General features: G+C 69.7%; 58 protein-coding genes (1 of these 58 only partly in view). 28 read left to right on the forward strand and 30 right to left on the reverse strand.

Features of this window, described 5'->3' with window-relative positions:
* Window positions 1-126: 126 nt before the first annotated feature.
* From cheZ to fliE, 19 genes are all read right to left on the reverse strand, one after another.
* Window positions 127-765: a protein phosphatase CheZ gene (cheZ, locus tag A8M77_RS27610; RefSeq protein ID WP_086924665.1), complete on the reverse strand. Its 639-nt coding sequence runs from the start codon at window positions 763-765 to the stop codon at window positions 127-129.
* A gap of 1 nt (window position 766) precedes the next feature.
* On the reverse strand, window positions 767-1165 hold the full coding sequence (gene cheY, locus A8M77_RS27615) for a chemotaxis response regulator CheY (protein ID WP_086924666.1): 399 nt from the start codon (window positions 1163-1165) through the stop codon (window positions 767-769).
* Between the two features lie 36 nt (window positions 1166-1201).
* Window positions 1202-2227: a protein-glutamate methylesterase/protein-glutamine glutaminase gene (locus A8M77_RS27620; RefSeq protein WP_238136999.1), complete on the reverse strand. Its 1026-nt coding sequence runs from the start codon at window positions 2225-2227 to the stop codon at window positions 1202-1204.
* Between the two features lie 53 nt (window positions 2228-2280).
* Complete coding sequence (gene cheD, locus A8M77_RS27625; RefSeq protein WP_086924668.1) at window positions 2281-2901, reverse strand: chemoreceptor glutamine deamidase CheD; 621 nt, start codon at window positions 2899-2901, stop codon at window positions 2281-2283.
* The gene (locus A8M77_RS27630; protein ID WP_086924669.1) at window positions 2898-3755 is read right to left on the reverse strand and encodes a CheR family methyltransferase; all 858 of its coding nucleotides are present in this window, start codon (window positions 3753-3755) and stop codon (window positions 2898-2900) included. Before A8M77_RS27630 ends, cheD begins: the two co-directional genes overlap by 4 nt.
* 61 nt (window positions 3756-3816) lie before the next feature.
* On the reverse strand, window positions 3817-5112 hold the full coding sequence (locus tag A8M77_RS27635; RefSeq protein ID WP_086924670.1) for an EAL and HDOD domain-containing protein: 1296 nt from the start codon (window positions 5110-5112) through the stop codon (window positions 3817-3819).
* A gap of 19 nt (window positions 5113-5131) precedes the next feature.
* The gene (gene cheA, locus A8M77_RS27640; protein ID WP_086924671.1) at window positions 5132-7207 is read right to left on the reverse strand and encodes a chemotaxis protein CheA; all 2076 of its coding nucleotides are present in this window, start codon (window positions 7205-7207) and stop codon (window positions 5132-5134) included.
* A gap of 32 nt (window positions 7208-7239) precedes the next feature.
* A complete protein-coding gene (gene motB, locus A8M77_RS27645; protein ID WP_086924672.1) occupies window positions 7240-8181 on the reverse strand; it encodes a flagellar motor protein MotB in 942 nt (313 codons plus the stop codon).
* Between the two features lie 10 nt (window positions 8182-8191).
* Complete coding sequence (gene motA, locus A8M77_RS27650) at window positions 8192-9052, reverse strand: flagellar motor stator protein MotA (RefSeq protein WP_086924673.1); 861 nt, start codon at window positions 9050-9052, stop codon at window positions 8192-8194.
* Window positions 9053-9071: 19 nt separating this feature from the next.
* Complete coding sequence (gene flhC / locus A8M77_RS27655) at window positions 9072-9725, reverse strand: flagellar transcriptional regulator FlhC (protein ID WP_086924674.1); 654 nt, start codon at window positions 9723-9725, stop codon at window positions 9072-9074.
* Window positions 9722-10069: a flagellar transcriptional regulator FlhD gene (gene flhD / locus A8M77_RS27660; protein WP_086924675.1), complete on the reverse strand. Its 348-nt coding sequence runs from the start codon at window positions 10067-10069 to the stop codon at window positions 9722-9724. The genes flhC and flhD overlap by 4 nt, the downstream gene beginning before the upstream one ends.
* 256 nt (window positions 10070-10325) lie before the next feature.
* Window positions 10326-10625, reverse strand: a complete 300-nt coding sequence (locus A8M77_RS27665; protein WP_086924676.1) for an EscU/YscU/HrcU family type III secretion system export apparatus switch protein — start codon at window positions 10623-10625, stop codon at window positions 10326-10328.
* Complete coding sequence (locus A8M77_RS27670; RefSeq protein ID WP_086924677.1) at window positions 10622-11938, reverse strand: flagellar hook-length control protein FliK; 1317 nt, start codon at window positions 11936-11938, stop codon at window positions 10622-10624. Before A8M77_RS27670 ends, A8M77_RS27665 begins: the two co-directional genes overlap by 4 nt.
* Window positions 11939-11954: 16 nt before the next feature.
* Window positions 11955-12287 (reverse strand): flagellar protein FliT, encoded by a 333-nt coding sequence (locus tag A8M77_RS27675; RefSeq protein WP_238136993.1) that lies wholly within the window; start codon window positions 12285-12287, stop codon window positions 11955-11957.
* Window positions 12288-12318: 31 nt separating this feature from the next.
* Window positions 12319-12732: a flagellar export chaperone FliS gene (gene fliS / locus A8M77_RS27680; protein ID WP_086924678.1), complete on the reverse strand. Its 414-nt coding sequence runs from the start codon at window positions 12730-12732 to the stop codon at window positions 12319-12321.
* Window positions 12733-12756: 24 nt separating this feature from the next.
* Complete coding sequence (fliD, locus tag A8M77_RS27685) at window positions 12757-14196, reverse strand: flagellar filament capping protein FliD (protein ID WP_086924679.1); 1440 nt, start codon at window positions 14194-14196, stop codon at window positions 12757-12759.
* A 64-nt stretch (window positions 14197-14260) separates the two neighbouring features.
* Entirely contained in the window at window positions 14261-14611 is a 351-nt protein-coding gene (locus A8M77_RS27690) for a flagellar protein FlaG (RefSeq protein WP_086924680.1), read from the reverse strand.
* A 129-nt stretch (window positions 14612-14740) separates the two neighbouring features.
* Entirely contained in the window at window positions 14741-16030 is a 1290-nt protein-coding gene (locus A8M77_RS27695) for a FliC/FljB family flagellin (protein WP_086924681.1), read from the reverse strand.
* Between the two features lie 179 nt (window positions 16031-16209).
* Window positions 16210-16530: a flagellar hook-basal body complex protein FliE gene (fliE, locus tag A8M77_RS27700; RefSeq protein ID WP_086924682.1), complete on the reverse strand. Its 321-nt coding sequence runs from the start codon at window positions 16528-16530 to the stop codon at window positions 16210-16212.
* 256 nt (window positions 16531-16786) lie between these two features.
* On the opposite strand from fliE, the gene fliF reads away from it, so the two are divergent.
* From fliF to A8M77_RS27790, 18 genes are all read left to right on the forward strand, one after another.
* Window positions 16787-18499: a flagellar basal-body MS-ring/collar protein FliF gene (gene fliF, locus A8M77_RS27705; RefSeq protein ID WP_086924683.1), complete on the forward strand. Its 1713-nt coding sequence runs from the start codon at window positions 16787-16789 to the stop codon at window positions 18497-18499.
* A 94-nt stretch (window positions 18500-18593) separates the two neighbouring features.
* Window positions 18594-19589 (forward strand): flagellar motor switch protein FliG, encoded by a 996-nt coding sequence (gene fliG, locus A8M77_RS27710; protein ID WP_086924684.1) that lies wholly within the window; start codon window positions 18594-18596, stop codon window positions 19587-19589.
* The gene (gene fliH / locus A8M77_RS27715; protein ID WP_238136994.1) at window positions 19576-20349 is read left to right on the forward strand and encodes a flagellar assembly protein FliH; all 774 of its coding nucleotides are present in this window, start codon (window positions 19576-19578) and stop codon (window positions 20347-20349) included. The genes fliG and fliH overlap by 14 nt, the downstream gene beginning before the upstream one ends.
* Window positions 20350-20491: 142 nt before the next feature.
* Entirely contained in the window at window positions 20492-21895 is a 1404-nt protein-coding gene (gene fliI, locus A8M77_RS27720) for a flagellar protein export ATPase FliI (RefSeq protein WP_086924685.1), read from the forward strand.
* Window positions 21896-21917: 22 nt separating this feature from the next.
* Window positions 21918-22373 carry a flagellar export protein FliJ gene (gene fliJ / locus A8M77_RS27725; protein WP_086924686.1) on the forward strand — a complete coding sequence of 152 codons (456 nt, stop codon included), beginning with the start codon at window positions 21918-21920 and terminating at the stop codon, window positions 22371-22373.
* Window positions 22374-22398: 25 nt separating this feature from the next.
* Window positions 22399-23772 (forward strand): flagellar hook-length control protein FliK, encoded by a 1374-nt coding sequence (locus A8M77_RS27730; protein WP_086924687.1) that lies wholly within the window; start codon window positions 22399-22401, stop codon window positions 23770-23772.
* Between the two features lie 264 nt (window positions 23773-24036).
* Complete coding sequence (fliL, locus tag A8M77_RS27735) at window positions 24037-24534, forward strand: flagellar basal body-associated protein FliL (protein ID WP_086924688.1); 498 nt, start codon at window positions 24037-24039, stop codon at window positions 24532-24534.
* A gap of 17 nt (window positions 24535-24551) precedes the next feature.
* Window positions 24552-25553 carry a flagellar motor switch protein FliM gene (gene fliM / locus A8M77_RS27740; protein ID WP_086924689.1) on the forward strand — a complete coding sequence of 334 codons (1002 nt, stop codon included), beginning with the start codon at window positions 24552-24554 and terminating at the stop codon, window positions 25551-25553.
* Window positions 25546-26001 (forward strand): flagellar motor switch protein FliN, encoded by a 456-nt coding sequence (gene fliN, locus A8M77_RS27745; protein ID WP_086924690.1) that lies wholly within the window; start codon window positions 25546-25548, stop codon window positions 25999-26001. The genes fliM and fliN overlap by 8 nt, the downstream gene beginning before the upstream one ends.
* Window positions 25998-26483 (forward strand): flagellar biosynthetic protein FliO, encoded by a 486-nt coding sequence (gene fliO / locus A8M77_RS27750; RefSeq protein WP_238136996.1) that lies wholly within the window; start codon window positions 25998-26000, stop codon window positions 26481-26483. Before fliN ends, fliO begins: the two co-directional genes overlap by 4 nt.
* On the forward strand, window positions 26483-27241 hold the full coding sequence (gene fliP / locus A8M77_RS27755; protein WP_143694779.1) for a flagellar type III secretion system pore protein FliP: 759 nt from the start codon (window positions 26483-26485) through the stop codon (window positions 27239-27241). Before fliO ends, fliP begins: the two co-directional genes overlap by 1 nt.
* 10 nt (window positions 27242-27251) lie before the next feature.
* Entirely contained in the window at window positions 27252-27521 is a 270-nt protein-coding gene (fliQ, locus tag A8M77_RS27760) for a flagellar biosynthesis protein FliQ (protein ID WP_086924691.1), read from the forward strand.
* Between the two features lie 44 nt (window positions 27522-27565).
* Window positions 27566-28315, forward strand: coding sequence for a flagellar biosynthetic protein FliR (gene fliR, locus A8M77_RS27765; protein WP_086924692.1), 750 nt, complete (start codon window positions 27566-27568; stop codon window positions 28313-28315).
* Window positions 28316-28421: 106 nt separating this feature from the next.
* Window positions 28422-28889: a DUF1036 domain-containing protein gene (locus A8M77_RS27770; protein WP_086924693.1), complete on the forward strand. Its 468-nt coding sequence runs from the start codon at window positions 28422-28424 to the stop codon at window positions 28887-28889.
* Window positions 28890-29007: 118 nt separating this feature from the next.
* Window positions 29008-29751: a protein-L-isoaspartate(D-aspartate) O-methyltransferase gene (locus A8M77_RS27775; RefSeq protein WP_086924723.1), complete on the forward strand. Its 744-nt coding sequence runs from the start codon at window positions 29008-29010 to the stop codon at window positions 29749-29751.
* A complete protein-coding gene (locus A8M77_RS27780; RefSeq protein ID WP_086924694.1) occupies window positions 29751-32141 on the forward strand; it encodes an SAM-dependent methyltransferase in 2391 nt (796 codons plus the stop codon). The genes A8M77_RS27775 and A8M77_RS27780 overlap by 1 nt, the downstream gene beginning before the upstream one ends.
* 33 nt (window positions 32142-32174) lie before the next feature.
* Entirely contained in the window at window positions 32175-33110 is a 936-nt protein-coding gene (locus tag A8M77_RS27785; RefSeq protein WP_086924695.1) for an aldo/keto reductase, read from the forward strand.
* 3 nt (window positions 33111-33113) lie between these two features.
* Entirely contained in the window at window positions 33114-33734 is a 621-nt protein-coding gene (locus tag A8M77_RS27790; RefSeq protein ID WP_086924696.1) for a DUF6064 family protein, read from the forward strand.
* Here A8M77_RS27790 and A8M77_RS27795 read toward each other — a convergent pair.
* From A8M77_RS27795 to A8M77_RS27835, 9 genes are all read right to left on the reverse strand, one after another.
* Window positions 33725-34522 carry an alpha/beta hydrolase gene (locus tag A8M77_RS27795; protein ID WP_143694780.1) on the reverse strand — a complete coding sequence of 266 codons (798 nt, stop codon included), beginning with the start codon at window positions 34520-34522 and terminating at the stop codon, window positions 33725-33727. The genes A8M77_RS27790 and A8M77_RS27795 overlap by 10 nt on opposite strands.
* Before the next feature lie 71 nt (window positions 34523-34593).
* Window positions 34594-34926, reverse strand: a complete 333-nt coding sequence (locus A8M77_RS27800) for a hypothetical protein (RefSeq protein ID WP_238136997.1) — start codon at window positions 34924-34926, stop codon at window positions 34594-34596.
* 108 nt (window positions 34927-35034) lie between these two features.
* Window positions 35035-35349, reverse strand: a complete 315-nt coding sequence (locus A8M77_RS27805; protein WP_086924697.1) for a cytochrome C oxidase subunit IV family protein — start codon at window positions 35347-35349, stop codon at window positions 35035-35037.
* A gap of 13 nt (window positions 35350-35362) precedes the next feature.
* Complete coding sequence (locus A8M77_RS27810) at window positions 35363-36070, reverse strand: heme-copper oxidase subunit III family protein (protein WP_086924698.1); 708 nt, start codon at window positions 36068-36070, stop codon at window positions 35363-35365.
* Complete coding sequence (locus tag A8M77_RS27815) at window positions 36067-36699, reverse strand: bb3-type cytochrome oxidase subunit III (RefSeq protein ID WP_086924699.1); 633 nt, start codon at window positions 36697-36699, stop codon at window positions 36067-36069. The genes A8M77_RS27810 and A8M77_RS27815 overlap by 4 nt, the downstream gene beginning before the upstream one ends.
* The gene (locus A8M77_RS27820; RefSeq protein ID WP_086924700.1) at window positions 36696-38456 is read right to left on the reverse strand and encodes a cytochrome c oxidase subunit I; all 1761 of its coding nucleotides are present in this window, start codon (window positions 38454-38456) and stop codon (window positions 36696-36698) included. Before A8M77_RS27820 ends, A8M77_RS27815 begins: the two co-directional genes overlap by 4 nt.
* A gap of 93 nt (window positions 38457-38549) precedes the next feature.
* Window positions 38550-39740 (reverse strand): cytochrome c oxidase subunit II, encoded by a 1191-nt coding sequence (locus A8M77_RS27825; protein ID WP_086924701.1) that lies wholly within the window; start codon window positions 39738-39740, stop codon window positions 38550-38552.
* 44 nt (window positions 39741-39784) lie between these two features.
* The gene (locus A8M77_RS27830) at window positions 39785-40300 is read right to left on the reverse strand and encodes a DUF1269 domain-containing protein (RefSeq protein ID WP_086924702.1); all 516 of its coding nucleotides are present in this window, start codon (window positions 40298-40300) and stop codon (window positions 39785-39787) included.
* Between the two features lie 85 nt (window positions 40301-40385).
* The gene (locus A8M77_RS27835; RefSeq protein WP_086924726.1) at window positions 40386-41273 is read right to left on the reverse strand and encodes a methylglyoxal synthase; all 888 of its coding nucleotides are present in this window, start codon (window positions 41271-41273) and stop codon (window positions 40386-40388) included.
* Between the two features lie 89 nt (window positions 41274-41362).
* Here A8M77_RS27835 and A8M77_RS27840 point away from each other — a divergent pair, with 89 nt between their 5' ends.
* From A8M77_RS27840 to A8M77_RS27850, 3 genes are all read left to right on the forward strand, one after another.
* Window positions 41363-42070, forward strand: a complete 708-nt coding sequence (locus tag A8M77_RS27840) for a LuxR C-terminal-related transcriptional regulator (protein WP_086924703.1) — start codon at window positions 41363-41365, stop codon at window positions 42068-42070.
* A complete protein-coding gene (locus tag A8M77_RS27845) occupies window positions 42067-43887 on the forward strand; it encodes an ATP-binding response regulator (protein WP_443272787.1) in 1821 nt (606 codons plus the stop codon). Before A8M77_RS27840 ends, A8M77_RS27845 begins: the two co-directional genes overlap by 4 nt.
* Before the next feature lie 103 nt (window positions 43888-43990).
* A complete protein-coding gene (locus tag A8M77_RS27850) occupies window positions 43991-44890 on the forward strand; it encodes a CsgG/HfaB family protein (RefSeq protein WP_086924704.1) in 900 nt (299 codons plus the stop codon).
* Between the two features lie 13 nt (window positions 44891-44903).
* On the opposite strand, the gene A8M77_RS27855 is transcribed toward A8M77_RS27850, so the two are convergent.
* Together A8M77_RS27855 and A8M77_RS27860 are read right to left on the reverse strand one after the other, a co-directional pair.
* Window positions 44904-45515 (reverse strand): DUF4337 domain-containing protein, encoded by a 612-nt coding sequence (locus tag A8M77_RS27855; RefSeq protein ID WP_086924705.1) that lies wholly within the window; start codon window positions 45513-45515, stop codon window positions 44904-44906.
* Between the two features lie 60 nt (window positions 45516-45575).
* The gene (locus A8M77_RS27860) at window positions 45576-46079 is read right to left on the reverse strand and encodes an Lrp/AsnC ligand binding domain-containing protein (protein WP_086924706.1); all 504 of its coding nucleotides are present in this window, start codon (window positions 46077-46079) and stop codon (window positions 45576-45578) included.
* 77 nt (window positions 46080-46156) lie between these two features.
* Between A8M77_RS27860 and putA the strand changes: the two genes are divergently transcribed.
* The 7 genes from putA to A8M77_RS27895 form a co-directional block, all read left to right on the forward strand.
* Window positions 46157-49930 (forward strand): trifunctional transcriptional regulator/proline dehydrogenase/L-glutamate gamma-semialdehyde dehydrogenase, encoded by a 3774-nt coding sequence (putA, locus tag A8M77_RS27865; protein ID WP_086924707.1) that lies wholly within the window; start codon window positions 46157-46159, stop codon window positions 49928-49930.
* Between the two features lie 637 nt (window positions 49931-50567).
* The gene (locus tag A8M77_RS27870) at window positions 50568-50921 is read left to right on the forward strand and encodes a Zn-ribbon domain-containing OB-fold protein (RefSeq protein ID WP_086924708.1); all 354 of its coding nucleotides are present in this window, start codon (window positions 50568-50570) and stop codon (window positions 50919-50921) included.
* Window positions 50922-50943: 22 nt separating this feature from the next.
* Window positions 50944-52089 carry a thiolase family protein gene (locus tag A8M77_RS27875; protein WP_086924709.1) on the forward strand — a complete coding sequence of 382 codons (1146 nt, stop codon included), beginning with the start codon at window positions 50944-50946 and terminating at the stop codon, window positions 52087-52089.
* Between the two features lie 2 nt (window positions 52090-52091).
* A complete protein-coding gene (locus tag A8M77_RS27880) occupies window positions 52092-52856 on the forward strand; it encodes an SDR family NAD(P)-dependent oxidoreductase (protein WP_086924710.1) in 765 nt (254 codons plus the stop codon).
* Between the two features lie 13 nt (window positions 52857-52869).
* A complete protein-coding gene (locus tag A8M77_RS27885) occupies window positions 52870-53673 on the forward strand; it encodes an enoyl-CoA hydratase/isomerase family protein (protein ID WP_086924711.1) in 804 nt (267 codons plus the stop codon).
* Between the two features lie 28 nt (window positions 53674-53701).
* The gene (locus tag A8M77_RS27890) at window positions 53702-54691 is read left to right on the forward strand and encodes a tripartite tricarboxylate transporter substrate binding protein (RefSeq protein ID WP_086924712.1); all 990 of its coding nucleotides are present in this window, start codon (window positions 53702-53704) and stop codon (window positions 54689-54691) included.
* Window positions 54688-55377: the 5' portion of a CaiB/BaiF CoA transferase family protein gene (locus tag A8M77_RS27895; RefSeq protein ID WP_238136998.1), read on the forward strand. Its footprint extends 549 nt past the window's final position; the window shows 690 of its 1239 coding nt (coding positions 1-690); its start codon is at window positions 54688-54690; the stop codon falls past the right edge of the window. Before A8M77_RS27890 ends, A8M77_RS27895 begins: the two co-directional genes overlap by 4 nt.

A 55377-nucleotide genomic window follows, 5' to 3' on the forward strand; every position in this document is an offset into this window, starting at 1 on the left:
GGGACACGCACAGTGGGGTCGCCTTTCTTTGGTTACTTTCTTTGGCGAAGCAAAGAAAGTGACTCGCCCGCCGGGGCGAATTCCCGGCTCCGGCCCTAAACAAACAGCAAGGCAAAAGCCAAAAACCTAGAACCCCAAACTCTCCAACAAATCATCCACCTGCGCCTGATCCGCCACCGCCTCCGGATTGTCCGCCTTGATCTGCGGCCCGTTCATCAGGCTGTTCGCCTGCCCGAGCGCGATCTCCGAGCGCTTTTCCGCTGGCGCGTTGTCGATCAGCACCTGCAGCAGCTGCGTCTCCACCTCGTTGACCACATCCATCATCTTCTTGATGACCTGGCCCGTGAGGTCCTGGAAATCCTGCGCCATCATGATTTCCATCAGCTGCGAATTGATGGCGCCGGCACGCTCGGGCACCTGCTGAAGGTAACCGCGCGTGTCCATCACCAGCTCGCGCGCCTGGTCCAGTTCGATCGGATTGGCGAACCACTGGTCCCACCGCCCACTCAGGTCCTTGGCCCCGTTCGACAGCGCCTCCTGCATCGGCTGCGCGACGTCGATCGCGTTGAGCGCCCGGTGCGCCGCGCGCTCGGTCATGGTCGCCACGTAGCTGAGGCGGTCGCGCGCATCCGGGATGGCCTGCGCCGCGCGCTCGACCTGCTTGTCCAGGCCCAGCTCGCGCAGGCCCTCGCGCAGCTGGCGCGTCAGCTGGCCGATGCGGCCCAGCAGTTCATCGTGCGTGTTGCCGGTTGTGTTGGCACTCATGTCATGCCGCCTCTTTCTGGAGCTTCTCGAAGATCTTGTTCAGCTTCTCTTCGAGCGTGGCCGCGGTGAAGGGCTTGACCACATAGCCGTTGGCGCCGGCCTGGGCCGCGGCGATGATGTTTTCCTTCTTCGCCTCGGCCGTGACCATCAGCACCGGCAGCTTGGCCAGCTCGGGGTCGGCGCGGATGGTCTTGAGCATGGTCAGGCCGTCCATGTTCGGCATGTTCCAGTCCGAGACCACGAAGCCGAAGTTGCCGCCGCGCAGTTTCTCGATGCCGGCCGCGCCATCCTCCGCCTCGTCGACGTTGAGGAAGTCCAGCTCCTTCAGCAGGTTGCGCACGATGCGGCGCATGGTCGGGAAGTCGTCCACGACCAGGATCTTGATGCTCTTGTCAATCACGGTTTCTCCAGCTTCAGCAGTTCAGTTTGAATGGGGTCAGACCCGGTTGGCGCGCTCGCCGAAGGTGCGAAGGTGCGCCAGCACGCGGCGGGTCATCTCGTTCAGGGGCGACACCTCGTCCACCGCGCCCAGCAGCACGGCCTCGCGCGGCATGCCGTAGACGACGCAGCTCGCCTCGTCCTGCGACAGGGTGTGGGCGCCGGCCTGCTTCATGCGCAGCAGGCCCTCGGCGCCGTCGCGCCCCATGCCGGTGAGGATCATCCCGATCGCGTTCTTGCCCGCATGCCGGGCCACCGAATCGAAGAGCACGTCGATCGAGGGCCGGTGGCGGTTCACCGGCGGCTCCTGGTTGAGCTGGGCCACGTAGTTGGCTCCGCTGCGCGCCAGGGCCATGTGCCAGCCGCCAGGCGCGATGTAGGCATAGCCCGGCAGCACGCGCTCGCCGTGCTCGGCCTCCTTCACGTGGATGCGGCACAGGCCGTCCAGCCGCTGCGCGAAGGAGCGCGTGAAGCCGGGCGGCATGTGCTGCGCGATCAGCACCGCCGGCGCGTCGGGCGGCAGCGGCACCAGCACCTCGCGGATGGCCTCGGTGCCGCCGGTGGAGGCGCCGATGATGATCAGCTTCTCGGTGGACAGCAGCGGGCTGCGCAGCAAGGGCTCGTGCGCCGCCTCGACCGCGGCCCGCTGCGCGGCGGCGGCGCGGCCGGGCAACAGCCGCGCCTGCGAGGCCGTTCGGATCTTGCCGGCGATCAGCTCGGTGTACTGGATCAGCCCATCCCGCACGCCCAGCTTCGGCTTGGTGACGAAGTCGATGGCGCCCAGCTCCAGCGCACGCAGCGCGATCTCGGAGCCGCGCTCGGTCAGCGAGGACACCATCACCACCGGCATCGGCCGAAGGCGCATGAGCTTTTCGAGGAACTCGAGGCCGTCCATGCGCGGCATCTCCACGTCGAGCGTCAGCACGTCCGGGTTGGTCTGCTTGATGAGTTCGCGCGCCACCAGCGGATCGGCGGCGGTGCCCACCACCGTCATGTCGGGCTGGCTGTTGATGAGCTCGGTCATCACGCTGCGGATCAGCGCCGAATCGTCGACGCACAGCACCTTGATCTTCTTGGTCACGAGACGCAACTCCCTTTGTTGTTGGTGTTGGTGTTGGTGGAGGCAAGCCTGCGCAGCAGCTCGCCCTCCTCGCGCTGCACCGACAGCACGTCGACCTGGGTGCGCAGCTTGCGCACCACCGCCTTGCCGCTGTGCGGCAGCAGGCACACGCGGCGCGCGTGCTGGCCACGCAGGTCCTGCGCGGCGATGGCGATGCGCTCGTTCTCCAGGTAGCGCAGCACGAAGTCGGCATTGCGGTCGCCGATGTTGAGCGTGGTCATGTTGGCCAGCACCGCGGCGCCGCCGAAGACCTTGGCCTGCAGCCGGTCGCGCCGGGCGCCGGCGCGCAGCAGTTCGCGGATCAGCACCTCCATCGCATAGGTGCCGTAGCGCATGGACTCGGCCTGACCGCGCGTGCCCGGCTCGGCGTCCTCCGGCAGCATGAAGTGGTTCATGCCGGCGACGCGGGCTTCGCGATCGATCAGGCAGGCCGCCACGCAGGAGCCCAGCACGGTGCTCATCACCGTGTCGGTGGTGGTGACGTAGTACTCCGAGGGCAGCAGCTTCACCGCCATGCGGTCGAAGTCGCGGTCGAAGTAGTGGTGGCTCGCGACGGAGCCCGGCGCCGCGGCGCTCATGTTCGCGCCTTTCCGCCCAGTTCGTAGACGGTCTGCCCAATGGTCCTGAAGCTCGGGCTGACCAGCGAGGCGTTCTCCGAATGCCCGGCAAAGAGCAGCGCCCCCGGCTTGAGCAGCGGCTCGAAGCGGTCGAGGATCTTCTTCTGCGTGGGCTTGTCGAAGTAGATCATCACGTTGCGGCAGAAGATCGCATCCACCGGCTCCTTCACCGGCCAGACCGGGTCCAGCAGGTTCAGGCGCTCGAACTTCACCATGGCCGCCAGCTCGGGCCGCACCCGCACCTTGCCGGCGTTGGAGCCCGTGCCCTTGTTGAAGAAGCGGCGCAGCCGCTCGGCGGGCAGCCGGGCCACCTGCTCCTGCGTGAAGACGCCGGCCGAAGCCTTGGCCAGCACGGCGGTGTCGATGTCGGTGGCGATCACGCGCGCGCTGCTCGCGCGCTCGCCCAGCGCCTCGGCCAGCGTGATGGCGATCGAGTAGGGCTCCTCGCCGGTCGAGGCCGCCGCGCACCAGATGGTGACCGGCTGCTTGCTGCGCTTCACGTGATCGGCCAGCACCGGGAAGTGATGCGCCTCGCGGAAGAAGGAGGTCAGGTTGGTGGTCAGCGAATTGATGAAGGCCTGCCACTCCTCGCCGTCGTGGCTGGACTCCAGCAGCTCGAGGTAGCGCGAGAACTCCGGCAGCCGCAGCTCGCGCAGGCGGCGCGACAGGCGGCTGTACACCATCTGCCGCTTCTGCTCGCCCAGGGCGATGCCGGCGCGCCGGTGGATCAGGGTCCGGATCTTGGAGAAATCGTGGTCGGTGAAAAGAAATTCGGAGTTCACGATCTGTGCCCGGGTGTGAGCTTCAATGTACATAGCGCTCACCTTGTTCAAAGGGTCGATCAAGTGGAGGAAGGCCCTGCATATCGCCCGCCTCTCACTCGGCCACGACCGGGGCCAGGTCTTGCGCCCAGGCGAGCGCCGCCAGGTGGGCGGCGTTCACCCGCTCCGCGTCTAGGAAGAGCGACTCCGCCAGGCTGGCGGCGCGTGCCCCGTCCTCTTCGCAGCTCTCGGCCAGTGCCAGGAAAGGCCCGTAGGCGCCTTCGCGCGAGAGGATCGCCTGCTGCACCGCCTCGTTGAGCTGCACCTTGCGCAGCACTTCCTGCATGGGTACGCCGAGCAGCCGGTCGATGAGCGAGAACATGCCGACCACGAACAGGTTGTCGGCATCGCCGGCCGGCAGCATGCCCTTGCCCATCAGCTCGACGAAGCGTCCGCGCAGGATGGCTTTCTTGGTCAGGAAGGGCGAACTGGCCTTGGCGTTGCTGGTGGCCAGCAGCACCGACAGCCAGCGCAGGAGCGGCGCGTAGCCGAGTATGGTCACGGCATGGCGCAGCGAATGGATCTCCACGCCAGCGCCGATGGCAGGGGAATTGATGTAGCGCAGCAGACGGTAGGTGAGCGCGGCGTCGCGCTTGAGCACGGCCTCGATCTCGCGCAGCTCGTCGTTGCGCTGGATCATCTGCATGAGCTGCACGATCGCCATTGCCTCGGGCTGCAGCGTCCGGCTGCCGGCTTCGTCCTCCGATTCGGCGGGCACCAGGGCCTGACCCTCGACGAAAACGTCGATCTGCTGGGCCGCGCAGGCGTCGAAGTCCTGCCAGTCGCCGACCTGGGTCGCGATGAACTGGACCGGCGGTTGGCCGGGCTCCAGGCCGGCGCGCAGGGACCGCACCCGCTCCGGCTCGCCGGCACCGACGTCGAGGTGGGTGACGAGCGTGCGCGCTTCCTCGTCCCGGGGCAGCGCATCGGCGCCACACAGCATGAAGCCGAAGCCCTGCTCGCGCATGAACAGCAGGATCGGGCGCAGGTCCTCGCTCTCGATCACGTCCCGGCCGACGCACAGGACCACGTTCTCCGATGGCAGCATCTGCAGCTCGCCGGCCACGATGGTTTCGAAGGTCACGTCGAAGAACAGCAGGGTGCGCCCCAGCGCCCAGCCGCCGCGGCCGTCGTTGAGATGCTTGCCGACGCAGGTGGCGAGCGCCTTGAACAGCGCCGCGGCATCGGCGCCCTGCGCCGGATCGGCTGGCCGCCAGCCCATGCGGTAGCCCATCACGCGGCGGGCGGGGTCGAGGAGCTGCGCGTACGTCACGTAGCCGCTGGTGTCGGGCTCGCGCGCGGCAACGGGCGCGATGTCCTGGGGCTGTCGCCGGAAGAAGTCGAAGCGCATGGCTGGGTTCCGGTCGGCTTCAGGCGGTCAGCGCGCCCATCCTGGAAGCCCCGGCCAGCGCCGCGGCGCTCGCGGCCTGGGCGCGCTGGATCCTGGGCATGGCGCCCACGTCGATGATGAAGGCCACGCTGCCGTCGCCCAGGATGGTGGCGGCCGAGATGCCGGGCACCTTGCGGTAGTTGGTCTCGAGGTTCTTCACCACCACCTGGTGCTGGCCGAGCAGCTCGTCCACCAGCAGCGCGAAGCGCGCGTCGTCGGCCTGCACGATCACCAGGATGCCCTGGGTCGGCTGGGTCTGCGCATTGGCCACGTCGAACACGCGGTGCAGCTCGATCAGCGGCAGGTACTCGCCGCGCACCTTGATCACGTGGCCGTCGGCGGTGATGGAGTGCAGGTGCTCGGGGAGCGGCTGCAGCGACTCGATGACGTAGGACAGCGGCAGGATGTAGGCCTCGTCGCCCACCTTGACGGACATGCCGTTGAGGATGGCCAGCGTGAGCGGCAGCACGATGCGGGTGGTGGTGCCGCGCCCTTCGCGCGAGCTGATCTCCACGTGGCCGCCCATCTCCTGGATGTTGCGCTTGACCACGTCCATGCCGACGCCGCGGCCCGAGATGTCGGTGACCTGCTCGGCGGTGGAGAAGCCGGGCGCGAAGATCAGCTGCCACACCTCCTCGTCGGGCATGGTGTCGCTCACCGCCAGGCCCTGCTGGCGCGCCTTGGCGAGGATCTTCTCGCGGTTGAGGCCCGCGCCGTCGTCGCTGACCTCGATCACGATGTTGCCGCCATGGTGCTGCGCGGACAGCAGCAGCTGGCCGGTCGCGTCCTTGCCCTTGGCCTGGCGCTGCCCGGGCGTCTCGATGCCGTGGTCCAGGCTGTTGCGCACCAGGTGCGTGAGCGGGTCCACGATGCGCTCGATCAGGCCCTTGTCGAGCTCGGTCTCCTTGCCGTAGGTGTCCAGGCGCACCTGCTTGCCCAGCTTGGCGCTGACGTCGCGGATCACGCGGGGGAAGCGGCTGAACACGTAGTCCATCGGCATCATGCGGATGGACATCACCGATTCCTGCAGGTCGCGCGCGTTGCGCTCCAGGTGGCCCAGGCCGCTGAGGAAGCGTTCGTACGCCACCGGGTCGAGCATGGTCGCGGCCTGCGTCAGCATCGACTGGGTGATCACCAGCTCGCCGACCAGGTTGATCAGCTGGTCGACCTTCTCCACGTCGACGCGGATCGAGCTGGACTCCTTGGCATTCGCTGCGGCGGAGGCGGAGGCAGCCGCCTTCGGTGCCGCGGCCTGCTCGGCCGGGGCGGCGGCGGCAGGCACCGCGCCAGGCGCCTCGGCGACTGGCGCCGCGGCCGGCGCCTGCGCCTGCACCGACTCGCGCGTGATCTGGATCTGCGACTCGTCGATGACGAAGCAGCACACGGCCACGATGTCATCGGGGCTGCAGGTGGTGTCGAGCACCACGGTCAGCTGGTCGCCGCTGCGCGTGCGCGAGCGCACCTGCCCCAGGTTGGCGAGCTCGTCGGCGAGCAGCTCGCATTCGCTGTCGGACAGCCCCGAGAAGCGCACGCACAGCGCACCCTGCCCCGCCGGCCCGGTGGCCGCCGCCGGCGCGGGCGCGGCGGCCACGGGCGCCGGCGCCGGCGCCGGCGCCGGCGCCGGCGCCGGCGCCGGTGCAGGCACGGCAGCGGGCGCTGCGCCCGCGGCACCGTTCTCCATGGCCAGTTGTTGCAGCACGGCGCAGATCTGCGCCACCCGTTCAGGCTCGGGTTCATGGCCCGCCTGGTAGGCCGTCAGTTGTTCTTGCAAGGCGTCCTTCGTTTCCAAAAAGGCGTCGATCATCGGAGCGCTCAGGCTCAGCTGGCCGTGGCGGGCGCTGTCCAGGAGGCTCTCCAGCAGGTGCGTGGTGTCGGTCAGGGCGGTGAAGCCGAAGGTGGCGGCGCCGCCCTTGATCGAGTGCGCCGCGCGGAAGATGGCGTTGAGCTGCTCCGAGTCGGGCGCAGCGACGTCGAGCTCGAGCAGCAGTTGCTCCATCTCCGCCAGCAGCTCGACTGCTTCGACAAAAAATGCTTGTGTGAATTGACTGAGGTCCATGGTTGCTCCGTGTCCGGCTTCTTCAGGCCGGGCTAGTTCCCTGCCAGTGCCGGTCCCTTGTAGGCCGTCACCTTGACGTTGTCGGTCGGCGGCGGGGCGACGCGCGGCAGCCGGCCGGCGCGCGTGGTTCCCGCGGCGCCGCCGCCGCTGTTCTCGCGCTCGATCTGCTGCTGCGTGCGGTGGTTGAGCACGACGATGCTGATGCGGCGGTTGATCGGGTTGCGTGGCTCGGCCTTGTCCAGGTGCTGGCTGTCGGCCAGGCCGACCACCCGCAGCACCTTGTCCTCGGCCATCCCGCCCATCACCAGTTCGCGCCGCGAGGCGTTGGCCCGGTCGGCCGACAGCTCCCAGTTGCCGTAGGAGCGGTCGCCGTTGGTGTAGACGATGGCGTCGGTATGGCCCGACAGCGTGATCCTGTTGGGCAGGTCGTTGAGAACAGGCCCGATCTCGCGCAGGATCACCCGCACGTGCGGCAGCAGCCGCGCGCTGGCCAGGTCGAACATCGGGCGGTTCTCGTTGTCCACGATCTGCAGGCGCAGGCCCTCGGTCGTGATGTCGATCAGGATCTGCGAGCGGAACTGCTTGAAGACGGGGCTGCTCTCGATCAGGTCGTCCAGGCGTTTCTTCATGCTCTCGAGGCGGTCGGCGTCGGCCGTGTCTTCCGCATCGGCCTGGGCCAGGCGCACCTCGCCTTCCACGCTGGTGGTCGGGTCCATGCCGCCGCCGGGGATCACGCTGGCGCTGGTGCCGCTCTTCTCCCCGCCGTTCATCGCCACCTTCAGCGGCATCCGGAAATGCTCGGCGATGCCCTCGCGCTGCTTGGGACTCGCGTTCGAGAGCAGCCACATCACCAGGAAGAAGGCCATCATGGCCGTCATGAAGTCGGCGTAGGCGATCTTCCAGCCGCCGCCGTGGTGGCCGCCGCCGCCCTTGCTGATGCGCTTGACGACGATGGGGCCCTTTTCCGCACTCATGGTCGAACCCCTAGCGTGCCTTGACTTCGCGCACGTGGCTGTCGAGCTCGGTGAAGCTCGGCCGCTCGGTGGAGAACAGCACCTTGCGCCCGAACTCCACGGCCAGCTGCGGCGCGTAGCCGTTCAGGCTGGCCAGCAGCGTCACCTTGGCGCACTGGTAGGTCTTCATGCCCTCCTCCACCTTCTGCTCGATCACCGAGGCGAGCGGCGCGACGAAGCCGTAGGCCAGCAGCACGCCGAGGAAGGTGCCGACCATGGCGTGGGCGATCAGGGCGCCCATCTCGGCGGGCGGCAGGTCGGCCGAGCCGAGCGCGTGCACCACGCCCATGACCGCGGCCACGATGCCCAGCGCGGGCAGCGCGTCGGCGACACGCGACAGGCTGTGGCTGGGCACCTCGGCCTCGTGGCGGATGGTCTCGATCTCGTGGTCCATCAGCGCCTCGATCTCGAAGGCGTCGGTGTTGCCGCTGATCACCAGCCGCAGGTAGTCGCAGAGAAACTCCATCACGCCGGGATCGGCCAGGATGGTCGGGTAGCGCTGGAAGATCTCGCTCGAGGCCGGGGCCTCGACGTCGGCCTCCAGCTTCATCATCCCTTCCTTGCGCGCCTTGGCCAGCAGCTCGTAGAGCAGCGCCAGCAGGTCCATGTAGAGCTGGCGGTTGTGCTTGGAGGAGCGCAGCAGCAGGGGCAGCTCCTTGATCGTCGCCTTGATGGTCTTGCCGTTGTTGCCGGCGATGAAGGCGCCCAGCGCGGAGCCGCCGATCATCAGCAGCTCGACCGGCTGGAACAGGACCCCGAAGTGGCCGCCCATCAGCGCGTAGCCGCCGAAGACGGCCCCGACGACCACCAGATATCCAACCAGAACGAGCACGCGCTTCCCCTTTCGCCCCTCAGGGCGTCATGTCAACCGCCTGTCCTCGGGACAGGGCCGTCTGCGACGCCCTTGCAACAGGTGCCGCAACCGGTATATCGGCAGGGGAAGCCTTTTCCTTGAGAGCGGGCGCGGATTCTTCCGTGCCCGTGCGCCGGATGGCGCGGACCTTGCCCGCACGGGACGGCGGGCGGCACAGCACGCACACGTAGCCATGCCGGCTGTCGTGCGCATGCGCCACGAACCTGCCGCCGCAGCGGCAGCAGGTGCTGAGCTGCAGCATGTCGCTGTCGAAAAAACGCACCATGGTGTAGGCGCGCGTGAAATCCAGCACGATTTCGCCGCCCTGCGCGTCGATTTGCTCCGTGTAGAGCCGATAACTCTTGATCAGGGCCTGCAAACTGCTCTCATTCGCGTGCTTCAACATGAATTGATACATGTTGTAAAACATCGACGAATGGATATTGGCGAGCCACGTCATGTACCAATCCGTGGAAAAAGGCAGCAATCCCTTGGGCGGCGATACGCCCCTGAGTTCCTTGTAAAGGCGGATCAGGCGCTCCCTGCTCAGGCTCACCTCCGCCTCCAGGAACTGCAGCCTGGCCCCCAGCTCGATCAGCTCGATCGCCAACTGAACCTCGCGCACCTCCGCGAGGACACTCTTCCGGCTCATGCTTCCAGCATCTGCAGGCGGCGTGCCGACATCAGAATCGACATGTGCGCCTGCTGCAAGGTCGTGTCCTTTTCCTCACCCACGACAGCCGACATCGACGGATGGTCGTCGATGCGAAAGCTGCACAGCAGAAAATTCGAACTCGCCAGCTTGAGGACCTGGGCGAGCGACATGCCGGCGAGCATGTCGGCCAGTTCGCTGCTCACGCCGAGCTTGAACATAGCGGCCGCCCTGTCCTGCTTGACCAGCTTCTGTGCCAGCAGCATGTAGGCCAGGTTGATGTCGCCGATTTCCTTGGAAATATCGCCGCCTGCGGCAGCGTTCCTGAGCTTCTCTGTTTCCACTTCTCACTCCATTCGAACCTGGGCTCAAGTGTAAGGAGGACGCTTATTGTTTGTAACTTTTGTTGATTTCTGTTTCAGGAAATGAGGAATAAATAACAAACACTGTGTAGTGCCATCTCACATATCTACAGAGGGAGATGTTCGTATAAGAAGAACTCATGCGTTTTCATAAGTACGGCATCGTTCAATTCGGCAGAAGAAAGTAGTAATCTTTCGTTACATGAACAAGTCAAATTAAGACTGCCAGAAAAAAGTACTAGTCTTGATTGACTGAATTGCGTCCGGCGATCGATTCGCTGGCCTCTTCCAGCTCATGGATCCAGGCCATGACCTCGGCCACCGCAAGGTAGAGCTCCGGGGGGATCTGCCGGTCCAGGTCGACCTGCATCAGGAGACGGATCAGCTCGGGCGAGGCGTGCACGTACAGGCCGTGCTCGCGCGCCTCGCGCATGATCGATTCGGCCGCCACCCCATAGCCCTTGGCCACCACGATCGGGGCGCGGGTCTTGTCGAGGTAGGACAAGGCCACCGCGCTGGGGCGGTCCTCCGCGGTCATGGCGTTTCCCTTTCGCTGACGCGCAAGCCTTCGAGCCGCAGGCCCGCCGCATCGAAGCGCCGTTCCAGCGCCCCGCCCTGCGCGCGCAGGCGCCCGGCGGTGGTGGCCTGGCTCACCACGAGCTGGGCCTGGACCACGGCACCGCCCAGCGACAGCCGCATCTCCACCGTCCCCAGCCGCGGCAGGTCGAGCGAAACCGTGGTGCTCCAGCGCCGCGGCTGCGCTTCGTGCCCGTCGCCGCCATCCTGCGGCCGGGCATCGTCCTCCTGGATCGACCAGTGCATGGGGACCTCCGGCCAGGCGTGGCCGCTCCAGCGGAACACCGCGGTGGCCAGCAGATCGAGCTGCTGATGCACCACCGTCGCCGTCTGCGGATGGATCATCTCGCCGGCCTGCGTCGGCACCACCGATGCCGATGGCGAAACCGACGCCGCATGCTGGCGCGCACTCTCGATCTCCATGCGGATCCGCTCGGTGCCGGCGGATGCCGCGGGAGCGCCCTCGCCCGCGCGGTATGCCGCGCGCACGCGCTCTGCATCGGCCGCGGGCGCGCTGCCTCCAGGCTCCGCTGGCGGGAACGCATGCGGCGCGGCGATGCCTGGGCCCGGCTCTGCGGGCCGCGGTGCGGCAGGCAATGCGCCAGCCGCGATCACCGGCGCCGACGCATCGGCGGCCATCGGCAGCGGTGCAGGCGACAGCATGGCCACCGGCGCGACCGGCCGCACGGCCTCGGGCGTGGTTGCAGCAGCCCCAGGCACCGGCGCAGCGGCGGCGGTCGTGGCCGCCGCTGGCGCGGCCGCGTCGCCGCGCGCCGGCAGCGGCGGCGCCCAGCGCGCCTGGGGCTCCTGCGCCATCTGGGCCAGCGTGCGCGCGCCCGCGGCGAACTCGGCCAGATGCGATTCGTAGAAGAGACCGCTGCGGTCCACCGTCTGCGCCAGGGCGCCCGCGAGCGCCGCGCCGCTCGCGGGCTGGCGCGCCGAGGGCCACAGCGGGACGGTGCTGCGCAGCGGACCCGCGTCCGGCAGTTCCGCCAGCAGTGCACCGATCAGGCGGGCCGCCGGGGACAGCCGCGCCGCTGCAGGCGCCGACGGATCGGCCGCCGGTGCCGCGCCGGGCAATGCGGCCGGCAACTGCCGCTCGAGCGAGATGTGGGAAGGCAGGCGGACATCGTTCGCGACTTTCTGCACTTCCGCCACCGGCCCGGGCGCTGCGTCCGTGGCCACCTGCCCCTGCTGCAGCGCGACCAGCTCCAGCCGCGGCGCGAGCTTCGCCGCCAGCAGCGCATGGTCGGGCGCCGTGCCGAGCTTGTTCATCGCCGGAGGCTGCGCCTCAGCGCGGCAAGCCGTAGGCCCGGTCGAGTTCGTTGCGCTTCTGCAGATCGGCCATGGTGGCGACCAGGTGCGCCAGCTGCGGCTTGACCAGCTCGCACACGACCTGCTGGTCGGCGCGGATGCGCTGCATCAGGTGGCGCGCCTCGTCCACCTGCGCCGGATCCAGCGACTCCTGCGGCGACACGACGCGCAGCCGCTCGACGACCGTGGCGCACTGCGCCTCCAGTTCGGGCAGGCGATCCCACTCCTTGGCGCGCGCCAGCGTCGCCATCAGCGACAGGGTCGACGCCAGCTGGGCGTAGCAATGGACGACTTCGCTCTTGGCAAGCATCTGTCTCTCCCTTTCCTTTTCTTCGTGCGGTTCAGCGATCGGCCGCGCCGATCTCGCGCCATGCGGACGCGACGTTGTCCAGCAGCGCCTCGGCTTCGTCGAGCGCGCGTGCGTCGTCGTGCAGGTTGGCCTGCAGCAGGCGCCGGATCACATAGTCGTACAAGGCGGACAGGTTGGCCACCAGTTCGGTGCCGGTATCGCCGGCGGCCTTGGCATCCAGGCCGGCCTTGAGCCCGTTGTCCACGATGCTCACCGCCTTCGAGATCGCCTGGCCCTTCGCCGCGATGTTGCCCGCGCCCATGTGGTGCCGCGCCATGCCGATGGCGGCGGCCGCCCCGTCGAACAGCATGCAGATGAGCTGGTGCGGCGAGGCGCTCATGGCCTGCGTCTCCACGCCGAGCCGGGCGTAGGCGCCGGCGCCGCGGTGCGTATGGGGGGTGTACATGGTGCGCTGCTCCGTCGTCGTGACTTACTTGCTGCTGTTCGACATGCTGGCGAACTGCTGGGTGAGATAGCTGCTGGTGCTGTTCATCCGGCTGACCATCAGATCGAGCTGCGTGAACTGGGCGCGGTAGATCTCCATCTTGGCATCCACGCGGGCCTGCATTTCGTCATACTGCTCGTCCAGGTCCTTGAGCGACGCCGTCATGCCGTCGGTGGCCACCTTGAGCGCGCCGCCGGTGGCGGTGAGCTTGTCGACCAATGCGCTCAGCTGCTTGCCGTAGCCCTCGGTGCTGGCGGTGGGGCTGGAGAACAGGCCGGCGACGCCTTCCAGGTTCTCGGACAGCGCCTTCTTGAGCTTGTCGGCATCCACGGCCAGGGTGCCGTCCTTCTGGAACCCCATGCCGATCTCCGACAGCGTCTTCAGCGCGCCGCTCTGCGGGCTGGTCAGCACCTGGCGCAGGCTCACCTGGATGTTGCGCAGGGTCGAGTCGCCCATCAGGGCCGCGCCCGTCTTCTTGCTGGCGTCGTAGGCGGTCAGCGTGCCGGCGGTGCTCTGCAGCGCGTTGTAGGCCTTGACGAAATCGTTGATCGCGGTCTCGACGGCCGCCGTGTCGCGCGCCACGGCCAGGCCGCTGGTGCCGGTCTTCAGCAGGTTCAGCGTGACGCCCTGGATCGATTCCTTCACCGTGTTGCTCGCGCTCGTGACCGCGATGCCGTTCACCGTGAGCTCGGCGTTCTGCGCCTGGATGGTCTGCTGCAGGTTCTGCGTGCCCGCCGGGTCGTGGGTCAGCAGGTTCGACAGTGCCGCGTCGCCGGCCACCGCGATGCGCATGCTGGAGGCCTTGCCCGTCTCGGTCGAGGTCAGCACCAGCCGGTTGGGCGTGCCGCTGCCGTCATTCACGATGCTGGCCGTCACGCCGGCCTTGGCCGCGTTGACCGCGTCGCGGATGCCCTCGAGCGTGTTGTTGCTCGGGTCGATGGTGATGTTCTTGGCCGTGCGGGTCGCATCCGGCGTGAAGGCGGCGCCGGTGTACTTGCCGGTGACCGCGTCGTAGGTGCCGCCGCTGACGGTGCCGAAGTCGATGGTGATGGTGCCGCTGCCGATCGCCGTCTTGGCGCTCACCTGGCCGACCGCCACGACCGACTGCGACTGCGCCATCTGCGTGACGTTGATGCTGTAGGTGCCCGCCGAGGCCGTGCTGCCTGCGCTGGCCGAGAGCACCTCGGCGGTGCCGGCGGTGGCCTTCACGCTCTGGAAGAAGACCGGGTCGCCCAGCTTCTTGGCCGCCGTCTGCAGCGTGGTCAGCGCGCTCTGCAGCTGGCCATAGGCCGACAGCTTGCTCGTGTAGCTGACCTGGCGCTGCTGCAGCTGCACCAGCGGCTGGCTCTCCGCCGTCTGCAGATTGGTGAGCAGGGTGCTCAGGTCGAGGTTGGACCCGATGCCCAGGCTGCTGATCGATGCCATGAATGCGTTCCTTCTTCTTTGCTTGTCCAATGCGGCCGGGGCCGGGCCCTTGCCGCCTTCGTCCTCAGGCCGACTGGTCCATCAGGAGGCCGGGCACCCTGCCCAGCACCTTCGCGATGCGCACCGCTTCCTCGGAGGGGATCTGGCGGATGAGCTCGCCGCTCTCGCGGTCGACCACCTTGACGATGACCTTGTCGGTGTCCTGGTCGACCTCGAAGCGAAGCCCCACCGAGCGCATCTGCAGCGAGGCGTTGACTTCGTGCACCGCCTGCTCGAGCTGCGCGGGCGTCGGCGCCTGCACCGCCTCGGCGGGCACGCTCGCCTCTTCTGCGGGCACCGCCGCGCCGGAACGGCCCGGAAGCAGCTGCGCCCACCAGGGGCCGTTGTCTGTCGCCGCGGCGACGGGGATCGACATGGTTGTCACCTTCGGATTGATCGCTGTCCTCTGCGGCCTGGCTTTGTGGCCAGGCCGCAGGGGACAGCGCAGGCGCTGCCGGGCTTTCGCCCGAAAGGCCTGCGATGCCTTTCCTCTTCTACTCCTCGATCAGCGCAGCAGCGAGAGCACGTTCTGCGTGGTCTGGTTGGCCTGGGCCAGCACGGAGGTACCGGCTTGCTGCAGGATCTGAGCGCGGGTCATGTTCGACACTTCAGTCGCGTAGTCGGCGTCTTCGATGCGCGAGCGCGAGGAAGACAGGTTGGTCACCGTGGTGCCGAGGTTGGCGATCGTGGAGTCGAAACGGTTCTGCACCGCACCCAGCGAGCTGCGCAGGTCGTCGACCATCTTCAGCGCCGCGTCGAGCTTCTTCATCGGGTTGATGGAAGCCGCGCCCGTGAACTCGGCCGTGGCGCCAGCGCCGCTCAGCACGATGTCGGTGGCGGTGTTGTCGAAGTCGGTCGGCGTCGCACCGCCGTTCGCCAGCGCGCCAGCGCCGACGGTGAAGTTGCGGCCTTGCACCGTCACGTAGGGCGTGGCAGCGCCGGCGCCGTTCGCGCTGACCTTGACGAACTGGTTCGCCAGGGTCACGGCGGTCGTGACGCCGTTGGACGGGTCGGTGAAGTCGATGTCGGCCACGTTCAGGGCCACGGCACCGGTCGCGTCGTTGACCGAAGCGGCGTAGTAGTCGTTGCCCGACTTGACGACGAACTGCGTCGTGGCGGCACCGGCGGCGGTCTGCACGTTGTGCAGGCTCAGCGAGCTGGCGGACACGCCCAGCGAGGTGGCGGCGGCGCTCAGGTTGACGGCGGCCGGCGTGGCAGCCAGGTTGGTCTGGGTGATGGGGCCACTCACGCTCAGGGCGTTGCTGCTGACCGAGAAGCCCGACAGGCCGAGGGTCGACGAGTCGATCTGCTTGAGGTCGATCTTGATCGTTTCGCCGTCGTTGGCACCGACCTGCACGGTCAGCGGCTTGGCGCTGGACGAGAGAACCTTCACGCCGTTGAAGTCGGTCTGGGCCGACACGCGGTCGATTTCGCTCATGCGCTGACCGATTTCGTCCTGGATCGACTTCAGGTCGCTGGCCGAGTTGCTGCCGTTGGTGGCCTGAACCGACAGTTCGCGGATGCGCTGCAGGTTGTTGTTGACTTCCTTCAGCGCGCCTTCCGTCGTCTGCGCCAGCGAAATGCCGTCGTTGGCATTGCGCTGGGCTTGCGTCAGGCCCTTGATGTTGGCCGTGAAGCGGTTGGCGATGGCCTGGCCGGCAGCGTCGTCCTTGGCACCGTTGATCCGCAGGCCCGAGGACAGGCGCTGGATCGCGCTGTTGAGCGACGACTGCGAGGCGTTGAGGTTGTTCTGCGTGAGCAGCGAGAGGCTGTTCGTGTTAATGACTTGCGGCATTTCAAACTCCTGTTGACAAAGGTTGTGGAATCCGGCCCTTCGGCCGCAACGCTGGACCCGATCCCACTGTGAGACTCAAGCCATCGTTGTTGGAGTTATCGGCCGGGTCCCGCAAAACCTTTAGGGCTGGCGCCGAAAAGTTGCTGGCGTGACTTTTTCCACAACCTCGTCAGCGCGCATCAAGCCGGAAGGTTCATGACCTCTTGATAGGCGGCCACGAGTCGGTTACGCACCTGCAGGCCGGTCTGGAAAGCAACGCCGGCTTTCTGCAGGTCGACCATGACGTCATTGAGCGCCACGCCCGGCTTGCCCAGTTCGAAGGCCTCGGCCTGGGCGTTGGCGCTGTTCTGCGCGGCGCTGATGCCGTCGAGCGAGCGCCTCAGCTCGGCGGCAAAGCCACCCTGCGGGGCCGCAGCCTCGGCGGCGCGCGGCGCGATGCCGGTCTGGAGCGCGGTCACGCGCATCTGCTGCAGGACGGATTCGATGGCGGCAATGGACATTGAGAACCTTTTCTTACCTTCTTGAAAACAGTGGGCGCGCCATAGAGGGGTCGTGGCACTCCCGCGTGTTTTCAGCGTAACCGCGCAAGGCCGAAACGGATGCGCCCAACTGACGGGAAAAACCCCGGCTGTTCGGCCAATCGAATTCAAGGCGGCTGTCGAGAATCACATCGAACAAAAAAGCCCCTGCTGCATCTCTGCGCATGACCCACCTTTCTCGACGATTCCCCCTGGTCCCCGTGGCCGGAGCGCGCGCATGACCGCGACGGCCGCGCCCGCGGGCGCCGTGCCGGCACCGGCCGCACCGGCGCTGCTGGAACGCCTGCGCGCCCAGCCGAAGCTCCCGCTGATCGTCGGCGGCGCCGCCCTGGTGGCCGCCGCCGCGGCCTTCATGCTCTGGAGCCGCGCGCCCGACTACAAGGTGCTCTACACCAACGTCTCGGACCGCGACGGCGGTGCGATCATCGCCTCGCTCACGCAGATGAACGTGCCTTACAAGTTCGCCGAGGGCGGCAGCGCGATCCTGATCGCCGGCGACAAGGTGCCGGAAGTGCGCCTCAAGCTCGCCTCCCAGGGCCTGCCCAAGGGCGGCGGCGTGGGCTTCGAGCTGCTGGACAACCAGAAATTCGGCACCAGCCAGTTCGCCGAGCAGGTGAACTACCAGCGCGGCCTGGAGGGCGAGCTGGCCCGCTCGATCGAATCGATCGGCACCGTCGAGTCGGCCCGCGTGCACCTGGCCCTGCCCAAGCCCTCGCTCTTCGTGCGCGAGCAGAAGAAGCCCTCGGCCTCGGTGGTGCTCGCGCTGCACCGCGGCCGCAGCATCGACGAAGGCCAGGTCAGTGCCATCGTGCACATGATCTCCAGCAGCGTGCCGGAGCTCGACCCCAAGAGCGTGACGGTGGTGGACCAGCGCGGCAACCTGCTGTCGGCCGCCAACGCCGGCGCGCGCGGGCTGGACGTGAGCCAGCTCAAGTACGCGCAGGAGATCGAGCAGGGCTACATCCGCCGCATCGAGGCGATCCTGCAGCCCATCCTCGGCACGAGCAACGTGCGCGCCCAGGTCGCGGCCGACATCGACTTCTCGGTGGTCGAACGCACGGAAGAGAAATTCGCGCCCAACCAGGACCCGCAAAAGGCCGCGGTGCGCAGCCAGCAGTCCAGCGAATCGAGCCAGCAGGGCGGTACACCCCCGGGCGGCGTGCCCGGCGCGCTCTCGAACCAGCCGCCGGCCACGCCGAGTGCGCCGATCACCGCGCCGCGGCCGGCGAACGCGCCCAATGCAACCCCGAACGCCGCCGCGCCGCAGGGAGCCGTCACGACGGCCTCGACCGCCAGCACCGCGCCCGCCGGCCCGAGCAGCCTGCGCAAGGACACCACCACCAACTACGAACTCGACCGCTCGATCCGCCACGTGCAGCAAGCCGCCGGCGGCGTCAAGCGCCTGTCGGTGGCGGTGGTGGTCAATCACCTCGCAGGCCCCGACGGCAAGCCGCGCGCGCTGACTCCGGCCGAGCTCGAGCAGGTGCGCAACCTGGCCAAGGAAGCCATGGGCTACAGCCAGGAGCGCGGCGACTCGCTCAACGTGGTCAACAGCGCCTTCGCCCGCGACGGCCAGGACGAGCAGAAGGCGGACGTGCCCTTCTGGAAGGACCGCGACAACATCGAGCTCGCCAGGAGTGCCGGCCTCTACCTGCTGCTCGCCCTCCTCGCCCTGTTCGCCTGGTTCGCGGTGCTGCGCCCGCTGCTGCGCAAGCACCTGGCGCCCCCGCCCTCGGCCGCGCCGACGGCCGCCGCCGCGACCGCCGCGGATCCCGCGATCGATCCGGCCGACGAGGCCCAGGCCGCCGCGCTGGCCGTCCGCCAGCGCGAGTCCGAGCGCCGCCAGGCCGACCTCGACTACGCCCAGCAGACCGCCGAACAGGACCCGCGCCTGGTCGCCACCTTGATCAAGCATTGGATGAACCCGTGATGAGCATCGCACGGCCGCCCGAAGACGCTCGCCCCCTCCTTCAGGAGGGGGTGCGCGAAGTACACGAAGTGACAAGCCTGGGGGAGGTATACGAATGACTGAAGCCGGAACCCGGAAAGCGGCCATCCTCCTGATGTCCCTCGGCGAGGACCGCGCCGCCGCCACGCTGCACCACCTGCCCACCACCGAGGTGCAGGCCCTGGGCGCCGCGATGGCCAAGCTGAGCCAGGTCTCGAAGGAGGAGCTGGCCTCCGTGCTGAACGAATTCCGCCTCGAGACGGAGCAGCTCTCGGCCCTGCACCTGGGCTCGGGCGGCTACATCCGCGCCGTGCTGCGCAAGGCGCTGGGCGACGACCGCGCCAGCAACCTGCTGGAGGACATCCTGCAGCCCGACGAGCCGCACGGCGGCATCGAGCGGCTCAACGACCTGGAAGCCGGCGAGGTGGTGGAGCTGATCCGCGACGAGCACCCGCAGATCCTCGCCACCCTGGTGATCCACCTGGATCGCAAGAAGGCGTCGGAAGTGCTGGAGAAGCTGCCGGCGCGCCTGCGCCACGACGTGATCATGCGCGTGGCCACCTTCGGCGGCGTGCAGCCCGCGGCCCTGGCCGAGCTGACCGACGTGCTGACCGAAATGCTCTCGGGCGAAGGCCTCAAGCGCAGCCGCCTGGGCGGCGTGCGCACCGCGGCCGAGATCGTCAACCTGATGACGACCGCGCAGGAGGAAGAGGCCATCGCCCACGTGCGCGAGCACGACGAGGGCCTGGCGCAGCGCATCGTCGAGGAGATGTTCGTCTTCGAGAACCTGCTGGACCTGGAGGACCGCTACATCCAGCGCCTGCTCAAGGACGTGGAATCCGAGTCGCTCATCATCGCGCTCAAGGGCTCCACGCAGGAGCTGCGCGACAAGTTCCTCAAGAACATGTCGCAGCGCGCCGCCGAGACCCTGCGCGAGGACATCGAGCTGCGCGGCCCGGTGCGGGTCTCGCAGGTCGAGGCCGAGCAGAAGGCCATCCTGCAGGTGGTGCGCCGCCTCGCCGATGCAGGCGAGGTCACCATTTCCGCGCCTGGCACCGATGACTTCGTCTAAGCCCGCCACCGCCGCGGCCGGCGGCTCGCGCGCGCGGCTCGCCGCGGCCTATGCGAACACGCGGCCGGCCGCCAAGACCGCGGCCCCGCCCAAGCCCACCCTCTCCGCCTGGCAGCGCTGGGAGATGGGCACGCTCGAGGGCGAAGCCGCCGCACCCGACACGGTCCACGCACCGGTCGTTCCGCGCGTCGACCCCGAGGTCCTGGCGCGCGACAACGAGCTGTCCCGCCTTCGCCTCGCGGCGCGCACCGAGGGGCGCGCCGAAGGCCACCGCGAGGGACTGGCCCTGGGCCGTGCCGAAGGCCATGCCGAGGGCCTGGCCGCCGGCCTCGCCGCCGCGAGCGCGCATGCCGAGCAACTGCGCGCCCTGGCCGCCAGCCTGCCGGCCGCCCTGCGCCATGCCGAGAGCGAGCTGGCTGACGCCATCCTCACCCTGTCGCTGGATATCGCGCGCCAGGTCGTGCACCGCACGCTGCGCGCCGAGCCGGAGTGGGTGCTGCCGCTGGTGCAGGACCTGCTGCATGCCGAGCCGGCCCTGCAGGGGGAGCCGAGGTTGATGCTGCATCCGGAGGACGTGGCGCTGGTCAAGAATAGCCTGGGCAATGAATTGCAGGCCGCTGGCTGGCACATCCGCCCCGACGACACGCTGGCACGCGGCGGCTGCCGGGTGCAGTCCGCCAGCGGCGAGATGGATGCCAGCCTGGAAACCCGCTGGAAGCATGTGACGGCCGCGCTGAACCGCGACGTCGACGCATCATGAAGCGCACGGAATTCCATTCCCTCCCCCTCTGGGGGAGGGTTAGGGTGGGGGCACGCGGCGCATCAAACGTCGTGGTCGCATCCACGGCGCGGTGCCCTCACCCCACCCCTCTCCCAGAGGGAGAGGGAGCAAAACCCGGGACATGGCCATGAACGCCCACGCCAACCCGCATCTCCAGTCCTGGCTCGTCACGCTGGCCCAGGCGCGCGCCGACGTCGCGCGCACCGGGCCGACCATCGTGCAGTCCGGCCGCCTGACGCGCGCCGTCGGCCTGGTGCTCGAGGCCGTGGGCCTGCAGCTGCCCGTGGGCAGCGACTGCCTGATCGAGCTGCCGCCCGGCCACCCGCAGCGCCATGCGGAAGCCGAAGTGGTGGGCTTTCACGGCGACCGCCTGTTCCTGATGCCGCAGAGCGAAGTGTCCGGCCTGCTGCCAGGCGCCCGCGTGCTCGCGCGGCCCGGCACGGCCGGGAGCGCCGGCGACGCCCACGGCAAGCGCCTGCCGGTGGGCGAAGGCATGCTCGGCCGCGTGGTCGATGCCGTCGGCCGCCCGCTGGACGGCCTGGGCCCGCTGGACATCGCCCGCAAGGTGCCGCTGTCGACGCCGCCCATCAACCCCCTCACGCGCGCGCCCATCGACGCCGTGCTCGACACCGGCGTGCGCGCCATCAACGCGATGCTCACCGTCGGCCGCGGCCAGCGCATGGGCCTGTTCGCCGGCTCCGGCGTCGGCAAGAGCGTGCTGCTGGGGATGATGGCCCGCTACACCAGCGCCGAGGTGATCGTGGTCGGCCTGATCGGCGAGCGCGGCCGCGAGGTGAAGGATTTCATCGAGAACACGCTGGGCGAGGAAGGCCTGGCGCGCGCCGTCGTGGTCGCCGCCCCCGCCGACAACTCGCCCCTGCTGCGCCTGCAGGGCGCGGCCTATGCCACCTGCCTGGCCGAGTACTTCCGCGACCTGGGCAAGGACGTGCTGCTGATCATGGATTCGCTCACCCGCTACGCGATGGCGCAGCGCGAGATCGCGCTGGCCGTGGGCGAGCCGCCCGCCACCAAGGGCTACCCGCCCTCGGTCTTCGCCAAGCTGCCGGCGCTGGTCGAGCGCGCGGGCAACGGCGCGCGCGACGCGCAGGGCCGTGGCGGCTCGATCACCGCCTTCTACACCGTGCTCTCCGAAGGCGACGACCAGCAGGACCCGATCGCCGATTCGGCGCGCGCCATCCTCGACGGCCACGTCGTGCTGTCGCGCTCGCTGGCCGAGGCCGGCCACTACCCGGCCATCGACATCGAGGCCTCGATCAGCCGTGCGATGACCGCGCTGATTCCGGGTGCGCAGTTCGACACCGTGCGCCGCTTCAAGCAGATGCTGTCGCGCTACCAGCGCAACCGCGACCTGATCAGCGTCGGCGCCTATGCCGCCGGCCACGACCTGCAGCTGGACCAGGCCATCGCCCTCTATCCCAAGATGGAGGCCTTCCTGCAGCAGTCCATGGACGAGCGCACCGACTATGCGGCCTCCGTGGCGCGCATGGCCGGCCTTTTCGAATGACTTTCGATCGAAGGAGTGACCCATGTCCCGGAAGCTTCCCCTCGACACCCTGCAGGAACTGGCCCGCAACCGCAAGGAAGAGGCCGCCCGGCGGCTGGGCGTCCTGCAGACCGCGCAGGTCAGCGCGGACCAGAAGCTGGACCTGCTGCTGCAGTACCGGCAGGACTACGCCCAGCAGCTGCAGGCGCTGATGGCCGATGGCCTGCCGGCCTCTCAGTGGCGCAACTTCAACAACTTCCTGAGCACGCTGGACGGCGCCATCGAGCAGCAGCGCGCCATCGTCAAGCAGGCGGCCGTGCGGCTGGACCGCGGCCGCGGCGACTGGCAGCACCACGCCCGGCGCCTCAACTCCTTCGACACCCTGGCCGAGCGCCTGCGCCGCCAGGAAACCCTGGCCCAGGCCAAGCGCGAGCAGCGCGACAGCGACGAGCGCGCGGCGCGCCGCTTCATCGACCGCGCCGCCCAACCGAACTTCTGACTTCCCCTCCCCCGAGGACCTGCCCATGCCCACCTTCATTCCCTCCGCCGTCACCGCGGCCACGCCGCAGCCGGCCGCGCAGGCCGGCCCGCGCGGCCGCCCTGCCGGCGACGACGACGGACGCAGCTTCGGCGCCGTGCTGGAGCGCTCGCGCGCCGGCGCGCGCCGGTCGCAGGACAGCGCCGAGACCCGCCAGGGCGAGACGGCCGCCACGCCGCAGAAGCCCGGCCGCGGACCGGGCCGGAAAGAGGAGCCCGGCTCCGAGCTGCTGACCATCGCCCTGTTCGCGCCACAGATCCAGGCCCATGGGCCTTCCGCGGCCGCAGCAGCCGCGGCCGGCAGGGCCGGCGCTGCCATGAAGGCGGCGCCCGCGACAGCGCTGCCCTCTTCGGCTGGCGCAGCGCTCACCGCCACCGAGTCGGCCACAGCGCAGACTGCAGGCACGGCTGCAGACCCATCCGCGGACGCGCTGCCGCCCATGGCCGACGCAGCTTCCGCCCAGTCCAAGGCACCTGTCGACGCGAGCGCGCCTGCCATGCCGGAGACCGATGCAGGCGCCGAACGAGAGGTTGCGGCCGCGGCGCTGTCGCTTGCGCAACCGATCGCGAAGAAGGGTGGCGCGACACCACAACCCGCGGCATCTGCCGCATCAGCATCCACCCCGTCGCCCCCGACCGCCGCGCAAGCCATGCGGCCCGCCTCGGCGGCCGGCGACACCGCCGCCTCGATCAAGCCCACCGACACCGTGCAGACCCAGGCCGGCCCCGAAGCCGCGCCCGCGCTCGACGCGGCACAGCCCGCCACGCCGGCTTCCGCCACCGCCACGCAACCATCCGACGCGCAGACCCCGGCCACCCCTGCTGTGCTCACCGGCGCAAGCCCGATGCAGCCCGCGCTCGACCGCGCCCCGGCAGCGCCCCCGGCCGCCGCCGCACAGACGCTCGCCCCGCCCGTCGGCACGCCCGAATGGGCCCCGGCGCTGGGCCACCAGATGCTGCGCATGCGCACGGGTGGCCAGCAGGTGGCGGAGCTCAGCCTCAACCCGGCCGGCCTCGGCCCGCTCAAGATCACGCTCGGCGTCGGCGACAACCAGGTCCAGGCCATGTTCGTCTCGGCCCACGAGTCGGTGCGCAAGGCGGTCGAGGCCGCACTGCCGCAGCTGCGCAGCACCCTGGCCGAACAGGGCATCAGCCTGGGCCAGACCTCGGTCGGCGCCGAGTCGCGCCCGTGGGCCGGCATGAGCGGCGGCTTCGCACAGCAGCAGGAGCAGCGCCAGCCCTCGCCGGGTGCCGCGCACGCCTATCCGGGCGAGGCCCGCAGCACCGATGCGCCCGCGGCGCCACTGCCCGCACGCGCTGCGGCCGCCTCGCGCACCAGCGGCGTCGACACCTTCGCCTGAGATGACGCTCTCCCCCAGGCTTTCCCACTTCGTGTGGTCCGCCAACCCCCTCGCCGGGGGCAACACCAGCGGCCCGGCAAAGCCGGTTCCGCGGTGTTCCACGCCCGGCGCGCGCGAATTCATCCGCCGCGGGTTACGCCAAGCGTGGTTGGACAAAAAAGGAAGCCGAAGCCAACGCGCGATCTGAGGCCCTTTCCCCCGCTTGATCGGGGCTTCGCCCAGCGGCTGCTCGCTGAAAAATAACAACCGTACCAACGCTGAACCATGGCCACTTCCACCGTTTCTCCCGCCGCCTCCGCGGCCCCGCGTTCCCCGAAGCTGCTGATCGCCCTGCTGTGCGTCACCACCGTGGGCGCGCTCGCCGGCGGCGGCTACGCCCTGAGCCGCAGCAGTCTGTTCGCCCAGGAGTCGCATGCGACCGAGGCGCCGAAGCCGGTGCCTGCGGCCAAGCCCATCTTCGTGACCCTCGAGCCGCTGACCGTCAACGTGCAGTCCGAGGGCCGCAGCCGCTTCCTGCACATCGGCATGTCGCTCAAGGTCAACGACGAGCAGGCCAAGGCGCAGCTGGTCGAATTCATGCCCGAGCTGCGCGGCCGCCTGCTGCTGCTGCTGTCGAACCGCCAGCCAGAGACCCTGCTGTCCACCCAGGACAAGGCGAAGCTGGCCGAGGAGATCCGCGCCGAGCTGAACCGGCCGCTGTCGCCCAGCGCGGCGCCGCAGGCCATCGCCAGCGTGTCCTTCAACACCTTCGTGGTGCAGTGAGCGGGGCAGGCTGACACATGGCCTATGAACAGGTGCTCTCGCAGGACGAGGTCGATGCCCTGCTGTCGGGCGTCACCGGCGGCGAGGTCGACCAGCGCCGCGCCCCCGAGAAGCAGGCCGACGGCCTGCCGGTGTACGACCTCGGCGCGCCCGACCGCGTGGTGCGCGGGCGCATGCACACGCTGGAGGTCATCAACGACCGCTTCGCGCGCAACCTGCGCAGCGCGCTGCTGAACTTCATGCGCCGCAGCCCGGACATCTCGGTCGAGCCGATCCAGATCCAGCAGTACGGCGAATTCGTGCGCCACCTGCCGGTGCCCACCAACATCAACATGCTGCACCTGAAGCCGCTGCGCGGCACGGCGCTGGTCGTGTTCGACCCGAAGCTGGTGTTCCTGGTGGTCGACAACCTGTTCGGCAGCGACGGCCGCTACCACGTGCGCGTGGAAGGCCGCGACTTCACCCGCACCGAGCAGCGCATCATCAAGCGTCTGCTCAACATCAGCCTGCAGTGCTACGGCGATGCGTGGCAGCCGGTGTTCCCCCTGGCCTTCGACTACATCCGCGCCGAGATGCACGGCAAGCTCGCCAACATCGTGGCGCCCAACGAGGTGGTGATCACCACCACGCTGCAGATCGAGTTCGGCCCGGTGGGCGGCTTCCTGCACGTGTGCATCCCCTACTCGATGATCGAGCCGATCCGCGACCTGCTCTCGAACCCGGTCCAGGACGAGATCGAGATCGACAAGCGCTGGGTCAAGCAGATGTCGCAGCAGATGCAGAGCGCCGACGTCGAGCTCAGCGCCGACTTCGTCACCATCCCCACCACCATCGGCGAGCTGATGCGCCTCTCGGTCGGCGACGTGCTGCCCATCGAACTGCCCGAGACCGTGACGGCGCGCGTCGACGGCGTGCCGGTGATGGAGTGCGGCTACGGCGTCTCCAACGAGCGCTACGCGCTGCGCGTGCAACAGATGATCTCCCACCAAGACAGCGAATCGAAGAGCGACCATGACTGACAACACTTCTTCCGGCGGCGACATGGACGACTGGGCCGCTGCCCTGGCCGAGCAGACCGCGGCCGCCGCGCCCCCGCCCGCAGCGCCCCAGCAGGCGACGGCGCCCGCCATGGCCGCCGCCTCGCCGGCCGGCGCCCAGGTCTTCCAGCCGCTGCAGGGCGCGCCCGCCAGCGTGAGCACCTCCGTGGAGATCGAGCGCATCCTCGACGTGCCGGTGCAGCTGATGGCCGAGATCGGCCGCACGCGCATCACCATCAAGAACCTGCTGCAGCTGTCGCAGGGCTCGGTGGTGGAGCTCGACGCCCTGGCCGGCCAGCCGCTGGACGTGCTGATCAACGGCTACCTGATCGCGCAGGGCGAAGTGGTGGTGGTGAACGAGAAGTACGGCATCCGCCTGACCGACATCGTCACGCCCTCCGAGCGCATGCAGAAGCTCAGCCGTTCATGAAACTGTCGCGCGTTCCCACGGCTGCCGTCGCATTCCTGACGGCCTTGGCCGTCATGGCCACCTGCGCGCACGCCGCCCTGCCGACCGTGCCCGCGCCCGAGCCGGCCGCGCCGGCCGTCGGCGCCGGCGGCCTGATGCAGGCCGGCCTGGGCATGGCGCTGGTGCTGGGCCTGATCTTCCTGTGCGCCTGGCTGGCGCGGCGCTTCGGCCTGCCGCGCCTGGGCAGCAGCCCGCTGCTGAAGGTGCTCGGCAGCGCGATGGTGGGCCAGCGCGAGCGCGTGGTGGTGGTCGAAGTCGGCCAGACCTGGCTGGTGCTGGGCGTTACCGCGAGCCAGGTCAACGCGTTGCACACCCTGCCTGCGCAGACCGTGCCCGAGGCCTCCGCCCCGCCCTCCCACGGCATCGGCGGCGCCAGGACCGCCGAGCTGTTCGCGCAGAAGCTGCGCGAGTCCCTCGGCATCCAGCCGAAGCCGGGCGCCTGATGCGGCACGCCTTCTTCCGACACCTGCGCGGCGCGGGGCTCGCGGCGCTCGCGCTCGGCCTGCCCGTGCTCGCCCTGGCCCAGGGCCTGCCCGGCCTGACCAGCACGCCCGGCCCCGGCGGCAGCCAGACCTGGTCGCTCAGCGTGCAGACGCTGGTGCTGCTGACCTCGATCACCTTCCTGCCCGCGCTGCTGCTGTCCATGACCAGCTTCACGCGCGTCCTGATCGTGCTGGGCCTGCTGCGCACCGCGCTGGGCACGCAGTCCTCGCCGCCCAACCAGATCCTGGTCGGCCTGTCGCTCTTCCTCACCTTCTTCGTGATGTCGCCGGTCTTCGACAAGGCCTACGACGAAGCCTACAAGCCCCTGTCCGAAAACAAGATCAGCGCCGAGCGCGCGCTGGAGCGCGGCGTCGCGCCCTTCAAGACATTCATGCTCAAGCAGACGCGCGAGAACGACCTCGCGCTCTTCGCGAAGCTGGCCAAGGCGCCCGCCATGGAAGGCCCCGAGGACGTGCCGCTGCGCATCCTGCTGCCCTCCTTCGTCATCAGCGAGCTGAAGACCGCCTTCCAGATCGGCTTCACCATCTTCATCCCTTTCCTGATCATCGACCTCGTGGTGGCCAGCGTGCTGATGTCGATGGGGATGATGATGGTGCCGCCGGCTTCCATCGCGCTGCCCTTCAAGCTGATGCTGTTCGTCATGGCCGACGGCTGGCAGTTGCTGATCGGCGCCCTGGCACAGAGCTTCTACACATAGGAATCGACCCATGACACCCGAATCGGTCATGTCCATCGGCAGCCAGGCCATCCACGTCTCGCTGCTGCTCGGCGCGCCGCTGCTGCTGGTGGCGCTCGTGGTGGGCCTGGTGATCAGCATCTTCCAGGCGGCCACGCAGATCAACGAGGCCACGCTCTCCTTCATCCCCAAGCTGCTGGCCGTGTTCGCGGTGCTGGTGATCGCCGGGCCGTGGATGCTGGGGCAGATGCTGGACTACATCCGCACGCTGTTCTCGAGCATTCCCCAACTGGTTTCGTGACCCCATCCGTCCTCTCCGTCACCTCGGCGGAGCTGAACGCCTGGATGGTGGCCTTCCTCTGGCCCTTCGTGCGCATGCTGGCGCTGATCGGCACCGCGCCCATCTTCGGCGAACCCACCGTGTCGCGCCGCGTCAAGGTCGCGCTCGCGGCCCTGCTGGCCATCGCGCTGGCGCCCACGCTGCCACCCATGCCGCAGGTGCCGGTGGTGTCGATCGGCGGCGTGTGGATCGTGGTGCAGCAGGTGCTGATCGGCGCGGCCATGGGCTTCGCGATGCGCATGGTCTTCGCCGCCGTGCTGGCGGCGGGCGAGTACGTGGGCCTGCAGATGGGCCTGTCCTTCGCTTCCTTCTTCGACCCGATGAGCGGAGGCGCCACCATGGTGGTGGCACGGCTGCTGCACATGCTGGCGATGCTGATCTTCCTCGCGGTGGACGGGCACCTGCTGCTGGTCACCGCCCTGGCGCAGAGCTTCCAGGCGCTGCCCATCGCCGACGCGCCGCTGGCGGCGCAGGGATGGCTGCTGCTGGTGCACGGCGGTGCGCAGATCTTCGCCACCGGCTTCATGCTGGCGCTGCCGCTGATCACCGCGCTGCTCACGCTCAACCTCGCCATGGGCATCCTCAACCGCGCCTCGCCGCAGTTCAGCATCTTCGCGGTGGGCTTTCCGCTCACGCTGCTGGCAGGGATCGGGATGCTGCAGCTCCTGATGCCGCAGCTGGGCGCCTTTCTCGGGCCGCGCTTCGCGAGCGGGCTGGCGTCGCTGATGGACTTGACGCAGGCGCTGCGGCCCTGATTCCCGGCGCCGGCCTCCTCTTTCCGGAGGACGCCGACCGCATCGATCGAGAATCCAATAGCGTTCAGGCGCGCCGCAGGCGAACGCCATCAACAGGGAGACGAACATGTGGAAACGCCGCCTGGAATCATTCGTCCTGTGCACTTCGCTCAGCCTGGGCAGCACAGCCGTTCACGCGTTCGACAGGGCCATCTCGTTCTGCAACCGAACGACGTCCCCGGTGGACGTCGCCATCGGGGTGGATTTCGCCGGCACCTCGGAGACCACGTCGAAGGGTTGGTACAAGGTTCGCGGCTGCACCTGCCGGTCCATCCTTCATGCCGACTTGCGGGCCACCGAGATCTTCTTCCTGGCCACCCGATCGGGCTTCGACAACGTGCTGCAAGGGGGGCGGGCGCCGCTGTGCGTGACCGAGCGGGGCTTCAGCTTCCAGGCCCAGAACGCCAGTGCGCAGAGTTGCCGCAGCGCAGGAGGCCACTGGGCCACCTTCAAGATGTACGACACGGGCACCAAGACGAACTATCGCCTCAACCTGAGAAGCCAGGGGCAGTGCAACCTGATGGACGACACCTAGCCGGCCGCCTCGGCGCCAGGGGCATCGGCGCCAGGCTGGACTGCATGCGCCAGCGCGTCCATGATGGGCGAGATCCGCAGCTTTGGTCAGCGCTGGCCGCGCCGCCGAATCGAAGTCGATGCCCACCTCCGCCGTCCGCCTCGCTGCCGGCGCCCTCCTTGCCGGCGCCCTGACCGCCGCGCCGGCCGCGGCCTCCGACGATCGCGCCGACGAACGCCAGCGCCTGATGCAGGTGCTCGCCTCGCAGATGCGGGAGGCCGGCGGCGCGAGCGGCCGGCCGGGCCTGTCGCCGCGCGTGGCAGCCGCCCTGGAGCAGGTGCCCCGTCATGCCTTCGTGCCGCCCGACCAGCAGCCCCACGCCTACCAGAACCGGCCGTTGCCGATCGGCCATGGCCAGACCATCTCCCAGCCCTACATCGTCGCGCTGATGACCGAGCTGGCGCAGGCGCAGCCCGAGCACAAGGTGCTCGAGATCGGCACCGGCTCCGGCTACCAGGCGGCCGTGATGGCGCAGCTGGTGCGCGCGGTCTACAGCATCGAGATCATCGAGCCGCTGGGCCATGCGGCGCGCGAGCGTCTGCAGGCGCTGGGCTACGCCAACGTGACCGTGCGCCTGGGCGACGGCTACCACGGCTGGGAGGAACACGCGCCCTACGACGCCATCCTCGTCACCGCCGCCGCCAGCCACATCCCGCCGCCACTGGTGCGGCAGCTCAAGCCCGGCGGGCGCATGGTGATCCCGGTGGGCGCGGCCTTCATGGTCCAGCAGCTGATGCTGGTGGAGAAGAACGCCGACGGCACGGTCTCGACGCGCCAGATCCTGCCGGTGGTCTTCGTGCCGCTGACCGGCGGCGGCCGCTGATGCACCGCACGCCGGTGCTCGCGGTCGCGCTCGTGTCAGCCGCCGCGCTGGCCTACGAGATCCTGCTGATGCGGCTCTTCTCGATCGGCCTGTGGCACCACTTCGCCGCGATGATCATCAGCCTGGCGCTGCTGGGCTACGGCGCCAGCGGTGCGCTGCTGACGCTGGCGCCGCGGGCGATCGAGCGTCATTTCGCGCCGCTCTTCTGCGCCTTCGCGGCGGCCTTCGGCGTCGGCGCGGCGCTGTGCTTCCTGCTCTCCCAGCACCTGCCCTTCAATCCGCTGGAGCTGCTGTGGGACCCGTGGCAGCCGGTGTGGCTGATGGGCACGTACCTGCTGCTGTCGCTGCCCTTTCTCTGCGCGGGCGCCTGCGTGTGCCTGGCGCTGGCGCGCTTTCGCGGCATGCAGGCGCGCATCTACAGCTTCGACATCCTGGGTGCGGGCATCGGCAGCCTGGGCGTGGTGGGCCTGCTGTTCGTGCTGTCGCCGCAGTCGGCGCTGAAGCTGGTGGCCGCGCTGGGCTGGCTGGCGGCGGCCTGCGCCTGGGCCGAGAGTGGCAGCATGCGGCGCTGGCCGATGGCGATGCTGCTGCTCGCGGGCGCCGGCACGACACTGCTGCTGCCCGCCGCCTGGCTGGCGCCCGCGATGTCGCCGTACAAGGAGCTGGTGCAGGCGCTGCGCGTTCCGGGCACGCACGTGGTGCTGGAACGCTCGAGCCCGCTGGGCCTGGTCAGCGTGATCGAGAGCCCCCAGGTGCCGCTGCGCCATGCGCCGGGCCTGAGCCTCAACGCCACGGCCGGGCCGCCGCAGCAATGGGGCGTGTTCACCGACGGCGAAGGGCTGAACGCGCTGGCCCGCTTCGACGGGCGGCGCGAGAGCCTGGCCTACCTGGACCAACTCGCCTCGGCCCTGCCCTACCACCTGCTGCAGCGCCCGCGGGTGCTGGTGCTGGGGGCAGGCGCGGGCGCGGACGTGCTGCAGGCCCACTACCACGGCGCCGCGCGCATCGATGCGGTGGAGCTCAACCCGCAGGTGGTGAGGCTGGTGCGCGAACGCTTCGGCGAGGCCAGCGGCGGCCTCTACGATGGCATCGCGCAGCCCCACGTGGCCGAGGCCCGCGCCTTCCTGGCCACCGGCCGCGAGCGCTACGACCTGATCCAGGTCGCGCTGCTCGACGGCTTCAGTGCCTCCTCGGCCGGATTGCATGCGCTGGCCGAGAACTACCTCTACACGGTCGAGTCGCTGCAGGAACAGCTGCGCCGCCTGCGGCCCGGCGGCCTGCTGGCGATCACGCGCTGGGCCACGCTGCCGCCGCGCGACATGCTCAAGCTGTTCGCGGCGGCGATCACGGCGCTGGAGCGCGCGGGCGTGGCCGACCCGGCCGCGCGGCTGGTGCTGATCCGCAGTTGGAAGACCAGCACCCTGCTGGTGAAGAACGGGGTCTTCGACGCCGGCGAGATCGCGGCGGTGCGGGCCTTCTGCCAGGCCCGATCCTTCGACCTCGGCTACCTGCCGGGCATGCGGGCCGAGGAAGCGAACCGCTACAACCAGGTGGAGGGCCCCACGCTCTTCGACGGCGCCACGGCGCTGCTGGGCCCGGGCCGCGAGGCCTTCCTGCGCGACTACAAGTTCCACATCGACCCGGCCACCGACGACCGGCCGCACTTCTTCCACTTCTTCAAGTGGCGCTCGCTGCCGGAGCTGCTGGCGCTCAAGGGCCGCGGCGGCCTGCCGCTGATCGAATGGGGCTACCCGGTGCTGGCCGCCACGCTGCTGCAGGCCGTGCTCGCCAGCCTGCTGCTGATCGGGCTGCCGCTGGCCTGGATCACGCGGCACCGGGCCGCCGCCCCGGGACCGCCCGGCGCGCGGGGCCGCGTGCTCCTCTACTTCCTGGCGATCGGCTTCGGCTTCATGTTCGTCGAGATGGCGTTCATCCAGAAGTTCGTGCTGTTCCTGGGCCATCCGCTCTACGCGGTCGCGGTGGTGCTGTTCGCATTCCTGCTGTTCGCCGGCATCGGCAGCCGCGCCGCGGCGCGCGGGCCGCCGCTTCGGTGGGTTGTGGCGGCCATCGTGGCCTCGGCGCTGCTGTGCCTGCTCCTGTTGCCGCTGCTGCTGCGCCATGCGATGGGCTTGCCGGAGGCGGCGCGCATCGCGCTCGCGGCCGGGCTGATCGCGCCGCTGGCTTTCTTCATGGGCATGCCCTTTCCGCTGGGGCTGGCCCGGGTGGAGGCGCTCGATGCGCGGCTGGTGCCCTGGGCCTGGGGCATCAACGGCTGCGCCTCGGTGGTCGCGGCGGTGCTGGCCACGCTGCTGGCGATCCACCTGGGCTTCTCCGCGGTGGTGCTGATGGCGCTGGGGCTCTACGGGCTTGCGGCGGCGGCGCGTCCTTGAGACCATGCAGGCTCATTCCCGAGGGAAGCATGCATGTCCGCAGGTCAGCGCATCACGCCGACCCGCCGCGAGTTCCTGTTGGCGCTCGCGGCGGGCCTTCCGCCCCTGGCGGGCCACGCCCAGCCGCAGCAGCGGCCACGCGGGCCGGCCACCCGCACCATTCCCGCCACCGGCGAGCTGGTGCCGGCCATCGGGCTGGGCAGCTGGATCACCTTCAACGTCGGCAATGACCCGGCCGCGCGCGCCAACTGCGCCGAGGTGATGCGCGCCTTCTTCGACGCCGGGGGGCGGATGATCGACTCCTCCCCGATGTATGGCTCCTCGCAGTCGGTCATCGGCGAGGGCCTGGCGCGCATCAACCGCACGGCGGGCGTGTTCGCGGCCGACAAGGTCTGGATCGGCAGCGGCACGCGTGGGGCGCGGCAGATCGAGGAGTCGCGCCAGCTCTGGCGGGTGCCGCGCTTCGACCTGCTGCAGGTGCACAACCTGCTCGCCTGGGAGCAGCATCTGCCGGCGCTGTTCGCGATGCGCTCGGCCGGCCAGCTGCGCTACGTGGGCATCACCACCTCCGAGGGACGCAGGCACAAGGAGATCGAGTCGATCATGGCCAGTCAGCCGATCGACTTCGTGCAGGTCAGCTACAACCCGCTGGACCGCGAGGTGGAGTCGCGCATCCTGCCGCTGGCGCGCGAGCGGCGCATCGCGGTGATCGCCAACCGGCCCTTCCGGGAGGGTGCACTGCTGCGCGCGCTGAAGGCGCATCCGCTGCCACCCTGGGCGGCCGAGCTCGGCTGCGACGGCTGGGCGCAGTTCGTGCTCAAGTTCATCATCTCGCATCCGGCCATGACCTGCGCCATTCCGGCCACCCGCAGCGTGGCCCACGTGCAGCAGAACATGGGCGCGGCGCTCGGCCCCCTGCCCGACGCGGCGATGCGCGAGCGCATGGCGGCGCACCTGCAGGCGCTCTGAGCAATGTCGGCGTGGTGGAGCTACCGGCCGTCGGACTTCCTCCTCTTCTCGGCGCAGACCTATCACCGGCTGTTCGAGCTCTACAACGCGGAACTCTGGCCGGCGCAGCTCTTCGCCGCGGCGCTCGGGCTCGCGCTGGTGTGGCTGCCGGCGAAGGGACGGCCGGCCGCGGCCGGGCGCGCGATCTTCCTGCTGCTGGCGGCCTGCTGGTGCTGGGTGGCCTGGGCCTTCCACCTGCAGCGCTATGCGGCCATCAACTGGGCCGCGACCTGGTTCGCCGCGGGCTTCGCGCTCCAGGGCCTGTTTCTGCTGCTGGCCGCGTGCATCGAATGGGAGCGGGCACACCGCGCGCGGCGCACGCTGGGCCTGGCGCTGCTGGGCTTCGCGGTGCTCGTTCAACCCTGGCTCGGCCTGGTGCTGCGCGGCCGCCCGTGGACCGAGGCCGAGTTGTTCGGGATGGCGCCTGATCCGACCGCGCTCGGCACGGCTGGTTTGCTGCTGGCGCTGCGCCCTGCCGCGGGTACACGCTTCGGGCAGGTGCTGTGGTGGCTGGCGTGGCCGATCCCGCTGCTGTGGTGCGCGATCGGCGCGCTCACGCAGTGGACGCTGGCTTTTCAGGACTGACCGAGCATGAACGCCATTGCCGCCTGCCACCAGCGCGCATCGACCAGCCCGGGCCAGTCGTTGTGCCCGGCTGCCTCCACCGTCACCAGGCGCTTGGGCGCGGCCAGCGCCTCGTGCAGCGCCAGGCCCAGGCGCGCCGGCACCACGTTGTCGCGGCTCGCCACCACCACCAGCACCGGGCGGCCGAAGCCGGCCAGGTTCCCGGCGCTGTCGTAGCGGTCACGCAGCAGCCAGCGCACCGGCAGCCAGGGATAGTGGTATGACGCCACGCTCACGAGCCGATCCCAGGGCGTGATCAGCATCAGGCCGGCCACCGCGTCGCGCTGCTGTGCCGCCGCCGCGGCTGCCACGCCGGCCCCCAGCGACTCGCCGATCACCACCACCGGCGCTCCGAACGCGCGATGGGCCTGCGCAATGCTCTCGCCCGCATCCTCGACCATGCTGCGCTCGCCCATCTCGCCGCCGCGCGGGCCATAGCCGGGGTATTCGGCCAGCAGCACGCGAAAACCCTCGCGCGTGAGCATGTCGGCGTAGTAGCGGCGATGGCCGGCATGCCCCGCATTGCCGTGGAAAACCAGCACCGTGCCGCGTGCTGCCCCGGACGGCTGCGCCAGCAGCGCGCGGAAGTCCTGCGCCGAAGGCCAGGGCTCCAGGCCGCCGGAGGCCATCTCGGCCACGGTGGCCGAAGCGGGAAAGTAGAGCAGGCGGTCCTGGAACATCGCAACTCCAGCCAGTCCGATCGCGCAGGCCAGGACGAACTTGAGCACGGGGGCGAGGACCTGGGTCATGGATGGACGGGATCTTGTTCGGCAGCCATTGTCCACGCTCTGCTCGGCCGGAGTGCCGGCCCGGCCCGGGCCTACGGCGCCCGGACCTCGTCTTCCTGCGTGTGCGCACCGGAGACCGCGTCGGCCGACCGCGGCTTCTGCGCACGCCACCACGCGATCAGGCGATCGAAGTCGCCGTCGAAGACGCGGTGCTTGAGCTCCTCTCCCACCATCGAGCAATGCGCCGCGGCGGCGAAGTCGAGCACGGTCCGGCTCGCGACGCGATCGCAATCGAGATAGATGCGCTTGAGCTCCTCGGCGCTGGTCGCCGCCAGGTGCGGGCGCGGCGGCTGCGCGAGGGCAGGACACGCCGTGAACAGGGCCAGCACCGCCGCGGCAACGCCGCGCAACAGGTCCGTTGCCATGAGCCACCTCCTTGCTTTCGTTGGCATGCGCATCACGCACGCCCCCACTCTAGAGGCAGGCGCCTCGTGGCGAATCCACCTTTCGAGGGAGCTGGCGGCCTGCGGCCCTCAGCCAAAGAACAGCAGCCGCGACAACAGCGTGTGCCCGGCCTCCGCCGCCATCAGCCCCACGAACACCAGCAGCGCCAGCGGCGGCACCAGGATCGCGTAGACCAGCGACAGCCGCTCCCAGGCCATGTGCATGAAGACCGCCACGATCAGCCCCGCCTTCAGCAGCATGAAGGTGAGGATCAGCCCCCAGCGCAGCAGGCCCTGCAGGTGCAGGTAGTCCACCAGGTACGACATTGCGCTGAGCACGAACAGCAGCCCCCAGATCTTGAGGTAGAGGCTGATCGGATGTTGCTGGCCGGTGCCGGGATGCATGGTGACGCCCTCCTCACCAGAGATAGAACAACGCGAAGATGAAGACCCACACCAGGTCCACGAAGTGCCAGTACAGGCCCGCGATCTCGACGATCTGGTAGTTGCCGCTGGCCTCGTAGTCGCCGCGCAGCAGCTTGAAGGCGACGACCAGCAGGTACACCACCCCGCAGGACACGTGCAGCCCGTGGAAGCCGGTGATCATGAAAAAGGCCGAGCCGAACTGCGCCGCGCCCATCGGGTTGCCCCAGGGCCGCACGCCCTCCTCCAGGATCAGCTTGGACCACTCGAAGGCCTGCATGCCGACGAAGACCTCGCCGCACATGGCGGTCACCAGGATCAGCGCGGCCGCGTTGGCGCGGTCGTGGCGGTACGCGCAGTTCACCGCCATCGCCATCGTGCCGCTGCTGCTGATCAGCACGAAAGTCATGATCGCGATCAGCAGGAGCGGCACCTCCGCGCCGCCGACGGTCAGCGCGAACACCTCGCTCGGATTGGGCCAGGGGACGGTGGTGGAGACGCGCACCGTCATGTAGCCGATCAGGAAGCAGCTGAAGATGAAGGTGTCGCTCAGAAGGAAGATCCACATCATCGCCTTGCCCCACGAGACGTTGAAGGCCTCGCGGTCGGAGGACCAGTCGGCGACCAGTCCGCGCCAGCCCTCGGCCGCGGCGGGCGGTGCCAGCACGGGCGGGGCGATGGGAGGCACGGCGGCTGTGTTCATGAGGAGACTCCGCAGATGAAACGCGCCACTTCCGGCGTGAGCCAGCCGAGCGCCGCGAAGAGCACGACCCAGACCGCCAGCAGGAAGTGCCAGTAGCGCGCGCACAGCGCGATGCGCCAGGCCAGGCTCGCCGGGTCGGCCGCGGGCTGCCAGGCGGCGCGCGCGGTCCAGGCCCAGGCGGCGACGCCGCCGGCCACGTGCAGGCCGTGCACCGCCGTCAGCAGGTAGAAGAAGCTGCCGCCCGGGTTGCCGGCCGGCATCACCTGCGCGGCCAGCAGGACCGCCCAGGCCCACCACTGCACCGCCAGGAAGCCCAGCGCGCCGAGCCCGCCGGCCAGCAGCCACCGGCGCGTGTCGCGCAGCAGCAGGCCGCGCGCCGCCGCGGCGCTGCGCTGCAGGGCCACGCTGCCCGCGGCCAGCAGCGCCGAGCTGAGCCACAGCTGCCAGGGCAGCGCGATCTGCACCGCGTCGCTGCCGCTCATGCGCATCACGTAGGCGACGAGGAACAGCGAGAACAGCGCCGTCGCCACGCCCATGAACACCCACAGCCCGATGCCGGCGGCGATCGCGGCCGCGCGCGGTTCGGGCCAGCGGCCGTAGCGGCCGGCCAGCGCGGCGCCGCCGTTCATGCCCTGGCCTCCTTGCCGTCCGCCTCGGGCTCCTGCCCGCCGGCCTCGGGCGGTGCGTTCTGCGCGATGAAGTCCTCGCGCACGCCCGGCACCGCGTAGGCGTAGGCCCACCGGTGGACCACCGGCAGCTGCGGCCCCCAGTTGCCGTGCACCGGCGGCGTCTGCGGTGTCTGCCATTCCAGCGAGGCGGCGCGCCACGGATTGCCGCCGGCCGGCTTGCCGTGGCGCACGCTCCACGCCAGATTGAAGAGGAACAGCACCTGCGCCACGCCGACGGCCAGCGCCACCACGGTGATGAAGGCGTTCAGGCTGAAGGCCGAAGGAGGGATGAACTGGTAGTGGTCGAAATTGTAGTAGCGCCGCGGCATGCCCAGCAGGCCCAGGTAGTGCATGGGGAAGTAGATCGCGTAGGTGCCGATGAAGGTGATCCAGAAGTGCAGCTGCCCCAGCCGGTCGTCCAGCATGCGGCCGGTGACCTTCGGGTACCAGTGGTAGATGCCGCCGAACACCACCAGGAGCGGCGCCACGCCCATCACCATGTGGAAGTGCGCCACCACGAAGTAGGTGCCCGACAGCGGAATGTCCACGCTCACGTTGCCGAGCCACAGACCGGTCAGCCCGCCGATCACGAAGGTGGAGATGAAGGCCAGCGAGAACAGCATCGGCACCGTCAGGTGGATGTCGCCGCGCCACAGCGTCAGCAGCCAGTTGTAGACCTTGATCGCGGTGGGCACCGCGATGATCAGCGTGGTGGTGGCGAAGAAGAAGGCGAAGTACGGGTTCATGCCCGCGACGAACATGTGGTGCGCCCACACCACCAGGCTCAGCCCCCCGATCGCCACGATGGCCCAGACCATCGTGCGGTAGCCGAAGATGCTCTTGCGCGCATGAACGCTGATCAGGTCCGACACCAGCCCGAAGGCCGGCAGCGCCACGATGTAGACCTCGGGATGGCCGAAGAACCAGAACAGGTGCTGGAACAGCAGCGGGCTGCCACCCTTGTACTGCGTGGCCTGCCCCATCGACAGCAGCGCCGGCATGAAGAAGCTGGTGCCCACCGCGCGGTCCAGCAGCAGCATCACGCCGCTGACGAAGAGCGCCGGGAAGCCCAGCAGCGCCAGGATGGTGGCCACGAAGATGCCCCACACCGACAGCGGCATGCGCAGCAGCGTCATGCCCCGGCAGCGCGCCTGCAGCACCGTGGTGACGTAGTTCAGGCCGCCCATGGTGGTTGCGACGATGAAGATCAGGAGCGACACCAGCATCAGCACGATGCCGGCGTCGCTCCCGGGCGTGCCGGGCAGGATGGACTGCGGCGGGTACAGCGTCCACCCCGCGCCGGTGGGCCCGCCCGGGACGAAGAAGCTCGCCATCAGCACCAGCACCGAGAGCAGATAGACCCAGAAGCTCAGCATGTTCATGTAGGGGAACACCATGTCGCGCGCCCCCACCATCAACGGGATCAGGTAATTGCCGAAGCCGCCCAGGAAGAGCGCCGTGAGCAGGTAGATCACCATGATCATCCCGTGCATGGTGACGAACTGGTAGTAGCGCTCGGGCGTGATGAACTGGAAGACGCCGGGAAAGCCGAGCTGCAGCCGCATCAGGTTGGACAGCACCACGCCGATCACGCCTACCGCGATGGCGGTGCAGGCGTACTGCACCGCGATCACCTTGTGGTCCTGGCTCCAGACGTAGCGGGTCCAGAAGCTTCTCGGTTCATCGTGGTGGGCGACGGGGACGACGATGCTGGACATGGACTTTCCTTCATTCCACGAGGCGCGTGCCCATTGGAGTACCTTCGCCTGCGGCTGCGGTACGAGCCCCCTTCGGAGCGGCCGGGCGGGGTCTCATCGCTGCGCCTTCTGCTCGGTCGCGGCCGCCGGCGGGGCGGGGCCCAGATTCTTGATGTAGGCCACCAGCGCTGCCACCTCTTCGTCGCTCAATGGGATCTTCGGCATCACCGGCGCGAAGCCCTTGACGCCGCGGGCCTGCGGATCGCGGATGAAGGCGCCCAGATAGGCGTCGTCCACCAGCGCGGTGGAGCCGTCGCGCATGTTCTCGGTCTTGCCGTACAGGCCTTTCCAGCTCGGGCCCACGCGCGGGCTGCCGTCGATGCTGTGGCACGCCACGCAGCCCTTGGCAGCAGCCAGTGCGCGACCCTGGCCGACCACGCCGCCTTCGCTGGAGGGCGGCTTCTGCGTCATCGCGAAGGTCTCCAGGCCCTTGAGCCAGGCCTGGTAGCCGGCCGCGTCCTCCACCACCACGTGGGCCCGCATGTTCGGATGGCCCACGCCGCACAGCTGCGAGCACATCGCCTCGAAGCGGCCGGCCACGGTGGGCGTGAACCAGAAGGTGCTGATCTGGCCCGGCACCATGTTCATGCGGGCGCGGAAGTTGGGCGCGAAGAAGTCGTGCAGCACGTCGTGCGAGCGCAGCATCATGTGCACCGGGCGGCCCAGCGGGATGTGGATCTCCTGGTCGGAAACGAGGATGTCGTCCTGCCCCGCCGGATCGGCCGGATCCAGGCCGAAGGGGTTGGTGGGCGTGACGAAGCGCGTCTCGGTCAGGCCCAGCTTGTTGTCCGCGCCGGGCATGCGGAAGCGCCACTGCCATTGCTGGCCCAGCACCTCGATCGTCAGCGCATCGGGCGGCGCCTTCACGTAGCTGGCGTAGACCACCAGGCCCGGGGCCAGCAGCGCCATGATGCCGACGGTGCTGATGCCGATCAGCCAGCGCTCCAGCCGCTTGTTCTCCGGCTCACTGAGGTACCTTCGCTTTTGGCTGCGGTATTCGCTTTCGGAGCGGCCGTGCGGCTCATGGGCCGCGCGCCGGCCCTCCCGATGCCGATAGCGCACCAGCGTGTAGACCAGGAACAGGTTGATCGCGACGAAGAAGATGCCCGTGATCACCAGCGTGATGGTGATGGTGTCGTCCATCGACTTCCAGTTGGACGCCAGCGGCGTGAACCACCATGGGTTGATGAAATGGAAAAGCACCGAGGCGACGACGATGAGCGCCAGCACGGCTGCCATGATCATCTGCGGCCTCCTTCGTCGATTCGCCGCTCATGCGGATTCAGAACTCAGGGGAAGGCCGGAACCATCCGCTCCTCGCCGGCGAAGCGGGCTTCCGGGTGGGTGCGCTCGAACAGGGCCTCGATCTCCGCCACGCGCGCCGGCGGCAGGTCGACCATCACCAGGATCTGGCCTGCCAAGATCGCGCTCTCGAAGCGCGCGAGCCGCGGACTGGGAATGGAAATGCCGATCATGCTGGAGGACCAGGTGCCGACCAGCCCGCCCAGCACCGCCAGCGCCGCCGCGACTTCCCACTGCGGCGCGTCGCCGGTGATGGGAAACGCCAGCGCCGCCACCAGGCCGGCGACCGCGCCCACCGCGCCACCGATCACCAGGCCGCTCTTGGCGGCATGCACGAGGTCCGAGGTCTGCCAGACGTTGGCCGCATGGAGCCCGCGCATGTCCGCGCCCTCGGGGCCTGCGAAATGGATGTGCGCGGCGTCGACACGCGCCTGCACCAGGTCATGCATCACCCGCCGGGCGCTGGCCGCGTCGGGCATCAGCCAATAGATGCGTCTCTTCATGGCGCCCTCCTTTGTCGTCTTGCGACGAAGGAAACCATGAAGCCCTTATATGCCAGCGCGCAAGGGTTATCAAGGATGCGTGTCCCTAGCCCGAAAAGGCCGCCGCCCAGCGCCCGGCCATGGCCGGCGAGTTGAAGCAGGTGGTGCGGCGCGTCACGCTGCACACGGCGCGCTCGAGCAGTTGGATGTCGGCCTCGTGCTGGCGCGCCACGTGCGGGTCTTCGAAGAAGATGGCCTTCTGGCAGCGGCCCTCCAGCACCAGCTCGGCGATCTGTGCATCGCCGCCGAGCGGGCCGCTCTGGTAGCGCTGCACCCAGGGCCGGTCCGCGGGCCAGCCGCGCGCCCAGGCCATGTCGTTGAGGCGGCCGCCGGTGGTGCCGGTGCCCACGCGCAGCGCGAAGCGCGACAGCAGCTCGAAATGCCGGGACGCGAATTCGACCATGCGGTCCTTCAGCGCATCATGCGCAATCAGCGCGACCGTCTGCGCCTCGATGGAGCGCCAGTCGCCGGCCATGCCCGGCACGGCCAGGCCGGCGCTGGCCAGTTCCACCGCGATCCATTCCTGCGCACCCGCGACCGTGGAGACGAAGGGCTTGCCGTGCACCACGCACTGCCGCTTCAGTGCGAGCGTCTCCGGGTAGAGCGAGGTGGGATCGACGGGATCGATCAGGTAGATCACGCCGTCGAGCGCATCCGCCGCATCCAGCCCGCCGGCAATGCGGGAGACCAGCCGCATCACGCCGCCCTCGCGACCGCTCGGGTAGCGCACGCGCTTTTCGTATCCGGCCAGCAAGCCGAGGCGATCGATCGCCTCGGCGGTGCCGCCCACCGCATGCAGCTCGATCCCGAGCGCGCGGATGCCTGCATCGCAGGCGCGCAGCCAGGCGGCCAGGCCGGACTGCTCGCCGCTGCGGTGCAGGCGGCTGGCGACGAGGCCGAAGCGAAGCGAGGGTGGGGTGCCGGTACTGGACATGATCAGGTGCGATCGATGGTACGCCGCGCCCATGACTTCCGGCACTTCTGCGCCGCCGCCCCGCCGCTAACATTGCGCGCGTGAACGCCATGGAGTCCCTCCCCGCCCCCTCGGCCGGCACGCGCGATCGCGCATCGCCGTGGCCCCCCTCCCGCGCCATCCTGGTGGTGGACGACCACGACCTCGTGCGCCTGGGCGTGCGGGCGCTGGTGCAGGCGCAGGCCCCGTCCATCGAGTCGACCATCGAGGTGCTCGAGGCCGGCACCGTGGCCGACGCGCTCGCGCTGTACGAGGAGGCGCGGGAGCGCATCGGACTGGTGCTGCTCGACCTGGCCCTGCCCGATGCGGAGGACCTCGGCGGCCTCGCCCGGTTCCGCGCCCGCTTTCCCGACGCGCGCATCGTCGTGCTCTCCGGCACCGACAGCGCCACGCTGGCGGAAGGTGCGCTGGCCCTGGGCGCCAGCGCCTTCCTGCCCAAGTCCGCGGACCTCAAGGAGGTGGTGAGCTTCATCCGCGCCTGCGGCCTGCTCGACATCGATGGCGCCGTCAGCCTCCCGCCCGCGCCGCGCGCCACCGCCGGCGACCACGCCGGGCCTGCTCACAGGAATGCCTGCGCCTGGCAGGAACTCACGCCGCGCCAGCTCGAGGTGCTGCAATGGGTGCTGGAAGGCAAGGCCAACAAGGAGATCGCGCGGCTGGCCAACCTGAGCGAGGGCACGGTGAAGAACCACGTCTCGACCCTGCTGCTGCTCTTCGGCATGCGTTCGCGGGCCCAGCTGATCAGCAGCCTGCGTTGAAACGCACTGACCGCCAGAAGGACCGCCAGGAGGCGCCGCAGGCCGGCGACGATCCCCCCCTGCACACCGAACTCGGCCAGCGCGTGCTGCGCGAGCACGTGGCCGCGATCTACTTCAACTACAGCGCGACCTTCATCGCCCGCTTCGCCTTCATCGGCGTGGTCGGCGCCTTCATGCTGCTGCAGCTGGACGAGCCGCTGGTGCTGCCCTTCCTGGTGCTGCACGTGCTGCTGTACCTGCACCTGTGCTTCATGCCGCGCTGGACGCCCGAGGCGCCTCTCGGGCAGAGCGCCTTCTGGGCCCGGCGCATCACCTTCGTGGCCGCCATGCTCGGCTTCGCCGACGGGCTCGCTCCCTGGATCTTCGTGCCGGCCGGCAACCTGCCGGCCACCGCGGTGCTGATGGTGGTGATGATGGGCAATTGCGCCCGCGCCGTGCAGTCCCTGCGGCCGGTGAAGGCCGCCCTCTTCGGCCACACGCTGCCCATGATGGGCGGCCTCATCACCGCGCTGCTGTGGGAAGGCGGCGGCACCCACCTGTTCCTGGCCGCCTTCGCCTCGGTCTACCTGCTGATGATGCTGCGCGTGGGCGTGCAGGAGCATCGGCTGCTGACCGAATCGCTGATGCTGCGCTTCGAGAAGGAAAGCCTGGCCCTGCGCCTGGGCGAGCAGATCGCGGCCACCGAGCGCGCCAGCACCGAGAAGAGCCGCTTCCTCGCCACCGCCAGCCACGACCTGCGCCAGCCGCTGCATGCCATCGCCCTCTTCGGCGCCGCGCTGGAGAACGCGCTGCAGGGCCGCCCCGAGGGACAGAACGCGCAGCGGCTGATGCTGGCGGTCAACGCCCTGGGCTCCTCGCTCGACAGCATGCTCGACGTCTCGCGCCTGGATGCGGGCGTGGTCACGCCCGAGGTGCAGCCGGTGCAGCTCGACGCGCTGTTCCTCCCCCTCAACCACATGTTCTCGGCGCAGGCCGAGCAGCGGGAACTGCAGCTGCGCGTGCGCGCCAGCAGGCTGTGGGTACGCAGCGACCCGCAGCTGCTGCACCGCATGCTGGCCAACCTGATCGACAACGCGCTCAAGTACACCGCCGCCGGCGGCGTGACGGTGGCCGCCCGTGCACGCGGCGCCCAGGTGTGGATCGAGGTGCGCGACACCGGCATGGGCATCGCCCAGGGCCAGCAGGAGCGCGTGTTCGAGGAGTTCTATCAGGTCGGCAACCCGGGCCGCGACCGCTCGCGCGGGCTGGGCATCGGCCTGGCGATCGTCAAGCGCCTGTCGCGCCTGCTCGACCATCCCGTGCAGCTGCATTCGCGGCTGGGCCGCGGCACGCGCTTCCGCCTGCTGCTGCCGGCCGCCGAGGCGCCCGCCGGCGCGCCGGTCGTGCCGGTGCCGGCGGAGATCGGCTGGCAGCGCCGCGCCATGCCCGCCATGCCGCCGCTGGCCGGCCAGGTGCTGCTCGTCGACGACGAGGTGGAGATCCGCCAGGCCATGCGCGAGCTGCTGCGCGCCTGGGGCCTCGAGGTCTGCGCCGCGGCCAACGAGGTGGAAGCGCTGGAGATGCTCAGCCCGGACCGGCCCATCGCCCTGCTGATCTGCGACCTGCGCCTGGCCGGCGGCGCCGACGGACTGGCGCTGGGCCAGCGACTGCGGCAGCGCTTCGCCCCGGCCGCGCCGCTGCTGCTAATCACCGGCGAGACCGCGCCCGAGCGCCTGCAGCGCGTGCGCGCCTCGGGCGTGCCGGTGCTGTTCAAGCCGGTGGAGGCCGGCCTGCTGCTGCGCACGCTGCGCGAGCTGACGGCCACGCGCCGCACGTGACTTTCGGCACTGGCGGACTGCCGTCGCGGCCCGTAACTTCCGGTGCGGCCGCCTGCGGCCCCGATCCTGTTTCCTTCACTTCGCATCCTTCGATGCGCCAGCCATGACTCTTGCAAGACCTTCCCTCGTCGCCGCGCTCACCGCCCTGCTCGCCCTGGCCGGCTGCCAGACCACCGACATGCAGATGGGCAGCCAGGGCGCCAAGACGGTGGCCACCGGCAGCGCCGCCGGCGCGGCCTCGGCCAACACCAGCAGCGCGCTGGAGCGCTGCCCCTCGCCGCTGGGCACCGTCTCGCTGATCGAGAACCAGCAGGCCGGCTGGTACACCATCCTGCGCAACGAGTACCGCCTGCCGCCCACCGCCAACCTGCTGCGCCTGCTGATCCAGCAGTCCAACTGCTTCGTGGTGGTGGAGCGCGGCGCGGCCGGCATGAACGCGATGACGCGCGAGCGCGAGCTCATGCAGTCCGGCGAGATGCGCCAGGGCAGCAACTTCGGCCGCGGCCAGATGGTGGCTTCCGACTACGGCCTGTCGCCCGAGATCGTGTTCAACAACAGCGATGCCGGCGGCGCGGGCGCGGCGCTCGGCGGTCTGGTCGGCCGCGGCCGCTACAGCAACGTGCTGGGCCAGCTCGGCGCCAGCCTCCAGACCAAGGAAGCCAGCACCCTGCTGACCTTGATCGACAACCGCTCCGGCGTGCAGGTCGCGGCCTCCGAGGGCAGCGCCTCCAAGACCGACTTCGGCGGCTTCATCTCGCTGGCCGGCGGCTCCGGTGCCGGCGGCCTGGGCGGCTACACGAACACGGCGCAGGGCAAGGTGATCGCCGCGGCCTTCATGGACGCCTTCAACCAGATGGTCGTCTCGCTGCGCAACTACAAGGCGCAGACGGTGCAGGGCCAGGGCCTGGGCGGCGGCGGCCGGCTGGGCGTGGATGGCGGCGCGGCGCCCTCACAGACGTCGGCGCCCGCGGAGAGCAACGGCAAGGGTCGTCGGCGCAAGTGAGCAGTCGGGCCCGTCAGATGTGCAGAACCGCCAGCCCGCCCACCACCAGCCCACCGGCCGCCACGCCCACCATCGCCCATTCCAGCCACTTCCTGCGCGTGAGCAGCGCGATCGCGGCGAGTGCGATCGAGACCTGCAGCGCGGTCGTGGCCTGCGCCCAGCGGTGATGCTGGTGCAGTTGCTCGTCCGACTTGCGGTCCCAGTCCCGGGCCTCCTGCTCCAGGCCCTGCGCCACCAGCTGGATCTCGGCCTTCTCCTTTTCGTAGCGCGTCACCTTGTCCTGCCAGGCCTGCCGGCGATCCTCCGGCGAGGTGTCGCGCGCGAACTCCGCGAGCGACTGCTTGGTGCTCTTGGACTGGAAGTAATTCCACTGGTTGGAAGCCTCGGTCTTCTTGATGCCCGCGTTGTTCTTGTAGAGCCCCGCGTTGGCCTGCGTGAGCCCGCCCATGTACGCGAACACGGCACCGACCGTGGCGATGATCGCGGTGCACACCGCGATCTGGTTGATCATGCTCTTGCCGCCGCCGTCATGCGCGGCCTCGACGGGATGATGATGCTCACCATGCCCCGCGTGCTCGAGCTCATGGTCGTGCGGGCCGTGCACATGAAAGCCTTGTCCTGACATGGAAATCTCCGATCAAACGAACCAGGAAGCGAGCGCGGATTCTGCCCGACGCCTGCACCGTCAAACGCCCGGAAGGACCAGCCGCGCAGAGTTCTTGACCTCCTCCATGACGGCATAGGTGCGCGTCTCCCGCACGCCGGGCAGCTGCCACAGCACCGTGCCGGCGAACCGCCGGTAGTCGTTCATGTCGGCACTGCGCGTCTTGAGCAGGTAGTCGAAGCCGCCGGCCACCATGTGGCACTCCATGATTTCCGGACGCACCTGCACGGCGGCCTTGAATTCATCGAACACGTTGGGCGTCGTCCGGTCGAGCAGCACTTCGACGAAGACCAGCATGCCGGCGCCCAGCTTCAGGGGATTCAGCCGCGCCTCGTAGCCGAGGATGTAGCCCTCCCGGGTGAGCCGCTGCACGCGCGCCAGGGCGGCGGTCGGCGACAGGCCGATCTCGTCGGCCAGCTTCAGGTTGGTGATGCGGCCGTCGGCCTGCAGGGCCGAAAGAATCCGCAGGTCCAGCCGGTCCAATCCTGGAAGCCCCGCGGCTTCTTCTAGTGATTTGTTCTGCATTTCATCAAATCTTCGAACAACAATTTTGCATCTGTGGCGGCATTATGCGTGTTATCACTAGCTCATCGGACCCATCCATGGATACGCGCGCATCGCCCTCCGACCCTGCTCCGCTCTTCCGCGGCTTTGCCGGCCCGCTGCCCCAGCGCTCCGCCTTGCGGGAGCGCATCACGGCCGCCTATCGCGTGCCGGAGCAGGAAGCGGTGTCGACGCTCCTGACCCAGGCCAGCACGCCTCCCGACGTGGCCGCGCGCGCGAACACGCTCGCGCTGCAGCTGGCGCGGCGCCTGCGCGACCGCAAGAACGCCGCGGGCCGGGCCGGGCTGGTGCAGGGGCTGCTGCAGGAATACGCGCTGTCGTCCCAGGAGGGCGTCGCCCTCATGTGCCTGGCCGAAGCGCTGCTGCGCATTCCCGACGCCGCCACCCGCGACGCGCTCATCCGGGACAAGATCGCCCGCGGCCATTGGCAGGAACATGCGGGCCGCAGCCCTTCGCTGTTCGTCAATGCCGCCACCTGGGGGCTGCTGCTCACCGGCAAGATCGTCTCGACCCACAGTGAGTCGACCCTGTCGGCGCTGCTGACGCGGCTGATCGCCAAGGGCGGCGAACCAATGATCCGCAAGGGCGTGGACATGGCCATGCGCATGATGGGCGAGCAGTTCGTCACCGGCGAGACCATCGCGGCCGCGCTGGAGCATGCCCGCGCGTTCGAGGCCCAGGGCTTCCGCTATTCCTACGACATGCTGGGCGAAGCGGCGATGACGGCCGAGGACGCGGACCGCTACCGGCAGTCCTACGAGAAGGCGATCCATGCCATCGGCAAAGCCTCCGCAGGGCGCGGGGTGTACGAGGGGCCCGGCATCTCCATCAAGCTCTCCGCGCTGCATCCGCGCTATGCCCGGGCGCAGTACGACCGCGTGATGGACGAGCTGTACCCGGTGCTGCGCCACCTGGCGCTGCTGGCCCATCGCTTCGACATCGGCCTGAACATCGATGCCGAAGAGGCGGATCGCCTCGAGCTCTCCCTGGACCTGCTCGAGAAGCTGTGCTTCGAGCCGGCGATGGCCGGCTGGAACGGCATCGGCTTCGTGGTCCAGGCCTACCAGAAGCGCTGCCCCTTCGTCATCGACCACGTTATCGACCTGGCGCGGCGCAGCGGCCATCGCCTGATGGTGCGGCTGGTCAAGGGCGCCTACTGGGACAGCGAGATCAAGCGCGCCCAGGTCGACGGGCAGGACGGCTTCCCCGTCTACACCCGCAAGGTCTACACCGACGTCTCCTACCTGGCCTGCGCCCGCAAGCTGCTGGCGGCGCCGGACCAGGTCTATCCGCAATTCGCGACGCACAACGCCCACTCCATGGCGGCGATCTACACCCTCGCCGACCCTGCCGCGTACCGGCCCGGGCAGTACGAGTTCCAGTGCCTGCACGGCATGGGCGAGCCGCTCTACGAACAGGTGGTCGGCCGGCCGGAAGACGGCAAGCTCGGCCGGCCCTGCCGCATCTATGCGCCGGTGGGCACGCACGAAACGCTGCTGGCCTACCTCGTGCGGCGGCTGCTGGAGAACGGCGCCAACACCTCCTTCGTCAATCGCATCGCCGACCCCACGATCGCCATCGAATCACTGGTCGAGGACCCGGTGGCCGCCGTCGATCGCATCGCGAAGGAGGAAGGCGAGGCCGGCCGGCCCCATCCGGCCATCGCGGACCCGGCTGCGCTGTACGGCCGGGCCCGTCTCAATTCGCAGGGCATGGACCTGTCGAACGAGCGGACGCTGCGAAGCCTGGAGGCGCTGCTGGCCGAAAGTGCCGGGATCGCATGGCGCGCCGAACCGCTGCTCGCGGAAGCCCCCACGGTCCCCGCGCCGGCGTGGAAGCCGGTGCTCAACCCGGCGGACCATCGCGACGTGGTCGGCCAGGTCCGCGCCGCGGGCGAGGAGGAGATCGACGCGGCCCTGCGCAGCGCGACGGCATTCGCCCCGGCCTGGGCCGGCCACCCCGCCGCCCAGCGGGCGGCCGCGCTCGAACGCGCGGCGGACCTCCTGCAGGCGCGCATGCCCCAGCTGCTCGGACTGCTGGTCCGCGAGGCCGGCAAGACCTGCGCGAACGGCGTGGCCGAGGTGCGCGAGGCGATCGATTTCCTGCGCTTCTACGCCGGCCAGGCCCGTGCCGACTTCGAAGCCGCCACGCACCGGCCGCTGGGCCCGGTGGTCTGCATCAGCCCGTGGAACTTTCCGCTGGCGATCTTCGTGGGCCAGATTGCCGCGGCCCTCGCTGCCGGCAACCCGGTGCTGGCCAAGCCCGCGGAGCAGACCTCGCTGACCGCCGCCGAAGCGGTGCGCCTGCTCCACGAGGCCGGCGTGCCCGCAGCGGCGCTGCAGCTCGTTCCGGGCCGCGGTTCCACCGTCGGCGCGCGGATGGTCGCCGACGAACGAGTGCAGGCCGTCATGTTCACCGGGTCGACGGAAGTGGCGCGGTCGCTGCAGCGCACCCTGGCCGGCCGGCTCGGGCCGACCGGCGCGCCTGTGCCCCTGATCGCCGAGACCGGCGGGCAGAACGCCATGATCGTCGACTCCTCGGCCCTGGCCGAGCAGGTGGTCGGCGACGTGGTCGCGTCCGCCTTCGACAGCGCGGGCCAGCGCTGCTCCGCGCTGCGTGTCCTGTGCGTCCAGGACGACGTCGCCGACCGCGTGCTGCACATGCTGCGCGGCGCGGTGGCCGAATCGACGGTGGGCGATCCCGCAGCGCTGCGCACGGACATCGGCCCGGTCATCGACGCCGGCGCGCGCGACACCATCGAGGCGCACATCGAGGCCATGCGGGCGCGGGGCCGGCGCGTCACGCGCCTGGGCCGCCATGCGCATGAGGTGCTCGGGCGGGGAAGCTACGTCGTCCCCACCGTCATCGAACTGGGCAGCATCTCGGAGCTGACGCGAGAGGTGTTCGGCCCGGTGCTGCACGTGGTGCGCTACGCGCGCCGCGACCTCGACGCGCTGGTCGCGCAGATCAACGCCACCGGCTACGGCCTCACGCTCGGCCTGCACACGCGCATCGACGAGACCATCGAGCAGGTCGTCTCCCACGCGCGGGTGGGCAACATCTACGTCAACCGCAACATGGTGGGCGCCGTCGTCGGCGTGCAGCCCTTCGGCGGCGAGGGCCTGTCCGGCACCGGCCCCAAGGCGGGTGGCCCCTTGTACATGTACCGGCTGCTCTCGGCACGCCCGCAGGACGTGCTGGCGCGCGCGGCCGGCGCCGGCCTGCCCGGCTCGCAGGCGGAAGGTGACGCGCCGGGCACGCCGCCCGCGTTCGGGTCGCTGCTCGAGTGGCTGTCCGGCCATCGCGACCGGCGTGTCGCGGCACGGTGCCAGGCGCTGGCGCAGAGGGCGGCGCCTCGCGGCGCGAGGCTGCTGGCAGGGCCCACCGGCGAGCGGAACGTGTATTCGCTGCATCCTCGCGAGGCCGCGCTGTGCCTGGCGGAGAACGAGGATTCGCTGCTGTACCAGACGGCAGGCGCCCTGGCCGCCGGCTGCCGCGCCATCTGGCCTTCCGTGCCGGCAACGCAGGCCTTGCGCGCAAGCCTGCCGCTCGACGTGCAGGAGCTGGTTGCCCTGGCCAGCGACTGGACAGCCACCGGCGTGGCCTTCGATGTCGCGCTGCACCAGGGCAGCCCGGAGGACCTGCTGGCCGCGTCCGTTCGCCTGGCGCAGCGCGAGGGCCCGATCGTCGGGCTTCGTCCCTTCGGCCTGGATGGCGAGGACAGCCCGATGGAGGCCTTGTTCATCGAGCGCGCCGTCAGCACGAACACCGCGGCGGCGGGCGGCAATGCGAGCCTGATGACGATCGCCTGACCGTGACACGGTTCGCGCGGCGATCGTGCGTCTCGACCTCGCTGCACAGGGACAATTGATCAGATTCCACTGCGGCTTTCCCTTCGAGAATCGCCTCCGATCAAGCAACGAAGGAGAGAGCGAAGCATATGAAGACGATCGCATGGGCCGGGCTGTTCGCCGTGATCTTGAGCGCCTGCGGCGGCGGTGGAGACAGCGGAGGCATCAGCGGGATGCCCACGTCGCTGCAGTCGAGCCCCCCCGTCGAAACGGCCGCTACCCCAGCACAGATGCAGGCGCCGGCTCCCATGCCGACGCAAACGCAAACGCAGCCCCCAAAAGCCGATCCCGCCCGAACCTCCGATGGAAGCGCGCGTGATCAGCTGAAGGATCACGCCGGAACTGACAGCACTCCCTACGCCCAACAGTCCGCCGGAGGACGTCTTCCTATCCCAGGCCAGTGACGTAGCCCCCCCGGGGTGGCGCCCTATCGGAGCCGTCTCTTTCAACGCCCGCGGCGTCGCCGCGGGCGTTTTCGCTTGCGCTTTTCTCAAGCACGAACCCTGCAAATATCGTTTGAGCATCGGGTCCCGAAAGCGAAAACTTCGCACATCCCCCGGCCTCGTGCCGGACTTGTTCGAAGACCAGGAGACCCCCCGTGCCAGAGCTTTCGTATCCCCTGTGGAGCCCCACCCCCGAGCCCGCGCTGCTCGCCTCGCGCGAGCGTGACAGCGGCGAACTCGTCTTTCCCGCCCTGCCCCCTTCTTCGCCGCTGAGCGAGCGGCACGACACCGTCGCCATCGACAACATCGGGCAGGTCTACAGCTACACCGTCATCCATCCGGGCGCCAAGAGCGGCCAGGCGCCCTACGCCCTCGGCTACGTGGACTTCCCCGGCCCGGTGCGCATCTTCGGCCGCCTCACCGGCAAGCCGCGCCCGACGATCGGCGAGCGCTATGCGGCCCGCCCCGACGACAGCTTCGGCTACGTCTTCGCGGCCCTCGACGACTGAACCGGACCAGGAGCACAACACCATGCAGCACATCCACATCACCGGCGGCGCGATGACGCCCTTCGGACGCCACCCCGGCGTCCTGGCACCCGAGCTGGCGCAGCAGGCCATCCTGAAGGCGATGGACGATGCCGGCGTCTCGAAGGACGAGATCCAGGCCATCTACTGCGCCAACGTGCTCGGCGGCATGATCCTCGGGCAGCTGATCGTCCGCGACCTCGGCTTCAAGGGCATCCCGGTCTACAACGTCGAGAACGCATGCGCCAGCGGCGCGACCGGCGTGCACCTGGCGCGCCATGCCCTGCTGGCGCAGCAGTACGACACGGTGCTGGTCTTCGGCATCGAGCAGCTCACGGCGCTGGGCGGCGGCACCATTCCGCTGCAGCGCAACGACCACAAGACCGAGCTCTATGCCAAGGCCGGCATGGTGCTGCCGGCCGTGTACGCGATGCGCGGCACGCGCTTCCTGCACGAGCGCGGCGCGTCGCCCGCCGACCTGGCCGCCGTCGCGGTGAAGAACCGCCGCAACGGCTCGCTCAACGAGTACGCGCAGCAGCGCACCGAGACCACGGTCGAGGAGGTGCTGGCCTCGCGCATGATCGCCGACCCGCTGACCCTGCTGCAATGCTGCCCCTCGCAGGTGGACGGCGCGGCGGCCGTGGTGCTGAGCACGCGGCCCGGCAGGAAGCAGAAGCCGGTCAAGGTGCTGTCCTCGGTCGTCGTCTCGGGCATCCGCGAGGAGGCCGATGACGACATCCTCGACGCCGAGATCACCGCGCGCGCCGCCCGCCAGGCCTACGAGCAGGCCGGCCTCGGCCCGCACGACGTGGACGTGGTGGAGCTGCACGACGCCTTCACCATCGCCGAGCTGCTGTACTACGAGGCCCTGGGCCTGGCGCCGCGCGGCGAGGCGGTGTCGCTGATGCGCTCCGGCGCGACGCAGCTGGGTGGCCGCGTGCCGGTCAACCCGAGCGGCGGCCTGCTCGCCAAGGGCCACCCGCTGGGCGCCACCGGCGTGGCGCAGATGGTCGAGCTGATGTGGCACCTGCAGGGCCGTGCCGGCACGCGCCAGGTGGCGGATGCACGCATCGGCCTGGCCCAGTGCACCGGCGGCGGCATCGCCGGCGTGGACCACGCGGCCTCCTCCGTTCACCTGCTGGGAGTCTGACCATGGCTGCTGCACGTTTCGAAGCCGGCCAGGTGGCCGTGGTGACCGGCGCCGCCCGCGGCATCGGCCTGGGCATCGCCCGGCGGCTGGCGCAGGAAGGGCTGACGGTGGCGCTGCTGGACCGCGACGGCGCGGCGCTGCAGGACGCGCTCGCCTCGCTGACCCGCGAGGACCTCCGTGCCATCGGCGTGACCGTCGACCTCACCGACTCGTCGGCGGTGAACGAGGCGATGGCCGAGGTCATTGCGAAGGCCGGCCGCATCGACCACCTCGTCAACAATGCCGGCGCCGTGCGCGACATGCGCTTCCTCACGATGCGCGACGAGGACTGGGACCTGGTCATCGACACCAACCTGCGCTCCCAGTTCCTGTGCTGCCGCGCGGTGCTGCCCGGCATGATCGAGCGCGGCCACGGGCGCATCGTGAACATCTCCTCGCGCGCCTGGCTGGGCGGCTTCGGCCAGGCCAACTATTCGGCCGCCAAGGGCGGGGTGGTGAGCCTCACGCGCTCGCTGGCGATCGAGTTCGCCGCCAAGGGCGTGACGGTGAATGCCATCGCCCCCGGCATCGTGGACACGCCGCTGTTCCGCGACTTCGCGCCCGAGGTGCAGTCGCGGCTGCAGGCATCGGTGCCGGTGAAGCGCATCGGCACCGCGGAGGACATCGCCAACGCGGTGGTGTTCTTCCTCGATCCGCTGTCGTCCTACGTGACGGGCCAGACGCTCTACGTGTGCGGCGGCCGCAGCCTCTCGTCCCCCAGCGTCTGAGGAGGGCCGTGCCATGACCGTCCGATTCGAGACCCGGGGCCCGGTGGCCATCCTCACCATCGACCGGCCCGACGCGCTCAACGCGCTGAGCGTGGAGGCGCTGCGCGCGCTGCGCGCGCACCTCGTCGAGCTGCGTGATCGCAGCGACCTGCGCGCCGCGGTCCTCACCGGCGCCGGCGAGCGCGCCTTCTGCGCCGGCGCGGACCTCAAGGGCACACAGACCTCGCCCGCGAGCTACCCGGAGGCCGTCTTCGAGGGCACCGAGCGCTCCGCCGACCTGGGCCTCTACATTCGCCTGATGGACCTGACGGACCTGTGCGTGTGGAAGCCCGTCATCGCGGCGGTGAACGGCCACTGCCTCGGCGCCGGCCTCGAGATCGCGCTGCAATGCGACCTGCGCATCGCGTCCTCCGGCGCCAGCTTCGGCCTGCCGGAAGCGAAGGTGGGCTCGATCCCCGCTGTGTCGGGCCTGCACCGGCTGCTGAAGGCCGTGCCCTCGGCCCACGCCATGCAGATGGCCCTGACCGGCGAGCGCATCGCCGCGGCCGAGGCCCATCGCATCGGCCTGGTCACCGAGGTGGTCGAGCCGCAAGCCCTGATGGACCGCGCCCTCGCCCTGGCCAGCACCGTGGCGGCCAACGCGCCGCTGGCCGTGCAGGCCATCAAGAAACTCTCGCGCCAGACCCAGCACCTGAGCGAGGCCGATGCCCAGCAGCTCACCGAGCTCTACTGGGGCGTGCTGCGCGATACCGAAGACCGCCTGGAAGGCCGCAAGGCCTTCGCAGAGAAACGGCCGCCGGCCTACGCCGGCCGCTGAAGCCATCCCGACTTCCAAGGAGACAAGCATGAACACCCGCCCCACCCGCCGCCATGCGCTGCTCGCGCTGGCCGCCTCGATGGCCACGATGGCCCTCCCGGCCGCGGCGCAAGCCGAGTTCCCGAAGGGCAAGCCCATCACGCTGATCGTGCCCTTCGCCCCCGGCGGCGGCAACGACATCCTGGCCCGCGCGATCGCGCCGCGCATGAGCCAGCTGCTGGGCCAGACCATCGTCATCGACAACCGGCCCGGCGCCGGCGGCAACCTCGGCACCGAGATGGTCGCGCGCGCCGCGCCCGACGGCTACACCATCGTCATCGCCTCCAGCCAGGTGACGATGAACCCCTTCCTCGACATGAAGGTGCCCTTCCGCATCGAGCGCGACTTCGAGCCGGTGGGCCTGCTGGCCTCGGTGCCGATCGTGCTGGTCGCCAACATGCAGGAGCCGTACAGGGGCCTGCCCGAGTTCATCGCCTACGCGAAGGCCAACCCGGGCAAGCTGAGCTACAGCAGCCCCGGCAACGGCACGCCGCAGCACCTGGCCGGCGAGGTCTTCGCCAAGCTCAACAAGACGGAGATGCTGCACGTGCCCTACCGCGGCACCGGCCCGTCGATCACCGACCTGATCGCGGGCCAGGTGCAGGTGTCCTTCGCGACCTATGCCTCCGTGGCGCAGCACATCCAGGCCGGCAAGCTGCGCGCGCTCGGCGTGGCGGGCCAGAAACGCACCGCGCTCATGCCGGAGCTGCCCACCTTCGGCGATGCCGGCATGACGAACTACGACGCCGGCCTCTGGTACAGCCTGCTGGCGCCGGCGAAGACGCCCGCGGCGGTGGTGAACAGGCTCAACGAGGCGATGGTGGGCGCGCTGAAGGACCCCGCGGTGGCCAGGCAGATCGCGGCCCAGGGTTTCGAGACGCAGAGCTCGACGCCGGCCGAGCTCAAGGACTACATCGGCAAGGAGCTCAAGCGCTGGGAACGGGTCATCCACGACAACCGTATCAAGGTGGCGTTGTGAGCGCCCCAGCCACGCTGCGCCACGCGCTCGACGGCCTGACGGTCGTCGACTTCACCCAGATCGGCGCGGGCCCCACCTGCACCATGCTGCTGGCCGACATGGGGGCGCGGGTGATCAAGATCGAGTCGCCCGAGGGCGAGCTCGGCCGCGGTCTCGGGCCCGGCTGGATCGGCGAAGACGCCGCGCTCTACCACGGCTTCAACCGCAACAAGCTGGGCGTGTCGCTCGACCTGAAGTCGCCCGGCGGACTGGCGGTGGCCAGGCGGCTGATCGCCGATGCCGACATCCTGGTCGAGAGCATGCGCCCCGGCGTGATGGCGCGGCTGGGGCTGGGCTGGGAAGCGCTCGCCGACGCCCATCCGGGCCTCATCTACTGTTCGATCTCGGCCTACGGGCAGGCAGGCCCCTACGCCGACCGCGCCGGCGTCGACGGCATCGTGCAGGCCGACTCGGGCCTCATGAGCCTGATCGGGCTCGAAGGCGGCGAGCCCTGCAAGGTGCAGGCGCCCATCGTCGACGTGATGACCGGCTACGTGGCGGTGATGGCCGTGCTCGCCAGGCTCGCGCAGCGCGCGCGGGACGGGCGCGGCGGCCCGCTCGACGTGAGCCTGCTGAACGCCGCGCTGGCGCTGCAGCAGTCCTCCCTCACCAGCTACTTCGCCGACGGCGAGCTGCCGGTGCGCGCG

The organism is Variovorax sp. JS1663 (genome assembly GCF_002157355.1).
Lineage (GTDB): Bacteria > Pseudomonadota > Gammaproteobacteria > Burkholderiales > Burkholderiaceae_C > Variovorax.

Excerpts from the sequence above, each read along its gene's own strand:
- cheZ (WP_086924665.1), bottom strand. The coding sequence starts at position 765 with ATGAGTGCCAACACAACCGGCAACACGCACGATGAACTGCTGGGCCGC.
- A8M77_RS27890 (WP_086924712.1), top strand. The coding sequence starts at position 53,702 with ATGAACACCCGCCCCACCCGCCGCCATGCGCTGCTCGCGCTGGCCGCC.
- A8M77_RS27815 (WP_086924699.1), bottom strand. The coding sequence starts at position 36,699 with ATGAACGGCGGCGCCGCGCTGGCCGGCCGCTACGGCCGCTGGCCCGAA.
- cheD (WP_086924668.1), bottom strand. The coding sequence starts at position 2,901 with ATGAGCGCCGCGGCGCCGGGCTCCGTCGCGAGCCACCACTACTTCGAC.
- fliS (WP_086924678.1), bottom strand. The coding sequence starts at position 12,732 with ATGTACACCCCCCATACGCACCGCGGCGCCGGCGCCTACGCCCGGCTC.
- fliN (WP_086924690.1), top strand. The coding sequence starts at position 25,546 with ATGACTGACAACACTTCTTCCGGCGGCGACATGGACGACTGGGCCGCT.
- A8M77_RS27770 (WP_086924693.1), top strand. The coding sequence starts at position 28,422 with ATGTGGAAACGCCGCCTGGAATCATTCGTCCTGTGCACTTCGCTCAGC.
- flhC (WP_086924674.1), bottom strand. The coding sequence starts at position 9,725 with ATGAGCCGGAAGAGTGTCCTCGCGGAGGTGCGCGAGGTTCAGTTGGCG.
- fliP (WP_143694779.1), top strand. The coding sequence starts at position 26,483 with ATGCGGCACGCCTTCTTCCGACACCTGCGCGGCGCGGGGCTCGCGGCG.
- A8M77_RS27780 (WP_086924694.1), top strand. The coding sequence starts at position 29,751 with ATGCACCGCACGCCGGTGCTCGCGGTCGCGCTCGTGTCAGCCGCCGCG.
- A8M77_RS27795 (WP_143694780.1), bottom strand. The coding sequence starts at position 34,522 with ATGACCCAGGTCCTCGCCCCCGTGCTCAAGTTCGTCCTGGCCTGCGCG.
- A8M77_RS27690 (WP_086924680.1), bottom strand. The coding sequence starts at position 14,611 with ATGTCGATCCCCGTCGCCGCGGCGACAGACAACGGCCCCTGGTGGGCG.
- A8M77_RS27875 (WP_086924709.1), top strand. The coding sequence starts at position 50,944 with ATGCAGCACATCCACATCACCGGCGGCGCGATGACGCCCTTCGGACGC.
- A8M77_RS27880 (WP_086924710.1), top strand. The coding sequence starts at position 52,092 with ATGGCTGCTGCACGTTTCGAAGCCGGCCAGGTGGCCGTGGTGACCGGC.
- A8M77_RS27885 (WP_086924711.1), top strand. The coding sequence starts at position 52,870 with ATGACCGTCCGATTCGAGACCCGGGGCCCGGTGGCCATCCTCACCATC.
- A8M77_RS27635 (WP_086924670.1), bottom strand. The coding sequence starts at position 5,112 with ATGCGCTTCGACTTCTTCCGGCGACAGCCCCAGGACATCGCGCCCGTT.
- A8M77_RS27790 (WP_086924696.1), top strand. The coding sequence starts at position 33,114 with ATGTCGGCGTGGTGGAGCTACCGGCCGTCGGACTTCCTCCTCTTCTCG.
- A8M77_RS27855 (WP_086924705.1), bottom strand. The coding sequence starts at position 45,515 with ATGTCAGGACAAGGCTTTCATGTGCACGGCCCGCACGACCATGAGCTC.
- A8M77_RS27730 (WP_086924687.1), top strand. The coding sequence starts at position 22,399 with ATGCCCACCTTCATTCCCTCCGCCGTCACCGCGGCCACGCCGCAGCCG.
- fliL (WP_086924688.1), top strand. The coding sequence starts at position 24,037 with ATGGCCACTTCCACCGTTTCTCCCGCCGCCTCCGCGGCCCCGCGTTCC.
- motB (WP_086924672.1), bottom strand. The coding sequence starts at position 8,181 with ATGAGTGCGGAAAAGGGCCCCATCGTCGTCAAGCGCATCAGCAAGGGC.
- A8M77_RS27810 (WP_086924698.1), bottom strand. The coding sequence starts at position 36,070 with ATGAACACAGCCGCCGTGCCTCCCATCGCCCCGCCCGTGCTGGCACCG.
- fliO (WP_238136996.1), top strand. The coding sequence starts at position 25,998 with ATGAAACTGTCGCGCGTTCCCACGGCTGCCGTCGCATTCCTGACGGCC.
- fliQ (WP_086924691.1), top strand. The coding sequence starts at position 27,252 with ATGACACCCGAATCGGTCATGTCCATCGGCAGCCAGGCCATCCACGTC.
- A8M77_RS27850 (WP_086924704.1), top strand. The coding sequence starts at position 43,991 with ATGACTCTTGCAAGACCTTCCCTCGTCGCCGCGCTCACCGCCCTGCTC.
- putA (WP_086924707.1), top strand. The coding sequence starts at position 46,157 with ATGGATACGCGCGCATCGCCCTCCGACCCTGCTCCGCTCTTCCGCGGC.
- A8M77_RS27675 (WP_238136993.1), bottom strand. The coding sequence starts at position 12,287 with ATGCTTGCCAAGAGCGAAGTCGTCCATTGCTACGCCCAGCTGGCGTCG.
- fliE (WP_086924682.1), bottom strand. The coding sequence starts at position 16,530 with ATGTCCATTGCCGCCATCGAATCCGTCCTGCAGCAGATGCGCGTGACC.
- A8M77_RS27695 (WP_086924681.1), bottom strand. The coding sequence starts at position 16,030 with ATGCCGCAAGTCATTAACACGAACAGCCTCTCGCTGCTCACGCAGAAC.
- A8M77_RS27630 (WP_086924669.1), bottom strand. The coding sequence starts at position 3,755 with ATGTACATTGAAGCTCACACCCGGGCACAGATCGTGAACTCCGAATTT.
- fliM (WP_086924689.1), top strand. The coding sequence starts at position 24,552 with ATGGCCTATGAACAGGTGCTCTCGCAGGACGAGGTCGATGCCCTGCTG.
- fliI (WP_086924685.1), top strand. The coding sequence starts at position 20,492 with ATGGCCATGAACGCCCACGCCAACCCGCATCTCCAGTCCTGGCTCGTC.
- fliH (WP_238136994.1), top strand. The coding sequence starts at position 19,576 with ATGACTTCGTCTAAGCCCGCCACCGCCGCGGCCGGCGGCTCGCGCGCG.
- A8M77_RS27825 (WP_086924701.1), bottom strand. The coding sequence starts at position 39,740 with ATGATCATGGCAGCCGTGCTGGCGCTCATCGTCGTCGCCTCGGTGCTT.
- A8M77_RS27665 (WP_086924676.1), bottom strand. The coding sequence starts at position 10,625 with ATGACCGCGGAGGACCGCCCCAGCGCGGTGGCCTTGTCCTACCTCGAC.
- A8M77_RS27670 (WP_086924677.1), bottom strand. The coding sequence starts at position 11,938 with ATGAACAAGCTCGGCACGGCGCCCGACCATGCGCTGCTGGCGGCGAAG.
- A8M77_RS27835 (WP_086924726.1), bottom strand. The coding sequence starts at position 41,273 with ATGTCCAGTACCGGCACCCCACCCTCGCTTCGCTTCGGCCTCGTCGCC.
- A8M77_RS27860 (WP_086924706.1), bottom strand. The coding sequence starts at position 46,079 with ATGCAGAACAAATCACTAGAAGAAGCCGCGGGGCTTCCAGGATTGGAC.
- fliJ (WP_086924686.1), top strand. The coding sequence starts at position 21,918 with ATGTCCCGGAAGCTTCCCCTCGACACCCTGCAGGAACTGGCCCGCAAC.
- fliF (WP_086924683.1), top strand. The coding sequence starts at position 16,787 with ATGACCGCGACGGCCGCGCCCGCGGGCGCCGTGCCGGCACCGGCCGCA.
- A8M77_RS27785 (WP_086924695.1), top strand. The coding sequence starts at position 32,175 with ATGTCCGCAGGTCAGCGCATCACGCCGACCCGCCGCGAGTTCCTGTTG.
- A8M77_RS27620 (WP_238136999.1), bottom strand. The coding sequence starts at position 2,227 with ATGACCGAGCTCATCAACAGCCAGCCCGACATGACGGTGGTGGGCACC.
- A8M77_RS27800 (WP_238136997.1), bottom strand. The coding sequence starts at position 34,926 with ATGGCAACGGACCTGTTGCGCGGCGTTGCCGCGGCGGTGCTGGCCCTG.
- fliG (WP_086924684.1), top strand. The coding sequence starts at position 18,594 with ATGACTGAAGCCGGAACCCGGAAAGCGGCCATCCTCCTGATGTCCCTC.
- cheA (WP_086924671.1), bottom strand. The coding sequence starts at position 7,207 with ATGGACCTCAGTCAATTCACACAAGCATTTTTTGTCGAAGCAGTCGAG.
- A8M77_RS27805 (WP_086924697.1), bottom strand. The coding sequence starts at position 35,349 with ATGCATCCCGGCACCGGCCAGCAACATCCGATCAGCCTCTACCTCAAG.
- A8M77_RS27775 (WP_086924723.1), top strand. The coding sequence starts at position 29,008 with ATGCCCACCTCCGCCGTCCGCCTCGCTGCCGGCGCCCTCCTTGCCGGC.
- A8M77_RS27830 (WP_086924702.1), bottom strand. The coding sequence starts at position 40,300 with ATGAAGAGACGCATCTATTGGCTGATGCCCGACGCGGCCAGCGCCCGG.
- fliD (WP_086924679.1), bottom strand. The coding sequence starts at position 14,196 with ATGGCATCGATCAGCAGCCTGGGCATCGGGTCCAACCTCGACCTGAGC.
- A8M77_RS27820 (WP_086924700.1), bottom strand. The coding sequence starts at position 38,456 with ATGTCCAGCATCGTCGTCCCCGTCGCCCACCACGATGAACCGAGAAGC.
- A8M77_RS27840 (WP_086924703.1), top strand. The coding sequence starts at position 41,363 with ATGGAGTCCCTCCCCGCCCCCTCGGCCGGCACGCGCGATCGCGCATCG.
- fliR (WP_086924692.1), top strand. The coding sequence starts at position 27,566 with ATGGTGGCCTTCCTCTGGCCCTTCGTGCGCATGCTGGCGCTGATCGGC.